The organism is Pseudomaricurvus hydrocarbonicus, assembly GCF_011602365.1.
GTDB classification, from domain to species: Bacteria; Pseudomonadota; Gammaproteobacteria; order Pseudomonadales; family Cellvibrionaceae; genus Pseudomaricurvus; species Pseudomaricurvus hydrocarbonicus.
In genome coordinates, this window is sequence record NZ_JAAONZ010000006.1 from 115,344 (window position 1) to 173,014 (window position 57,671).

General features: G+C 53.3%; 49 protein-coding genes (2 of these 49 cut by a window edge). 26 read left to right on the forward strand and 23 right to left on the reverse strand.

The genetic code is table 11. From position 1 onward, the window contains the following. Window positions 1-55, forward strand: the end of a protein-coding gene (locus G8770_RS10250) for an MFS transporter (protein WP_167185777.1). 1,316 nt of this gene lie to the left of the window's left edge; 55 of the gene's 1,371 nt are visible here — the last part of the coding sequence; the start codon falls outside the window, past its left edge; its stop codon occupies window positions 53-55. Between the two features lie 189 nt (window positions 56-244). Further along, window positions 245-1,294, forward strand: coding sequence for an NAD(P)H-dependent amine dehydrogenase family protein (locus tag G8770_RS10255; protein WP_167185780.1), 1,050 nt, complete (start codon window positions 245-247; stop codon window positions 1,292-1,294). Between the two features lie 201 nt (window positions 1,295-1,495). On the opposite strand, the gene G8770_RS10260 is transcribed toward G8770_RS10255, so the two are convergent. After that, the gene (locus tag G8770_RS10260) at window positions 1,496-2,308 is read right to left on the reverse strand and encodes a TauD/TfdA dioxygenase family protein (protein ID WP_167185783.1); all 813 of its coding nucleotides are present in this window, start codon (window positions 2,306-2,308) and stop codon (window positions 1,496-1,498) included. Window positions 2,309-2,843: 535 nt separating this feature from the next. Here G8770_RS10260 and G8770_RS10265 point away from each other — a divergent pair. Both G8770_RS10265 and G8770_RS10270 read left to right on the forward strand, forming a co-directional pair. Beyond that, window positions 2,844-3,713, forward strand: a complete 870-nt coding sequence (locus G8770_RS10265; RefSeq protein ID WP_208022183.1) for a helix-turn-helix transcriptional regulator — start codon at window positions 2,844-2,846, stop codon at window positions 3,711-3,713. A gap of 158 nt (window positions 3,714-3,871) precedes the next feature. After that, entirely contained in the window at window positions 3,872-5,107 is a 1,236-nt protein-coding gene (locus G8770_RS10270) for an amidohydrolase family protein (protein WP_167185786.1), read from the forward strand. 324 nt (window positions 5,108-5,431) lie between these two features. Here the strand turns inward: G8770_RS10270 and G8770_RS10275 are convergent, their stop codons facing one another. The 6 genes from G8770_RS10275 to G8770_RS10300 all read right to left on the reverse strand — a co-directional run bounded on the left by G8770_RS10275 (window position 5,432) and on the right by G8770_RS10300 (window position 9,732). Then, complete coding sequence (locus tag G8770_RS10275) at window positions 5,432-6,400, reverse strand: calcium/sodium antiporter (RefSeq protein ID WP_167185789.1); 969 nt, start codon at window positions 6,398-6,400, stop codon at window positions 5,432-5,434. Between the two features lie 122 nt (window positions 6,401-6,522). Continuing rightward, on the reverse strand, window positions 6,523-7,386 hold the full coding sequence (locus G8770_RS10280; RefSeq protein ID WP_167185792.1) for a sensor domain-containing diguanylate cyclase: 864 nt from the start codon (window positions 7,384-7,386) through the stop codon (window positions 6,523-6,525). 237 nt (window positions 7,387-7,623) lie between these two features. After that, on the reverse strand, window positions 7,624-8,433 hold the full coding sequence (locus tag G8770_RS10285) for a methyltransferase domain-containing protein (RefSeq protein ID WP_167185795.1): 810 nt from the start codon (window positions 8,431-8,433) through the stop codon (window positions 7,624-7,626). A 25-nt stretch (window positions 8,434-8,458) separates the two neighbouring features. Further along, window positions 8,459-8,758 carry a GDCCVxC domain-containing (seleno)protein gene (locus tag G8770_RS24175; RefSeq protein ID WP_341771131.1) on the reverse strand — a complete coding sequence of 100 codons (300 nt, stop codon included), beginning with the start codon at window positions 8,756-8,758 and terminating at the stop codon, window positions 8,459-8,461. 32 nt (window positions 8,759-8,790) lie between these two features. Beyond that, on the reverse strand, window positions 8,791-9,141 hold the full coding sequence (locus G8770_RS10295) for a hypothetical protein (RefSeq protein ID WP_167185801.1): 351 nt from the start codon (window positions 9,139-9,141) through the stop codon (window positions 8,791-8,793). Between the two features lie 153 nt (window positions 9,142-9,294). Continuing rightward, window positions 9,295-9,732, reverse strand: coding sequence for an MAPEG family protein (locus G8770_RS10300; protein WP_208022184.1), 438 nt, complete (start codon window positions 9,730-9,732; stop codon window positions 9,295-9,297). A gap of 406 nt (window positions 9,733-10,138) precedes the next feature. Between G8770_RS10300 and ilvD the strand changes: the two genes are divergently transcribed. Beyond that, on the forward strand, window positions 10,139-11,980 hold the full coding sequence (gene ilvD, locus G8770_RS10305) for a dihydroxy-acid dehydratase (RefSeq protein WP_167185804.1): 1,842 nt from the start codon (window positions 10,139-10,141) through the stop codon (window positions 11,978-11,980). 109 nt (window positions 11,981-12,089) lie between these two features. Here the strand turns inward: ilvD and G8770_RS10310 are convergent, their stop codons facing one another. The 4 genes from G8770_RS10310 to G8770_RS10325 all read right to left on the reverse strand — a co-directional run bounded on the left by G8770_RS10310 (window position 12,090) and on the right by G8770_RS10325 (window position 15,579). After that, a complete protein-coding gene (locus G8770_RS10310; RefSeq protein ID WP_167185808.1) occupies window positions 12,090-12,821 on the reverse strand; it encodes an abortive infection system antitoxin AbiGi family protein in 732 nt (243 codons plus the stop codon). A gap of 82 nt (window positions 12,822-12,903) precedes the next feature. Then, window positions 12,904-14,241: an SNIPE associated domain-containing protein gene (locus tag G8770_RS10315; RefSeq protein WP_167185811.1), complete on the reverse strand. Its 1,338-nt coding sequence runs from the start codon at window positions 14,239-14,241 to the stop codon at window positions 12,904-12,906. 45 nt (window positions 14,242-14,286) lie between these two features. Then, window positions 14,287-14,805, reverse strand: a complete 519-nt coding sequence (locus tag G8770_RS10320) for a hypothetical protein (protein ID WP_167185814.1) — start codon at window positions 14,803-14,805, stop codon at window positions 14,287-14,289. A gap of 414 nt (window positions 14,806-15,219) precedes the next feature. Continuing rightward, complete coding sequence (locus G8770_RS10325) at window positions 15,220-15,579, reverse strand: ArsR/SmtB family transcription factor (protein ID WP_243760417.1); 360 nt, start codon at window positions 15,577-15,579, stop codon at window positions 15,220-15,222. 79 nt (window positions 15,580-15,658) lie between these two features. Here G8770_RS10325 and G8770_RS24180 point away from each other — a divergent pair, with 79 nt between their 5' ends. Genes G8770_RS24180 through G8770_RS10340 form a run of 3 tightly spaced genes read left to right on the forward strand, consistent with a single transcriptional unit; the run spans window position 15,659 to window position 20,906 of the window. Then, window positions 15,659-18,415, forward strand: a complete 2,757-nt coding sequence (locus G8770_RS24180) for an efflux RND transporter permease subunit (RefSeq protein ID WP_243760418.1) — start codon at window positions 15,659-15,661, stop codon at window positions 18,413-18,415. Between the two features lie 4 nt (window positions 18,416-18,419). Continuing rightward, a complete protein-coding gene (locus tag G8770_RS10335) occupies window positions 18,420-19,283 on the forward strand; it encodes an outer membrane lipoprotein-sorting protein (protein ID WP_167185816.1) in 864 nt (287 codons plus the stop codon). A 42-nt stretch (window positions 19,284-19,325) separates the two neighbouring features. Next, entirely contained in the window at window positions 19,326-20,906 is a 1,581-nt protein-coding gene (locus G8770_RS10340; RefSeq protein ID WP_167185819.1) for a DUF1302 domain-containing protein, read from the forward strand. Window positions 20,907-21,017: 111 nt separating this feature from the next. Here G8770_RS10340 and G8770_RS10345 read toward each other — a convergent pair whose 3' ends face one another. The 3 genes from G8770_RS10345 to G8770_RS10355 are packed head-to-tail and all read right to left on the reverse strand — an operon-like array spanning window position 21,018 to window position 23,207. Next, the gene (locus tag G8770_RS10345) at window positions 21,018-22,379 is read right to left on the reverse strand and encodes an acyl-CoA dehydrogenase family protein (protein WP_167185822.1); all 1,362 of its coding nucleotides are present in this window, start codon (window positions 22,377-22,379) and stop codon (window positions 21,018-21,020) included. Between the two features lie 23 nt (window positions 22,380-22,402). Further along, window positions 22,403-22,921: a flavin reductase family protein gene (locus G8770_RS10350; RefSeq protein ID WP_167185825.1), complete on the reverse strand. Its 519-nt coding sequence runs from the start codon at window positions 22,919-22,921 to the stop codon at window positions 22,403-22,405. Window positions 22,922-22,946: 25 nt separating this feature from the next. Next, complete coding sequence (locus tag G8770_RS10355) at window positions 22,947-23,207, reverse strand: hypothetical protein (protein WP_167185828.1); 261 nt, start codon at window positions 23,205-23,207, stop codon at window positions 22,947-22,949. Between the two features lie 133 nt (window positions 23,208-23,340). Here G8770_RS10355 and G8770_RS10360 point away from each other — a divergent pair, with 133 nt between their 5' ends. Continuing rightward, the gene (locus G8770_RS10360) at window positions 23,341-24,039 is read left to right on the forward strand and encodes a winged helix-turn-helix transcriptional regulator (RefSeq protein WP_167185830.1); all 699 of its coding nucleotides are present in this window, start codon (window positions 23,341-23,343) and stop codon (window positions 24,037-24,039) included. Here the strand turns inward: G8770_RS10360 and G8770_RS10365 are convergent. Next, a complete protein-coding gene (locus G8770_RS10365) occupies window positions 24,031-25,392 on the reverse strand; it encodes a dicarboxylate/amino acid:cation symporter (RefSeq protein WP_167185833.1) in 1,362 nt (453 codons plus the stop codon). The two genes, G8770_RS10360 and G8770_RS10365, sit on opposite strands and share 9 nt — an antisense overlap. 243 nt (window positions 25,393-25,635) lie before the next feature. On the opposite strand from G8770_RS10365, the gene G8770_RS10370 reads away from it, so the two are divergent. Then, complete coding sequence (locus G8770_RS10370) at window positions 25,636-26,715, forward strand: endonuclease/exonuclease/phosphatase family protein (RefSeq protein WP_341771132.1); 1,080 nt, start codon at window positions 25,636-25,638, stop codon at window positions 26,713-26,715. Window positions 26,716-26,763: 48 nt separating this feature from the next. Here the strand turns inward: G8770_RS10370 and G8770_RS10375 are convergent, their stop codons facing one another. Beyond that, complete coding sequence (locus tag G8770_RS10375) at window positions 26,764-28,185, reverse strand: MATE family efflux transporter (RefSeq protein ID WP_167185835.1); 1,422 nt, start codon at window positions 28,183-28,185, stop codon at window positions 26,764-26,766. A 318-nt stretch (window positions 28,186-28,503) separates the two neighbouring features. Here G8770_RS10375 and G8770_RS10380 point away from each other — a divergent pair, with 318 nt between their 5' ends. Continuing rightward, the gene (locus tag G8770_RS10380) at window positions 28,504-29,748 is read left to right on the forward strand and encodes an MFS transporter (protein WP_167185838.1); all 1,245 of its coding nucleotides are present in this window, start codon (window positions 28,504-28,506) and stop codon (window positions 29,746-29,748) included. Window positions 29,749-29,829: 81 nt separating this feature from the next. On the opposite strand, the gene G8770_RS10385 is transcribed toward G8770_RS10380, so the two are convergent. Together G8770_RS10385 and G8770_RS10390 are read right to left on the reverse strand one after the other, a co-directional pair. Then, a complete protein-coding gene (locus G8770_RS10385; RefSeq protein WP_167185841.1) occupies window positions 29,830-30,738 on the reverse strand; it encodes an oxidoreductase in 909 nt (302 codons plus the stop codon). Between the two features lie 31 nt (window positions 30,739-30,769). Beyond that, a complete protein-coding gene (locus G8770_RS10390) occupies window positions 30,770-31,084 on the reverse strand; it encodes a hypothetical protein (protein ID WP_167185844.1) in 315 nt (104 codons plus the stop codon). Between the two features lie 189 nt (window positions 31,085-31,273). Here G8770_RS10390 and G8770_RS10395 point away from each other — a divergent pair, with 189 nt between their 5' ends. Further along, window positions 31,274-31,678 (forward strand): MAPEG family protein, encoded by a 405-nt coding sequence (locus tag G8770_RS10395; RefSeq protein ID WP_167185846.1) that lies wholly within the window; start codon window positions 31,274-31,276, stop codon window positions 31,676-31,678. A 114-nt stretch (window positions 31,679-31,792) separates the two neighbouring features. Then, entirely contained in the window at window positions 31,793-33,466 is a 1,674-nt protein-coding gene (locus tag G8770_RS10400) for an FAD-binding protein (RefSeq protein ID WP_167185849.1), read from the forward strand. Between the two features lie 83 nt (window positions 33,467-33,549). Here the strand turns inward: G8770_RS10400 and G8770_RS10405 are convergent, their stop codons facing one another. The 4 genes from G8770_RS10405 to G8770_RS10420 form a co-directional block, all read right to left on the reverse strand. Further along, window positions 33,550-35,016, reverse strand: a complete 1,467-nt coding sequence (locus tag G8770_RS10405) for an aldehyde dehydrogenase family protein (protein ID WP_167185852.1) — start codon at window positions 35,014-35,016, stop codon at window positions 33,550-33,552. Window positions 35,017-35,063: 47 nt separating this feature from the next. Next, a complete protein-coding gene (locus tag G8770_RS10410; protein WP_167185855.1) occupies window positions 35,064-36,800 on the reverse strand; it encodes an FAD-dependent oxidoreductase in 1,737 nt (578 codons plus the stop codon). A gap of 58 nt (window positions 36,801-36,858) precedes the next feature. Then, a complete protein-coding gene (locus tag G8770_RS10415) occupies window positions 36,859-37,596 on the reverse strand; it encodes an SDR family oxidoreductase (RefSeq protein WP_167185857.1) in 738 nt (245 codons plus the stop codon). A 147-nt stretch (window positions 37,597-37,743) separates the two neighbouring features. Further along, the gene (locus G8770_RS10420; RefSeq protein ID WP_167185860.1) at window positions 37,744-38,508 is read right to left on the reverse strand and encodes a hypothetical protein; all 765 of its coding nucleotides are present in this window, start codon (window positions 38,506-38,508) and stop codon (window positions 37,744-37,746) included. Between the two features lie 424 nt (window positions 38,509-38,932). Here G8770_RS10420 and G8770_RS10425 point away from each other — a divergent pair, with 424 nt between their 5' ends. From G8770_RS10425 to G8770_RS10480, 12 genes are all read left to right on the forward strand, one after another. Continuing rightward, window positions 38,933-39,136, forward strand: coding sequence for a ferredoxin (locus tag G8770_RS10425; protein ID WP_167185863.1), 204 nt, complete (start codon window positions 38,933-38,935; stop codon window positions 39,134-39,136). A gap of 160 nt (window positions 39,137-39,296) precedes the next feature. Continuing rightward, window positions 39,297-40,112, forward strand: coding sequence for a coniferyl-alcohol dehydrogenase (locus tag G8770_RS10430; RefSeq protein ID WP_208022185.1), 816 nt, complete (start codon window positions 39,297-39,299; stop codon window positions 40,110-40,112). Window positions 40,113-40,218: 106 nt separating this feature from the next. Continuing rightward, window positions 40,219-41,472, forward strand: a complete 1,254-nt coding sequence (locus G8770_RS10435; protein ID WP_167185866.1) for a cytochrome P450 — start codon at window positions 40,219-40,221, stop codon at window positions 41,470-41,472. A 5-nt stretch (window positions 41,473-41,477) separates the two neighbouring features. Further along, on the forward strand, window positions 41,478-41,879 hold the full coding sequence (locus tag G8770_RS10440) for a Zn-ribbon domain-containing OB-fold protein (protein ID WP_167185869.1): 402 nt from the start codon (window positions 41,478-41,480) through the stop codon (window positions 41,877-41,879). 1 nt (window position 41,880) lies between these two features. After that, window positions 41,881-43,041, forward strand: coding sequence for a thiolase family protein (locus G8770_RS10445; RefSeq protein WP_208022186.1), 1,161 nt, complete (start codon window positions 41,881-41,883; stop codon window positions 43,039-43,041). An 8-nt stretch (window positions 43,042-43,049) separates the two neighbouring features. Then, window positions 43,050-43,793: a DUF2889 domain-containing protein gene (locus tag G8770_RS10450; RefSeq protein WP_167185872.1), complete on the forward strand. Its 744-nt coding sequence runs from the start codon at window positions 43,050-43,052 to the stop codon at window positions 43,791-43,793. Between the two features lie 66 nt (window positions 43,794-43,859). Further along, complete coding sequence (locus tag G8770_RS10455; RefSeq protein ID WP_167185875.1) at window positions 43,860-45,188, forward strand: amidohydrolase family protein; 1,329 nt, start codon at window positions 43,860-43,862, stop codon at window positions 45,186-45,188. Window positions 45,189-45,753: 565 nt separating this feature from the next. Then, window positions 45,754-48,201 carry a TonB-dependent receptor gene (locus tag G8770_RS10460; RefSeq protein WP_167185878.1) on the forward strand — a complete coding sequence of 816 codons (2,448 nt, stop codon included), beginning with the start codon at window positions 45,754-45,756 and terminating at the stop codon, window positions 48,199-48,201. A 536-nt stretch (window positions 48,202-48,737) separates the two neighbouring features. Continuing rightward, window positions 48,738-51,296 carry a TonB-dependent receptor gene (locus G8770_RS10465; protein WP_167185881.1) on the forward strand — a complete coding sequence of 853 codons (2,559 nt, stop codon included), beginning with the start codon at window positions 48,738-48,740 and terminating at the stop codon, window positions 51,294-51,296. 330 nt (window positions 51,297-51,626) lie between these two features. Then, complete coding sequence (locus G8770_RS10470; protein ID WP_167185883.1) at window positions 51,627-52,880, forward strand: acetyl-CoA C-acetyltransferase; 1,254 nt, start codon at window positions 51,627-51,629, stop codon at window positions 52,878-52,880. Between the two features lie 160 nt (window positions 52,881-53,040). Beyond that, window positions 53,041-53,706: a TetR/AcrR family transcriptional regulator gene (locus tag G8770_RS10475; RefSeq protein WP_167185885.1), complete on the forward strand. Its 666-nt coding sequence runs from the start codon at window positions 53,041-53,043 to the stop codon at window positions 53,704-53,706. A gap of 161 nt (window positions 53,707-53,867) precedes the next feature. Then, a complete protein-coding gene (locus G8770_RS10480; protein ID WP_167185888.1) occupies window positions 53,868-54,611 on the forward strand; it encodes a 2-oxo acid dehydrogenase subunit E2 in 744 nt (247 codons plus the stop codon). A gap of 87 nt (window positions 54,612-54,698) precedes the next feature. On the opposite strand, the gene G8770_RS10485 is transcribed toward G8770_RS10480, so the two are convergent. Then, complete coding sequence (locus G8770_RS10485; protein WP_167185891.1) at window positions 54,699-55,589, reverse strand: LysR family transcriptional regulator; 891 nt, start codon at window positions 55,587-55,589, stop codon at window positions 54,699-54,701. A gap of 199 nt (window positions 55,590-55,788) precedes the next feature. Between G8770_RS10485 and G8770_RS10490 the strand changes: the two genes are divergently transcribed. Continuing rightward, window positions 55,789-57,671: the 5' portion of an arylsulfatase gene (locus G8770_RS10490; protein ID WP_167185894.1), read on the forward strand. Its footprint extends 541 nt past the window's final position; the window shows 1,883 of its 2,424 coding nt (coding positions 1-1,883); the start codon lies at window positions 55,789-55,791; its stop codon lies off the right edge, out of view.

Genomic DNA, 57,671 nt, shown 5'->3' on the forward strand with positions numbered 1-57,671 from the left:
TATCCCGTTGGCGTTGTCACTGTTTTATCTACGAGCCCCGAATACAGTGAAATAAAATGAACTTGCGATAGGTTTAGAAAATATTGAATCCGCTAGACTATTTGGAAAGGTAGTCTGCCAATACACGATAAAAAAAATATACAATCTACGAAAGATAAAAGCACGAAGACACAAAAAGATGATGTTAAAGCGATAGTTGAACAGAAATTTCAAAACTCATAATAAGCATAAGAGGTTAAGAAATATGGCGACGCAAAAAAACATTCCGTTAAAAGTTGTTCAGTGGGCAACGGGTAATATTGGCACCCGTTCTTTACGTAGTGTTATTGAACATCCGGATTTGGAGTTGGTTGGGCTTTACGTGCATTCGGATAATAAGGTAGGCCAGGATGCCGGTACCTTGTGTGGTACCCAGCCGGTGGGTGTACAGGCGACCAACAGGATTGATGACATCATTGCACTGAAAGCGGATTGTGTCCTGTATATGCAGCAGGGTTGCAACGTTGATGATCTGTGCCGGATATTGGCATCTGGCTGTAATGTCGTGACCACGCGGGTAGAGTTCCATCACCCGGGATCCCTGGACAATGAAACTCGCAGTCGAATTGAAGCGGCGTGCGACGCCGGCGGCAGCTCCATTTACAGTACGGGATCCAGCCCCGGGTTTATCACTGAGGCGATACCGCTGGTACTGACGTCGCTGCAGCGTCGCCTTGATCATTTGATCATTGATGAGTTCGCAGATCTGACTACGCGAAATTCTCCCGAGCTATTGTTTGACATCATGGGGTTTGGCAAACCGCCATCGGATTTTGGTGAAGAGCGGTTGGCGCATGTGAAGGCAGGTTTTGCGGCATCGTTGAATCAACTGGCGGATTCCATCGGAATGTCGCTGGATGAGGTGACTGCGATTGGTGAAGTGGCGACAGTGAAAGAGGATGTTCATATCGCTGCGGGTGTGCTGGAAGCGGGAACCGTGGGAGGGCAGAGGATTACCATCACCGGGTTGCGTCACGGTGAAGCTTTGATGCAAATGCGCCTGAACTGGTATTGCACCAAAGAGCTGGATAACGATTGGGAGTTGCGGGGCAACGGCTGGCGGGTTCAGGTGTTGGGAGATACGCCGATGGATGTGTCGATTCTGTTTTCACCGATTGCGGATGAGGATCTGGCCGCCACGACACCCGGTTATACGGCGCACCGTGCAGTCAATGCTGTGAGTGTGGTGTGCGGGGCCAAACCAGGGATATGTACTACGGGTGAAATGCCGCAGGTGATTGCGAACCTGGGTTAACACGGTTTATCAATGATTTGGATTAAGTGATCGCAGTCGGTGTTATTGACTCAGACTGGCTGTGAAAACTCAAATTGGTTGTTAAAATCTTAAGCCGATTGACCCGTTAATAAAAAGCCCCATGTTGTCGTTGGGAACACGGGGCTTTTTTGTCTTGCAGGTGTGCAACAGCCGGACTGCCGCACTGCTCCGGTAGGAAGATTATGCAATAGGCTCTTCACCTTCGAGCTTGGTGCGGTGCATCATGCGGCCGCTGTCCAGAGGGTATTCGGTGGCGCGGTGCAGAGTGCCGGTATTATCCCAGGCAACCAGATCACCTTTGGTCCACTGGTGCGAGTAAACGTACTTGGGCTGGGTGCAGTGAATGCGCAACTTGTGCAGCAGGGCACGGCCTTCTTCGAAACCCATACCTTCAATGTGGCTGGCGGTGGCACCAATGACCAGGGATTTACGGCCTGAGGCGTGCTTCCATACCAACGGATGGGAGCGGGATGGCATCATGCTCCAGGTGCTGATTTGCTCCAGGGTTGGCTCCGGGTGTACGTAATACTGTGCGGCCGCCAGGCTGTGGACAACACGTAAGCCTTCATAGGCTTGCTTGTCTTCTTCTGGCAGGTCTTCATAGCCGACGTAGGTGCTGCAGAACTCGGTGTTGCCGCCGGTCTCGGAGGGTTTGAAACCGTTCAAGATGGAGGCCAGGATGGGCACGTCCAGGGTTGATCCATCCATGTGCCAATAGAAAGCGCCTCTGAGGTAGTCGGCGTGTTCGTTTTCTTTGGTGTCCAGGGTAACTTTGTAGATACCGCCTTCACCTTCATCAATGACGCGCCCCAGTGTTTTGGTGAACGCCAGCTGTTCTTCACCGGTGAAGTTGATTTCACGAATGACGAAGCAGCCACGGGCTTCCAGTGCTTCACGTATTTCTGCAGCGTATTTGCCGCTCAGCAGCGTTTCTTTGTCGGCTTTGATTTCCGCGCCGATGAGCGGTTTTATATCTGTTATAGAAAAACTCATGGATTTCCTCCCAAAACGCCTTAGGGCTCTGTCATATTGGCTGCAGAAGTTACTAAAAGTTCCGAACTTAGTCAACAGTGATGTTTATTAAAAATGGAGGCAAAGAGGTAAATGTCCTTTAATAACAGTGAGTTAGACGGATTCGTTATCTGCACGATTTTTCTCGGCTAAAGATAAAACAGGTCGAACCCTGGGTTTGACAGGTTAAGGCTGGATTTCAGCAGAGACTTACTTCGGCTATGACTGGCGGAATTCGCGATGGGTCAACGTCACCTGGGGTATTCTCAACCCCCTGGGACAGTGCGGTGACTCGGGGATGGGCTTACAAAGGAGTGGAGAAGCGGCTTGCTACTGGTTTACTCTATTTTGTCTTGAGTGTATATTCAACAGTGATGTTTATTAGTGCTGTTGGCGCAGTTTTATGCTGTTGGTTGAGAGTTGTCTCTGACAGAACGGTTTGGCTGAGGCTGAAAACCGATATGCCCTGGCACAGAATCAGAATTACATAAAAATATTCTCTGAGAGGGTCAGTGACATGGAAACACATGCACCTGGCATGATGACTGTGAACGCCGAGTTGAATTCAACGCTCGGAACCGCGCAATTGGTGCGTTTTCACTTACCGGATCCCATCGACAATGTGATGCGGGAAAATGAAGACGCCTACCGCCTGGATTTATGCCTGACTCCCCGTCCGGGCAATGCGCGTGCCTGCTACCCCAATCGCTGGAGCTCGCAGCGCTTTGAGCGATTGGGCAATGTCTTTTTAGTGCCGCCTGGCGAAAAAATGCAAGCCCGCAGCGATGGCCGCTGTCAGCAGGAATCGTTGTTGCTTCAGTTACATTCGTCATCCGTGGACGAATGGTTTGACGGTGAACTGGAGTGGACCAGTCGCCGTTTGATGGCGAGCCTGGATATTCGTGACGCAAACATTCAAGGTTTGCTGTTAAGGCTGGTGCAGGAAGCCAGGCAGCCGGGCTTTGCCAGTGAAATGCTGGTGGAGCTCATTGGGGCTCAGTTGGCAATTGAATTGTCGCGTTATTGCAACAACGTGGATACCAGTACGGTTGCCGGTGGTCTGGCCGCCTGGCGCCTGCGGGTGATTGATGAGCGCCTGCAAGAAGTACAGGCAACCCCGAATCTGTCTGAACTGGCGGAGATGTGCCGCTTGTCCGTGCGCCAGCTCACTCGTGGATTCCGGGCCAGTCGTGGTTGTTCCATCGGCGATTACGTGGCCAACAGCCGCATTGAACACGCCAAGCGTTTGTTGGCAACCGATCAAAGTGTCAAAGCGATTGCCTATACGTTGGGCTTTTCTTCCCCCTCCAGTTTTTGCTGTGCCTTCCGGCGTGCTACGGGCGACACCCCGGGGCAATTCCGCCAACGTTTTAACCTGACGCACTAAGCTGTCTGGACAGTGCGGGCCGTGCCGGGCTTACCGGCCACGGCAGAGTCAATCAGAGCTGCCGCAGCAGTCATTTAGCTGTCTCACGACGACCACTATGATGGCCTAAAGTATCCTCTTCGAGGCGTATAACAGGCCACTTACCGAAGGACGTCGCTGTGAAAAAAACTCTAATAACGAACGCCACTATTTTTGACGGAACGGGCTCGTCCCCCTTTATTGGAAACCTTTTGGTTGAAGGCAATCGGATTAAGTCGGTAACTGCCACAGACCAACCATCGATGGATGCTGATGAGGTCATTGATGGCAGTGATAAATTTCTCATGCCGGGCATGACCGAGGGTCATGCGCACCTCTCCTTTGACGCCTTTACCTGCACCGAGGACCTGATCGCTCCATCACCCGAAGAACACGTATTTCTCACCGCCCGTGTCGCCAAAAAACTGTTGGATCAAGGCTTCACCAGTGCCTATGGTGCCTCTGAGGCCAAACTGAGGCTGGGTATCGCCGTGCGCAATGAAGTGGATGCGGGCAGGTTGCCGGGGCCGAGGATCCGGGCCGGTTCGGTGGAAATTACGGTCACCGGAGGTCTGGGGGACGAAAGCCGACTGCACAACAAGCGGGTGGCGGAAGCCCCGGCGGCGGTGGTGGATGGACCGGAAGAAATGCGTAAGTTTGTGCGTATTTGCTGCCGGGAAGGCTGTGACAACATCAAGCTGGATGCTTCTGGCGATCCTTTTTACCCTCACGCACCGGCGATGGCGACCCCGATGTCGCTGGAAGAAATGCAAATGGCGGTGAACACTGCGCACAGTTTTGGCAAGATGGTGAACACCCACGCCCGCTCGATAGAGTCCGTGCGCAATTCGGTGCTGGCCGGCGTGGACATGATTTACCACGCCGAATACACCGACGAGGAAACCCTGGACCTGCTGGAAGCTGCCAAAGACCGGATCTTTATCGCCCCCACCATGGGCCTGTTCCATACCATGTTTCATGACGGCGAAGCACACGGCTTACCCCGCGCCGTGGTGGAGGCCATGGGTATTGCGGAGTTAATGGAGGCGTCGGTGAAAACCCATACTGAGCTGCGCAAACGCGGTATTCGACATTTGATTGGCGGTGATTATGGCTTCACCTGGAACATGCAAGGCACACAGGCTCGGGATCTGCAGTACTTCGTGGACTACTACGGTTATACCCCGGCAGAAGCCCTGCTGTGCGCCACCCGCAACGGTGGACTCGCGATGCGCAAAGAGGGCGATTTAGGCACGCTGGAAGCAGGCATGCTCGCCGACATGCTGCTGGTGGATGGCGATCCGCTGCAGGACTTGGGCATTCTCACCGACAAAAAGCGTTTGTCGATGATCATGAAAGACGGCGAGCTTTACTAGTCTGTCACCGGAGCCCTGACGCTCCGACTCTGCTCGCAAAGAAGCAATGGCGGCCGTTGCCACGCCCTCGGCTATCCCGCCGGCGCCCAGGCCTCGTGGCTATAGTCTGGAATATAGCTATAGCCAGGGACAGGCATAGATATAGCCAGCCAGGAATATAGCGAGGGCCAGGCATTGGTGGATGAACCCGGCACACCATGCATAGAGCAATGTTTGTCGTTAACTCTTCGGCATAAACCTTGTTGTCACAAGGCTTTTGGTTACAGGCATTTTTGAGATAGGGCCTAGGGGGCTTGTGGTGTTCTACATCGCTGTGTTCGTTTATTAGATAATGCTGAATATCAGGTAAATATTGTAGGCCACAAAGCCGAGCAACAGTGTCCCGCCCTCCCAACGGTTGATCCGACCCTGGCCCCGAAAGCCAAAGGCCATCAGCAGCAGCGCCGCTGTCATCGCCATCATTACCAACCAGTCACGGTTCACCACCTCCGGGGTGATAGCCATGACAGGATGTATGACCCCGGCAATACCGATCACGGCCAACAGATTGAACATGTTCGAACCCACGACATTGCCAATCGCAATATCGTGCTCACCTTTGCGGGCTGCGATCACAGACGCGGCCAACTCCGGCAGCGAAGTGCCCAGAGCAACAATGGTTAAACCGATCACCAGATCACTGACGCCCAGCGCTTCAGCAATAGTAACCGCACCCCAAACCAGCAGGCGGGAACTCAGAATTAATAAAACCAACCCCAATACCAGCCAAAACACGGCTTTACCTAGCGACATGGGATGCGCTTCAAGTTCATGTTCCACTTGTGCTTCGAGTGGATCACCCTGGCCGCGGAGAGCAGAAAAAATGCTCCAGCCAATCAGCCCGAAAAAGCCCAGCAGCAATAAAACCGACTCCACCCGGCTCAGGGAATAATCCCACAAAAAATACCCGCTTACGGCACCAATAGCCAACAACAGAGGCAGCTCTTTGCGAACGATTTTTGAGTGAACGATAATCGGAGCGATCAGCGCCGTCACGCCCAGAATCAAACTGGTGTTAACAATATTCGAACCCAGCGCATTGCCCAGTGCCAGCTCCGGTTTTCCATCCAGAGCCGCCATGGCCGAAACCACCATCTCTGGCGCAGAAGTGCCAAAACCCACAATCACCATGCCGATCAACAGCGGGGGCATGCCGACAATCTTCGCCGTAGCCGCAGCGCCGTCCACGAAGCGATCTGCGCTCCAGACCAACAAGATAAGGCCAAACACAACAGCCAGAGCAGCCAGTAACATTGAAACTCCTTACCGCAAAAGTTAATAGAGAAGCGAACACGCGTCGGTGATCAAAAACCGAGTCGATAACTAAAAGAGCGTGATAATAAAACCGGTCTGGCCTGAGTTGTCCCGTAAGCCCGTCAGCCGGTTTGGGTGCGTCTGCCTTTCAGACGATACATCGCCTCATCCGCATGGCTCAGCAGGGTATTGGCATCCTCCCCGTCCGCGGGATAACAGGCCACCCCGATACTGCAGGAAGGCATTTTGATTCCGTCGAATTCAGCGCCCAACGGCTCGGCCATGACTGCGGCAATCTGCTCCACCTTCTTTTTAACCACCGCCGCTGACGGGATGTCCGTCAGCAGCACCGTGAATTCATCGCCGCCCATCCGGGCCAACGTGTCAGTCTCACGTACGCAGCGTTCCAGGCGTCGTGCGATCGTACAGAGCACACGATCACCCACTGTATGCCCATGGGTATCATTAATCGACTTAAAGTCATTGATATCCAGAAACAGCAACGCCAGCCCCCTCTGGTGGCGATGGGCCGCACGCAGAGCCGATTCAAGTCGATCATTGAACAGCGACCGGTTCGTCAGCCCGGTCAGTGGATCGTGATGAGCCAGGAAACGCAATTTCTCCTCGGCCTGCCAGAGAGCCGTCACGTCACGCGCCACACCGATGCGCGCACAGTCCTCCTCGGACCAGCGGGCCGACCACAGGATGTGAACGATGGAGCCATTTTTGTGGATGTAACGGTTGCGGAAGTCGCGGTGGCTGTGGCCATTCAAGACCCGGTCAATGGAGGCGCGTGTGGCAGCAAGGTCGTCGGGATGCATATAGTCGGTGATCAGGGTACCGATCAGCTCGTCGGCACGGTAACCGAGCAGGGCCTCACAGGCATCACTCACAAATACGATCTGATCGCCCCGATCGACCACGAAGACCGCGTCCAGCAACAGGTGAATCAGTTTAGGATAAAGCGCTTTCAGATCAACGGGCATAAGTCAGCGGAATTTGGGGGGGGCGTATGCCCGATTATAGCCGTATCGCGACGCGCGGCGATACGAAATTGTCATATGCCCATGGGTCAGGAATGCTCAAACCGGCATCACGCCTATAGGTGGCTGTCTATTTCGTTGAACACTTCCCAATCGGATGGTTTTATCTTCTCGCCTCTGACGGCGTAGAAAATGTGGCAGTCACGGCTGTGTGAAGTGGGGCTGCCGCACCGGCCTTTGCTAGTCGGCGGGTGCAACGCCTGTGACGATATGGGCAGGCGAATTGAAAACGACCTCACCCTGTGCGGATACGTATTCTCCAAGTGCACTCTCCGCTTGCGCCAGAATTTTTTGTATCAGTTCCTCATTCAGGACAACCCCCATGACCGGCAGCCAGCCTCTGAGGTCGGCCTCGACCATCACCTTGATGCCAGGAAAACGAGCTGTGCCAGTGCGTGTCTCAATCGTCACCGGGTCTATGCCGGCTGCTTTAAACATGTTGGCCAACGCATGTTTGTCGCCCAGCACGAAAGGCGCTCTCAGCGCGTTTGCCGCAGTGACGCCCGCGAGGCGCTCGAGTAATACCACTTCGGCCGCGTAAGCTTCCGAGTTTTCGAGACGGTCCCAGACGGCGACAGCAAGTTTACCGCCGGGCCGCAGCACCCGCAGCATCTCTTTCAGAGCCAGTGAGCGATCGCTGAAAAACATTAACCCGAACTGGCAGCACACCGCATCAAAGGATCGATCAGGATAGGGCAGGGACTCGGCCGTTGCCTCCGTCCACTCGATGTCAGGTGCCAGCTCGCTGGCAACGGCTAACATACCCGGCCCAGGGTCAACTCCTGCCACAAACCCGTGGCTACCCACGCGCACGGCCGCTTCTCTCGCTAACACGCCAGTGCCGCACGCGACATCGAGTACCCGATTTCCTGCGCGGACGTCTGCAGCATCAAGCAGGGTAGGGCACCACTGCTTGAACAGCGCCGGTACATGCAGGTTCTCGTAGGCCCGTGCTCCTGCAATTTGATCGTCAAGGTTTGGAGCTTGCATGGTTGTCGTCTCCTCTTGCCCGTGATTATTGACAACAATCACGGCCTCTTTGCACCGGCGGGCAGTTAATTGATCCAAACGAACAAAAGACACAACAATCGCCCGGCTTGGGTTTTAAAAGTTGCTGGCAGGCTTTGCATTCATAAAAATACTGACATGCATCTGTTGGCATGGTTTCTGTCTCGGTGTGACCGCAGAATGGACAAGTAATATTTGATATAAGCTCGATGGTTTTCATCTTGTTCGGCGCTAATGGGTCGTCATAAAACCTTGGATTGTTGTGACGGTGTAGGTCAATACGAACAGATAAATAATAGGCCAACATTGGCAATGTGAACGACGGGTATGTTGAATGGTTTAAAAAACCATGGCGTGATCCACCCGGTATCGGCCCTCGTCGTACACTAAAACCATTTCGGCAACATATTCACCTGGCGCCTCGGTGTAATATTGTTTCCAGACAATAGCCGCAGATGTGGGTCTCTTGAAAACGGCTACCGCTTCCCGGTGTGCAAAGAAACCCTTTTCGGCCTGATAGCTAACGCAAGCCTGATTGAAATAATCTCGGGTGACAATCTTTAACATTCTTTTGTTAAAATCACGCACGTGTCGTTCATGGTCGATTTTCGTTGATGCCTCCATGAGGTTGTCCATAATAGGGTTGGCGATATCCAGTATTGCTTGATCGGACATTTCTTCAAAATTCATGGCACGACCTAATGAGTTTTTGCGAGACGAAATAACGGCAGAGCAGGGGCCATACACAATAATGTATCCCTGAGTTTTGTTTCTGACATTAGGGGCTGAGTGCGTTTCAACCGCCTTTAATTGTAACGTGTCTTAGAGAAACCTTTTACCATGTTAAACCGTTTTGGTAAAAGTTTCTGAAAGTACTACGAAAGCAATGCCAAAGAAGCATAGGATTTGAGAAAAAAATAAACAGAAACGAACAAAGGTAATGGTGTTGGTTTGCACAAAGATCACATGCACCAGTGACTGCAGGATTCTGGCGGCCAAAACAATGATCGACATTGTAACCACGGCCGCTGACACACTGTTGGTAACGTGGGCGGCAAACACCACGGCAATGAATATCGGCAAGTTCTCTATGCAATTAGCATGAGCCCGCATCGCACGCTTGTAAAAATCGCTGCCCTTAACATCGTCGGCGCGAAAATCTATGAGCTGTGCTTTACCTGCAAAAACAGAGCCCCAACGGTATACTCCAACGGTGAGCACAAGCAGGAGTATCGTCCACACCGCAAAAAGAAGAACCATTAAAACCGGAATTGTCATCATAGTTGTTTTTAACCTTTTTCGGCATGATTACCCGTAAAAGAGGACTGGCGCTCCCTGCCATGTTTTCCCGTAATTTAAAGTCGGCACTGACGCGTGAAACACACCCAAATAATAGTCCAATTCCAGCCCGGCACGGCTAAGCCGACCTTAGCGGTCGGCTTTTGGCGTTTATTTGATCCTTGATGGAACCATTCTGGTTGTTCTTGAGAATCCTGCAAGGTCCATGATGAATGCTGTGGATTCTTAATGACTTTTTTGGGGGAGCCATACATCGCCCGAGTTGACGCTCAGTGTTGAGCCCCATTTGTAAAATCACCCGCTTTGTCACCTTTGAGATATTCTCACTGGGTTACTGCGAATAACCTCTCCCTCAGAAAACTCACATAAACCAGAGGGAGCCCAAGCCATGCGACCATTCCGATCCGCTAAAGTCACCCAGGGTAAAACCGCCTCAGCAGCTCGCTCCTTATGGATGGCCGGGGGAGTACAACGAGAAGATTTCGGCAAGCCCATAATCGCCATTGCCAACTCATTTACCGAGTTCGTGCCCGGGCACGTGCATTTGCAGGAGGTCGGACGACTGGTGAGCGAGGCCATCTGGGAGGCCGGCGGCATTCCCCGGGAGTTCAACACCATTGCCGTGGACGACGGCATCGCCATGGGTCATGACGGCATGCTGTACAGCCTGCCGAGCCGTGAAATCATCGCCGACAGTATCGAATACATGGTCAATGCCCACTGTGCGGACGCCATTATCTGCCTGTCCAACTGCGACAAGATTACCCCGGGAATGCTGATGGCGGGTCTGCGTCTCAACATCCCGGTGATCTATGTCTCCGGCGGTCCCATGGAAGCGGGGCGCATCGAAGTGGAGAGCCAGGTACAACGGGTGGATCCCATCGACACCTACATTGCCGCCTTCAATGAGGACCACTTCAGTGGCAAGGCGGAAGAGGTGGAAAACCACGCCTGCCCCACCTGCGGTTCCTGCTCCGGCATGTTCACCGCCAACTCCATGAACTGTCTGGCCGAGGCTCTGGGGCTGGCGCTGCCCGGCAACGGCTCGCTATTGGCCACCCACGTCGACCGCAAGCAACTGTTTATCCGCGCCGCTCACAAAATCGTCGATATGGCAAAACGCCATTATCTGGAGGAAGACGACAGCGTGCTGCCGCGCAGCATTGCCACCCGCAGTGCTTTCGAAAACGCCATGAAGGTGGATATCGCCATGGGCGGCTCCACCAACACCATTTTGCACCTGCTGGCCATGGCGCAGGAAGCCGAGGTGGATTTCACCATGGCCGATATGGATCGCCTGTCGCGCCAGATTCCCCATCTGTGCAAGGTGTCACCGGCAAGCAAAGACTACTATATGGAAGACGTGCACCGCGCCGGCGGCATCATGGCGATTCTTGGCGAGCTGGAGCGTGCCGGCCTGATCGACACCAGCGTGGCGAGTGTCGCCGGCAAAGATTTGGGTGAAGTGCTGGCCAAGTGGGACTATCTGCGCAGCCGTGACCCGGAGGTGATGGAGTTCTATCGGGCCGCGCCGGGCGGTAAGCGCACCATTCGAGCCTACAGCCAGGCAGCGCGCTGGAATAGCCTGGACATGGACCGTGAACATGGCTGCATCCGCAGCCTTGACCACCCCTACAGTCAGGAAGGCGGTCTGGCGGTGTTGTTCGGCAACCTGGCGGAGAGCGGCTGCATCGTCAAGACCGGCGCCGTTTATGAGCACATGTACCGCTTCAGCGGTACCGCAAAAGTCTTCGACCAACAGGAAACCGCCCTCACCGCCATCGACAACGGTGACATTAAGGACGGCACCGTGTTGATCATTCGCTACGAGGGCCCCAAGGGCGGACCGGGCATGCAGGAGATGCTGAAACCCACCATGAGCCTGAAAGCGAAAAACCTCGACAGCACCTGCGCACTGATCACCGACGGGCGTTACTCTGGCGCCTCTGCCGGTCTCTCCATCGGCCACGTGTCACCGGAAGCCGCCAACCGGGGTAACCTGGCGCTGGTGCAGGATGGTGACGTGATTGAGATTGATATTCCGAACCGCAGCATCAATATCATGGTGAGCGAACAGGAACTGGGTGATCGCCGTGCCACCATGGATTCCTTGCCCGCCGCTCAGGCCTGGCAACCACAGGGGGAGCGCACGCGCGTGGTCACCAAAGCCTTGAAAGCCTATGCCGCATTTGCCACCAGCGCCGACCGCGGCGGTTACCGGGATTTGTAGACCTTTCCTCTCACGGGTTTTCTCAAAACTATTCGGGGTCAGAGTTTTTACTCTGACCCCGAATTCCGACCCCGAATTCCTCTGGCGATTGTGGTTGGCTTTGTTGGCATCAAACGTCATTGCGAATACTTTCGAGAGATGTAACTCTTGATATTAATAGCAGAACATCATTTAGAGGGTAACCTCCTAATTCAGATTGAATAAACTTAATAATTTCTGGTATATCAGAGTCATTTCTAACAAAAATGTATTTTATATCACTCGGCAGAAATTTAAGCATACAAAACCTTTTAGTTTCGTTATTTCTGCCTTCTATGAATTCTTGAGTTTTGTAGTCATTTCCAACGATGGTGTCATGTATATTTTCATTTCTTGCGATATATCGCCACTCAGACTCTTGGTGAAATTCTTTATTTATCAGCTCACCGGAAACTGACATTCTTCCCTCTAAAGGCTTCGTGTGAGCAAGCATAAAACGCAAAACTTCCCAGCCTTGATCTTTTTTATCACTTTCACCAAGCAGGTCTACCAGAGTATTGTAAGATTTAGGTAGTTCCGAAGTTTGCGATATGTAATGAACCGGGGTCATTCCATTTTTTAGCGCCCACTCTTTGGTTAGACCTAAACCAAACTCCCCATAAAATCCAACGTGCTCCTCTACTCGGGATAGTGGGATATCACAAAAGCAAACCATCGGATATGCTACAAACTCATTATCCTCATCCTCAATCCATTTGATATCTTCAAGACAATAACGAGGCCAAAATCCATTTTTCAGGATGGACTTAAGTGTTCCACTGCTTCTTGTGAAGTGAAATAACGTATGTGACTTAGCTGGCAAGAGTACCTCTCAAAAAAGCTAATGCTGCCAACACAGGCAGCCGAAACGTGTAGGAGTGCTTGTCCCTTATTATTCCGCGTTTCTATATGGTTTCAGGAAAAGCATAAATGACATCACTTGCTGTTTTTTCTTTATTCCGTTGTGCAATAATGCTCTTGGACTCACGATAATCTCTAGCCTCTGCTGTTTCAATGAATTCAGCCTCCGGTGAAATTTTTCGAACTGCATTCTCAACATCCGCAAGGGTGACACGAAAAAACTCCTTTCGTGTATTCACTAAATTAAGTCTCACCTCGTCAAATTTTTTATGCAACGAGCTTTCTAAAGCTGGAGCATCTTCAGAGTGAATCATTGCATGAACATCAAAAGTAAAGGGTACGCTTGCATCACCAAGCTCCTTAACTCGATCTAAAGGCTCAAGCCGTCTAGTCATCCCAATTTTGTATACATTATCGCCGAACGATCCGATATTCGAGATGATATATACGTGCCCGCGCTTCGTCTGTTCAGCCATAGATTTGGCTCGCTCAGATTTTTCATGAGCCTCTTTAAGCTCCTTACTCATCTGAGATATTTTTTGATTGAGTGAATTCAGCTTGGTTCCGGTTGCTTTTTCTGCTTCTTTTTTAGCTCTTTCTAGAAGTTTATTATATTTTTCCTCCTCTTTTAGAGCCCTTTCCAATTCTTGTTCTAACTTCGCTTCTTCACGCATTTGGAGCCTTATTTCTTGTTGCTCCTCTTTTTCACGTTGTTTCTTTTCTGCGTATTCGTGGGCAAGTCTAAGCTCTTTCAATTTCAGAGAGTAATATTCATGTGAAATAACGACTGCATTAGATTGATTTAGTTTATTTATAGCATCGTATGCTTTCTCAATTCGCTGCTCCATCCTGTCAACGTTATTCCACCTTGTATTAGATACAGCCGCATCACACTCATTATTAAATGCCCTCGCAGTTAATTTTATTGCGCGATTAGTCATTGTCCGGCCTTTTGCTTTACTGCCTTCTACAGACCACTCGGTAGTGCAATAGACTGCTTGCGTAGATGAAATTAAATCTTTCTGCTCCTGCTTTACCTTGGCTATTTCCTCTTTGTACCTTTCAGATGTATCAAAATCAAAATGAGGCTTGTAAAAACCTAGTTCAGCCAGCTGAATTTCTTCGTCATATATTGCTGCCTCTTTTACCAATTTTTCGAATAAGGTTCGCTTTTCTTTATAGCTAGTGCGAAGAGTTTTTATTTCATGGTCTATAGATTCTTTTTCTTTTTTAGATTTCTCAACTTCTAGATTGACATCAATGATTTTTGAGTATTTTGATTCAAGCTCTTTGACTCGCGTTTTCATCCTGAATATTATGAATAGAACTGCTATAAATGCTATTGCTAGAATAACTATTCCGACTATTACTTGATCTTCCATAAAGGTATATCCTCGAATTTAATCTGGTATATAATGCCCAGAACGTTAGGCCTTTGTTACACGAAAAATCATTCTTCCGTATACGCGAAGGTCACTTAGTTTTATGCGCAAATTGGAGATGTGTCCAAATTTTGGGCTGCGCTCTTCAGGTTGTTTGTGTCCATGAGCATTGAAAGTATCAGAGCACGCCACAAACACTGTGTTGTCATGCACTTCGGTAACAACGAACCAATGCTCGGGTGTGCTAACAATTGCAACTGTATTCTCATCAATCAGTCGATCAATTTTTTGTCTGTTTCCTGGATCGAGGACTACTTTGAACTTGTTACTTGAGAGCGACTTTAGGAATCGCTGTGCGACGCCTTCCAGCTTTTTTCCATCATCGTCGAAAGCTAGTGTTCCGACATTTTGGCGAAGAAACAACCCAGCCTTCGGAAGCGAAGAGATGGCGTGGGACCAATTTTCTACAGTCACTGTATCATTTAGCGAAATAACTGCGTTCGCGATGGAGTAGAGAAAGCATGCTCCATCAAAGTCTCCCTGAGATTTAAGTTTTCGATTCACTAAAGGCTCTCCTGCTAAGGCATAACACCTTATCCAACCTCACGATAACCCACCCAAACACATCACAATGACATCTCCCCCCAAACAATCATCCACAAAAACCCGGATCATCCCAATCTTCCAAACCCAAAAAACCACACCGGCGGCCCAAAACACCACACCAAAAATACCCAAAGGAGGAAAACTCAAGAAAGGACCGCACATCCCGTGCCTCATGCCTAAGCACAAGTAATTTCCCTATTGGCGCAGCTGGCGCCAAATTCAACATGCATTGTTAACCAGACCATCCCGCACTTCAAGGTTTTAGCAACAAACAGCCCCCGTCATTGACCAGCGTCATGACAACAGCCCGGTTTTATCTCTACGGTCGACGATGGCGCCGACTGAAGGTGTGGTCACAAGGCGGTATCGACGCTACTCAGGCTGGGCGCAATAGATCTGGTACAAGACTTCGAGAATCGATTTTGAATGGGGGTCGTGCAGGGCGTAGTAAATCTTTTGCCCCTCGCGGCGGGTGGTGACGATGGACTGTTTGCGCAGTTTGGCCAGATGTTGCGAGACCGCAGACTGGCTCAGGCCCACCAGTTCCTCCAGTTCCCCGGCGGTGTGTTCGCGGCTGACAAGGGCGCACAACACCAGCAGCCTGGCGGGGTTGGACAATGTTCTGAGCAGTTCTGCGGCCAGTTCAGCGTTCTTCTGCATGACGGCCATGTCCATGGTGCCGGTCATGGCGTCTTGGCCCACATTGTCATTGGGGTTTGAGGTGTCAGTCATTCCGGGATCCACATATTAGTTGACTCTAATATAATCAACTTCTAATATTTGCGCAAAGTTGAATTGTTGAGGATGGATTATGCCCACTACGATGCTGGCTGACAAAGCGGTATATTTTGCACTGAGTCACCCCAAAACGGTGGCGAGGGTGACGGCCATCGTGACGCTGGTGCTGTTGGCCCTGGCGGCGGTGCCGAATTTTGTCGATGTGCCCGGCCTCAAGCCGGTGACGGTGGATACCGATCCGGAAAACATGCTCTCGCACGACGAACCGGTGCGGGTATTTCACGATGAGGCGAAAAAGCGCTTTGATCTGAACGACATTGTGGTGGTGGGTATCGTCAACGAGGCCAACCCACAGGGGGTGTTTAATCAGGCCTCCCTCAAGCGGATTTATGACCTGACGGAATTTGCCAAGACCCTGAACTGGCCCGCAGAAGACGAGACCGAGCCAAATACCGACGCAGAACTGCCGCAAGGCGCTCGTGAAGGCTTTAGTGAAGGCTCTAGTGGAGAGACGCGCAAAGGCGTGGTTGCCGTCGATATTATTGCCCCCTCGACGGTGGACAATATTGAGCAGGGCGGTCTGGGCAGTGTGAATTTTTCCTGGTTGATGCCCCAGCCGCCGACCAGCGATGCCGAAGCGCTGCAGGTGCGGGATCGGGCGCAGCGCATTCCGTTCCTCAATGGCACGCTGGTGTCCGAAGATGGCAAGGCCATCGCACTCTATTTACCGATTACCTCCAAAGACCTGTCCTGGCGGGTCAGCAATGCCTTGCGCGACTACGTGGAAGGCTGGGAGGGCGACGACAAGGTCTACATTACCGGTTTGCCGGTGGCGGAAGACACCTTCGGCGTGGAAATGTTTATTCAAATGGCCATCTCGGCACCATTGGCCATGCTGACGATTTTTCTGTTGCTGTGGTGGTTCTTCAAACGTCTGGTGCTGGTGACGTCACCGATGATCGTGGCGATGGTCAGTGCCCTGGCCACCATGGCCTTGCTGGTGATTTCCGGCAACACCATCCACATCATGAGCTCCATGATTCCGATCTTTATCATGCCCATTGCGGTGTTGGACGCGATCCATATTCTGTCGGAATTTTTTGATCGCTACCCCCAGCACAAAGATCGCCGTGAGACCTTAAAGGTGGTGATGCACACCCTGTTTGCACCGATGTTGTTTACCACCCTGACCACCATGGCAGGTTTTCTGTCGCTGGCCTTAACCCCGATTCCGCCGGTGCAGGTGTTCGGCATTTTTGTCGCCATCGGTGTGTTCATCGCCTGGCTGCTGACGATGCTGTTCATTCCTGCCTACATTATGTTGATCGATGAAAGTAAGCTGCAGGGCTATGGGCACGCAGGCAGTGTCGGTGAAGAAGATCACACGCTGATGGGGCGCGGATTGAGCGCGATCGGGCGCGGCACCACCCGACGTCCGGCGGTGGTGCTGGTACTGACGTTGCTGGTGGCGGCCGTGGCGGGTTATGGCATCACGCAAATCAAAATTAACGACAACCCCATCAAGTGGTTTGGGCCGGAGCACGACATCCGCGTGGCCGACCGGGTGCTCAACGATCACTTCGGCGGCACCTACATGGCGTATCTGGCCTTGAGCGCACCGCAAGATGCCGGCGTGGATAAAGCCCAGCTGCGCCAGGCTCTGCAGGTTAAAAAAGAGGAGCTTGGCAGCGCGGGTCTGAACACCGATTTGGTCGAGCCGCTGGATGCGTTTATTGCGTCTCAAGCTGCCGGGCAAGCCGACGACTTCTTCTCGGCGGTTGGCCAGTATGTGGAGACGCAACTCAGCAACGCCGCCGGCGATGACTATTACGCCTGGGATGAATTGGCGATCTGGGTCGATGCCCGGCGGCAGCAACAGCAAGTCTTTAAACAACCGGAAACCCTGCACTGGATGGCACAGTTACAGCAGGCTCTGGTTGCGGATGACAAGGTGGGCAAGATCAATTCGCTGGTGGACGTGGTGAAAACCGTGCACCGGGAGCTGCTGCTGGGCGAGGAGCAGGCTTTCCGTATTCCCGACACGGCCAACGCGGTGGGACAGACGTTGATTACCTACCAGAACAGCCATCGCCCCCAGGATCTGTGGCACTTTGTGACGCCGGATTATCGGCAAGCCAACCTCTGGTTGCAGCTCACCAGCGGCGATAATCGCGATATGGAAGCGGTGATGACCCGACTCGACACTTTCCTGCAAGACCATCCGGCGCCGCAGGGCATTGAGGCCGACTGGTTTGGTCTCACCTACATCAATGTGGCCTGGCAGGACAAGATGGTCAAAGGGATGTTGAAATCGTTTGCGGGCTCTTTTCTCGTGGTGCTGGTTATGATGGTGCTGTTGTTCCGCTCGTGGTTGATGGGGTTGTTGTCGATGATTCCACTGACCTTAACCGTGGGCTTTATCTACGGCGTGGTGGGTTTGATTGGCAAGGACTATGACATGCCGGTGGCGATTCTGAGTGCGCTCAGTCTGGGACTGGCGGTGGACTATGCCATTCACTTTCTGGCCCGCTCGCGTGAAGCGGTGCGCCAGCAGGGCAGCTGGAAGGCGGCCGTGAGTCATGTCTTTGGCGAGCCGGCGCGGGCCATCAGTCGCAACGCCATCGTGCTCAGCGCCGGGTTTTTACCGTTGTTGGCGGCGCCGCTGGTGCCTTATCAAACGGTGGGCATTTTTATCGCCGCCATCATTTTGTGTGCGGGTATCGCCACCCTGGTCATTTTGCCGGCCATGGCAACGCTGCTGCAACATCAGATTTTTAAACATCCGATGTATAAACATCAGATGCAAAAACAGAACGCCGAAAAAGGATAATGTTATGAAATTTTCCCATCGATTTTCCAGCCTGTTGCTGGCCAGTGTCTGCATGATGTCAACGCCACCGCTGCTGGCCCAAGGGGTAGAACCGCAGGCAACATCGGCAAACAACGCGACGCCGAGTGTGGATGAGATTGTGCATCGCACCAACCATGTGTCTTATTTTCAGGGCAAGGACGGGCGGGCGCAGGTGCAGATGGTCATTACCGATGATCAGGGTCGCAGTCGTCAGCGCAGTTTTACCATCTTGCGTCGCGACCGGTCCGACAGCGAAGCGGTTACCGATCACGCCTATCTGGGGGAGCAACAGCTCTACGTGTACTTCAATCGCCCGGCGGATGTGAACAAGATGGTGTTCATGGTGCACAAAAAACGGCAGGCCGACGATGATCGCTGGTTGTATTTGCCGGCGCTGGATCTGGTCAAGCGCATTGCCGCCAGCGACAAACGCACCAGCTTTGTCGGCTCGGATTATTTTTACGAAGATGTCAGCGGCCGCAGCGTGGAGGAAGATACTCACGAGTTATTGCGCACCACCGATAACTACTATGTGTTGCGACACACGCCCAAAGACCCCGACTCGGTAGAGTTCGCCTATTACGATATGTATGTGCACAAACAGAGTTTTATTCCGGTGCAGGTAGAGTTTTTTGATAAAAACAACAGCAAGTATCGTGTCTCCCGCGCCTTGAAAGTGGATGACATTGATGGCTATCCCACGGTGACCGAGGCCAGTATGGAAAACCTCAACACGGGCAGCAAAACCCTGATGCGCTACAGTCAGGTGCGTTACAACATCGGTTTGCCGGATGACGTCTTCACCGAGCGTTATTTGCGCACACCGCCACGCCAATATTTACGCTAGACAGCCCCAGAATAGAACAGAACAGAACAGAGGCCGAGCTTAGTGAAACGCCATTCGACAACTGCCAGCACAACCCGACGAATACGAACCACACGGGCAACCACAACCGCGCTGCTGTGGGTGGCACTGTGTTGCGTTGCCGGTTGTATCGTGTCGCCGGTGGCTTTCGCCGAACCGGCGTTGCCCGCGGGTTTGGAACCTGAAAAGACGGAGCTCCCAGAGACCGTACCCGAGGACCCTGAGTTAGAGAAACCTGAGTTAGAGAACCCTGAATTTGAGGAACCTGAGCTGCCGGCAGGGATGTCGGAGAGCCCATCGCCAGAGCCGGCGCTGCCGGACTTTGGCAGCGACTCCGTTTTCGATCAAGAGAGTTCCGCTGGCTTTCAGTGGGATGAAGCCGCTGATGACGGCGCCGCCGAATGGCTGACCAGCAGCGGTTTTGGGGAGGTGCGTGCCGGGACTCGCACTCGGGATCCGATTCAACAGCGCCACACCTCGCTGGCGGAAGCCCGTCTGGCCCTTGATCTGGACGCCGACTGGCGCGCCTGGCACAGCAAGCTGTCGTTGAACCTGTTGTACGATGATGTCGCCGACAGTCAGCATGTGGATCTGGACACTGGCGAGGGCTGGCTGGATCTTCGGGAAGCCTGGGTCAGCCGCCGTGTGGGCCGTGTCGCGGATCTGAAGGCCGGTCGCCAGATCCTCACCTGGGGGGTGGGTGACCTGTTGTTTATTAACGACCTGTTTCCCAAAGACTGGAACAGTTTTCTGGCCGGTCGCGACGAGCAATATTTAAAAGCCCCCTCCGATGCTTTGCGGATGGGCTTTTACAGCAAACTGGCCAACCTGAATGTGATTTATGCGCCGCGTTTTGACAGCGACCGCTTTATCAGTGGCGATCGCCTGTCCTATTACAACCAAGCACTGGGTGAGGTCGCGGGCCGCCATGCCATCGTCCAGGTGGATAAGCCCGATCACAGCGGTGAGGACGATGAACTGGCACTGCGCGTGTATCGCAACCTCGGCAGTTTTGAGCTGGCGGTCTACGGCTATGAGGGATTTTGGAACAGTCCGGCGGGGTTTGATGCCCAGAGCGGGTTGGCAACCTTTCCCGCCCTGCGGGTGTACGGTGCCAGTGTCCGCGGGCCGGTGGGTCCGGGTATTTTTTCGTCGGAAATGGGCTACTACGATTCCCGCGATGATCAACATGGCCGCAACCCCTGGGTGAACAACAGCGAGTGGCGGGCGCTGCTGGGGTATGAGTGGGAGCCGGTTAAAAATACCACGCTGGGCGTGCAGTATTACGTCGAGCAATTGCAGGACTATGACCACTACCGCGAGAGCCTGGCGCCCGGACAACCGGCGCGGGATGAACACCGCCAAGTGGTGACGGTGCGCTTGACGCATCTGGCCATGAACCAGAACCTCACCCTCGGTGTGTTCGGTTTCTATTCTCCGTCGGATCAGGACCTGTACCTGCGACCCTCAGTCAGTTACAAGTTGACCGATAACTGGTTGCTGGCCGCTGGGCTGAATCTTTTTTCCGGGGACGAGCCGCACACCTTCTTCGGACAATTTGAAAGTAACAGCAACGCGTACCTGGCGGTACGCTTTAGTTTCTAGTTTCTAGTTTCTAGTTTCTAGTTTCCAGTGACGACAGTTGCGGGCTTTTAGGATGCAAATGTGTTGTGTCAAAGTAAGGGAGGCTAGGCCTCCCTTAGGGTCTTTCTGATTTTAAAACGCCTGGCTGGGTGGCTCTTTGCCCTGCGCCAGGGAGCCGGTGAACAACAGCTGGCGTTTTTCCTGCAGCGGGTGGAAGTGAGAGGCCATCACATCCCGGAACAGGGATTCAATGCCGCCGGCTTGCATAAACCCAAAACCGCCACAGGCTTCCAGCGCTTTGGCCACACACACTTTGCAGGCTTCGGCGGCGATGGTTTTGCGTTGGACCACCGCGTTGACCGTATCCAGTGTATTGCTGAAGCGAAAGTCGTCGACGATGCGGATCATATCGTCAACCGCCAGTTGGGCGGTGGTGAGGGCATTTTCCATTTCCCCCAGAAGATAAGGCGTCACCGGGTCGGTGCTGTTACGGCACAATTCCATCGCCCGGCGCTGGGCTTTTTCTGCGACACCGCGATACACCGACATGATCAGTGGCAGCGCCACCGGCAGGATCGTAGCCCACATTTGATGAAAATCCCCGCGCGGCCGTTTTACCGCGATGGCGGCATCCGGTACGAACACGTTTTCCAGTTTTACACTGTTAGAGCCGGTGCCTTTCATGCCCAGTGGGTGCCAGTTGTCTAACACGCTGACCCCTTCTGCGTTCATGGGCACCGGAAAGTGGAACACCTGCCAGCCTTCTTGCGGGTCTTCAAAGGGGGCCGACGTCACCAGAACATTGCCGGCAACCGAGCCGCTGGCAAAGTGTTTGATCCCACTGAAAAGATAACCGCCCTCGGTGCGGGTCAATTCACCGTTCGAGGCCAGCCAGTCACCGGCACCGGTGCTGACCAGGGCGAGCTCATTGGCCGCGACTTTTTCCAGCAACGCCTGGCCGGGTTTGCCATGTTGATGGTTGTACAGGTTCGCGGCAATGATGTGCTGGTGCATGGAAAACGACAGTGCCGTCGACGGGTGATAGCCGGCGAGCTGGCGTAAGAATTCACACATATCCGGGTACGCCACCCCCTGCCCACCCAGCGCAGTGGGCACCATGGCGGAGAAAATGTGGTGCTCCTTGAGCAGATCGTAATTGGCGCTGGCGAATTGTTCCGTGAGATCCGCGGTTTTTCCGTGGTCGGCGATACGGTCGCCAATGTCGGACAGCGTTTCAAGCAAGGATTTGGGGGACGCCATGATGCTTGTTTCCTTGAATTGATCCCCTGGCGCCTGGCCCGCAGGCGCGGCCGTGGGGGTAGTTTTATTGTTTTGAGTTTGATGGCCGGTCACGTCGTGTGTCTTCAGTTTGGTTTGAATACGATCGGACGTGATGCCGTCAGTGTTAAACGCTTTGGAGGCAACCTTGGCGGTTGTTGCCTGGATGGCGGCAACGCGGTTCGAAGCGGTAGGGGTAGGGGTTATCGTGGTCATCATTATTCTCCGAGTATAGTCGTTCAGGCGGAAACAGCTAACGTCTGTGCTTTGAGGGAGGGCAAGCTTTGAAAGGCGCCCTGGGCAAACACCAGTGGCGACGCCTGGGACTCACCACTGTCGATGACCTGGCCAATCAGCATCAGATGATCGCCAAGTCGAAATCGGTTAAACACGGAACATTGAAACCAGGCACTGCCGTTGGGAATCACCAGCGGTTTGCCGGGCTCGATGCGCAGGCCGTGAAATTTGTCGGCTCCGCGTTGTGCAAATCGGGTGGCGACGTCGGCCTGGTGTTCGTTGAGTACGGTGATCGAGAACTGTTCGGCCTGCGCAAAGGCGCAATAGCTGGCGGCGTGACGATCAATACACCAGCCAACCAGCGCCGGCACCATCGAGATTGAATGAAAGCTGTTGATGGTCATGCCGACGGGTTTGCCATCGCGGCCTTCGGTGGTGACGATGGCGACCCCGGTGGGGTATTGCCCCAGTCGGCGGCGAAGGCTGCGGGTTTCGGTTTGAGTGGTCAGTGTTTTACACATAATAAGCACCCCGTTTATAAGTAGATTAATGTGCCAGTGGCAGGTCAGAAGTGGCTGACGTGTTTTGAAGACTCGCAAGCCAGTTGCGGGCCATCAGATAAAAAGTGGTTCGGTGTTGACGTTGAGCCAGGGCGACACATTTTTTGGCCCAACGAAATTGTTGCTCAGTGGGCAGCGTTTTGGCTTGTGCCAGTCTTTCGGTCATATGACGGTTGAGTTGTTTGTCCCGGTAGTCCATCGCTGATGCTCCAAACAGTTTTGATAGAGTGATGGCTTTTGAAGTCATGGGTCTATCCTAGAGCAGTTGGCTGCGGGAGCTTCATCTATAATCTGTAGTAACTCACTACAAAAGGTGTAGTAACTCACTACACTTTGTTGATATACCCAGTGGTATATTCCAAATAATAGGTAAGCCGATTATGGGTTATAACCAGTTCTGCCCTATTGCCAAAGGGATGGAGGTGTTGGGCGAAAAATGGACCCTGCTGATCGTCAGAGAGTTGATCATGGGGTCGACTCGTTTCAATGAATTTCAACGAGGCCTGCCGAGTATTTCCCCGACATTGTTAACCAAACGTTTGTCTGCCATGGAAGCGGACGGGCTGTTGTTTAAAAAGCGCATTCCCGGTCAGCGGGGGTTTGAATACTTTCCCACTCAGGCGTGTCAGGATCTGTTTCCGGTGATTGAGCAGATTGGCATTTGGGGCATGCAGTGGGCCCGTCAACAAATGACCGAAGACGACTTTGATCTGGAGCTGTTGATGCTGTACCTGGAGCGCAGTATTCAACCGGATAAATTGTCCGGCCGCGAAACGGTGATCAAATTTAACTTCACGGATGTGAAAGATTATCCCAACTGGTGGATTGTGGTGCAGAACGGCGACGTGGATGTGTGCGTGCACGATCCGGGTAAAGAGGTGGATGTCTATTTTAACGTTTGTGTGCGGGTGATGTGCGGGTTGTGGATGGGCGACATCAGTTATCGAAAAGCCATTGCCGATGGTGCCTTGCAGCTGGTCGGACACAAGGCGTTGACGCAAAATGTCACCTCCTGGCTCCAACCCAGTATCTTTGCCGGCAGCCAGCCGGCCAGTGCGATACTGGAACCCCTATTGTGAGGGCTCGTTAACGGGCGTCAGGGTAATGTCGGCATCGGCTGACAGTAACCGGTCGGTGACACAGCACATCACCACATCCCCCAGCACGTTGATGGTGGTGCGGCACATGTCGAGAACTCGGTCCACACCCAGCAGCAGTGCGACCCCGGCGGCCGGAATACCCACCCCTTCGAGGACCATACTGAGAATCACGATACCGGCACCGGGGGTGGCGGGCGAACCAATCGATGCCGCAATCGCCATGGTGACGACAAACACATAGTTGGTGAGCGTCAGCTCCACCGCAAACACCTGTGCCAGGAACACCGTTGCCACGCCCTGGTAGAGCGCGGTCCCGGTCATATTAATGGTGGCCCCCAGGGGGATCAGAAAGCGGGCAATGCCGGGGCGAACGCCGAAGGTATTCTCCGTGACTTTTAAGCTCAGTGGCATCACCGCCGCCGAACTGCTGGTGGAGAATGCCAGCAGCAACAGTTCCCGCATGTCCGAGATAAAGGTTTTGATGTCGCGTTGGCCAATCAGTTTGATCACCAGCAGGTAAAACAACGTCAGCAGCAACAGTCCACCGACCACCGTCAGGACGTACAACAGCATGCCTGTCAGTACCTCCAGTCCCAGGTTTGCCACCAGTCGGGTGATCAGCCCGAACACAGCCAGCGGCGCCAGTAACATGGCCCAGGACACCACCCGCATACTGACTTCCTGCAGTGCGCCGAGCAAATCAAACAGCGGCTGAGCTTGCTTGGGGGCGATGGAGATCAGCGCGAAACCGAGGATGGCCGCGAATAAAACCACTTGTAACATTTCACCCGAGACCATAGAGGCCATGGGGTTATGGGGAAACAGCGAGACCATTTTGCCGGGCATGTCGGCTGCCGATGGAAAGTGTTGCGTGGCTGGTGCGTTCGCGGATGGGGAGAGGCCGCTCTCCTGCAGGGCTTCGCTGTTGATGTGGTGACCGGGTTTGATCAACTGAGCCAAACCAATGCCCGTCACCGTGCCGATGACGGTGGTGCAGAGGATAAAGCCCAGCGCAAACAATCCGATTTGTTTCAGGGCTTTGGGGTTGCGGTTCGCCGCCAGGCCACGAACTATGGAGGCGATCACCAGCGGCACAACAATCATTTGAATCAAAGCCAGGAACAGTTGTCCCGGCAGTGCCAGCCACGAGGTAATGACGGTCACGACGGGCTGTGGTATCAAGTTCAGTTCCGGTCCCAGCAACAATCCACAGCCAATACCAAGCCCCAGGCCGATCAGCACTTTCATCCACAAGCGGCCTTCGATCAGCCGGTCAAGCCGATCGCTCAGTTTTTTCAGCGGTTCGAGATAGAACGACTTGGAGTTCGCCATAGGGTTTAAATCCTTGTTGGGTATGCATCCTTAAATCTTCAAGACTCACTCTGTACATGCCGATCGTGAGGGGGGCTTTTGATCAGACAGGTATGGCCGTCATTTATAAGGGGAAGCGTAGACGATTTCACCGCCCCTCACCTTGATTTGGCGCAACAGGGGCGATTTGATCATGTCCGTTTCAGGCTCGAAAGGGTAGGATGAAGGCTGAATTTTGACAGACCGTAACCGGAAACCTGAATTGTGTTGATCATAGCGTTAGCCACCTTGCTGCTCGGCGTTGTCACGTTATTGCCATTCTCGCGACATCCGCACTGGCTGATCCGCGGCGCGGATTTTCCGCGATTACAGTTTGCCTTGATGGCGATTGCGCTGTTGCTGGCACAGCTGATGTTTCTGGATTCGAGCGCGACAGGTACGCGGCTTTTGATGGGCGTTACGGCCTTATGCCTGGGCTACCAATTGTGGTGGATCCTGCCCTACACGCCACTTTGGCCGCAGGAAGTCCAAACCGCCCGGAACCGCTGTGCAGAGCGTCAACTGAGCATCCTTACATCCAATGTATTAACCCCGAACCGCAACGCTGCGGCCTTGCTGGCCCTGGTCAATCAGCACCAACCCGATGTGCTCGTGACTCTGGAGTCTGACCAGTGGTGGCAGGAGCAGCTCGCAGAACTCGAATCGGTCATGCCTTATACCATTCAGTGCCCGCTGGATAATTTGTACGGCATGCACGTGTATTCGCGCTTACCGCTTGCCGACACCGAGATTGCATTTTTGGTGGAAGACGATGTGCCCTCCATGCACGCGCGGTTGTCATTGCGCAGCGGAGATTCGGTGCGCATGCATTTTCTGCATCCGGCACCGCCCAGTCCCACCGAAAACCCGGAATCGACAGAGCGGGATGCCGAGCTGGTGATGGTGGCCCGCAGTATCGCCAACAGTGATCAGCCGGTGATACTCACCGGGGACCTCAACGATGTCGCCTGGTCGCCGACCACCCGCTTATTTCGGAAAATCAGCGGTCTGCTGGATCCGCGCATCGGCCGGGGCATGTTCAATACCTTCAATGCCAAGTACCCCTTTCTGCGCTGGCCGCTCGACCATTTATTCCACAGTGAACACTTTACGGTGGAATCCATTCAGCGATTGCCACCGATCGGGTCAGATCACTTCGCGCTGTTGACCTGCCTGTTGTATACCCCGGTGGCCGGCCTCAAGCAGTCAGGGTTATCGGCCAACAGCGAGGATCGATCCTGGGCGCAGTCGATTGTTGACGATCAGAGCGTCAGCAAAGCGGACGTACCGGAACCGGGTGAGTAAGGCCGCACCCACGGTAAAATCTCCGCCTGGAGCTCTGGCACCCGTTGCTTAGCGATAACCCTCATCGCTCCAGCCCTTATCAATGACCTCCAGCGCCTGTTTGTCTTGTTCGGTAATGCGCGTTTGCTTCCAGCCGCCACGGGCAAACCAGGCGATGGAAATGATGGCAATGAGGATATTGGTGATCGGGAAGGACCACCAGAGTCCGTCGGCACCCAGCGCCGTATGATTGGACAGGATATACGCCAGCGGGAACTGAATCATCCACTGGGAAATCAGGGCAATCACCATGGCGTTCATCATATTACCCGATGCCCGGAAGGCCGACACGATGGTGAGTTGAATGCCAATGCCACCCCAGGCCAGACACATGATGCGAATAAAGTGCGCGCCTTCGCGAATCACGTCGGCGTCATTGGGGACAAAGAAGGCGACAATTTGCGGCGCGATCAGGTAGGCAAGCATACCCACCAGCGTCAGCGCCCCAAAACCATAAAGAGTGCCCAGATGCGTGATCCTGGCGGCACGCTGAATATTGCCGGCGCCAATGTTTTGCCCCACCAGGGTCGAGACAGCCATGGATAAGCCCATCGCCGGAATCGTAATGACCTGCAGAACGTTGGCGCCGATGCCGTAGGCGGCCAGGGTCAGGGTGCCAAAACTGGCGATCAAAAACGTCATCAACATCAGACCCAGGCCCCGGGTCGATAATTCCACCGAGCAGGGAAAACCGAGAAAAAAAGCTTTTTTGATGTACGCAAAATCCGGTTTGAAACCCGACCAGGCCAGATGAATGCCATGCTGGCCACGCAGAAAGACCCATAGACCAATCACTGCCGCAATGGATTGTGTCGCCAGCGTCGCCAGCGCCGCGCCCTTGACCCCAAAAGCCGGAAAAGAGCCGTAACCAAAGATCAGCAAGGGGTCGAGCGCGAAATTGAGAATCACGGTCCCCAGCACGATAAACAGCGGGATACGGGTTTGTCCCACGCCCCGCATCAGCGACTGGAACATCGCGAAGATAAACACAAAGATGACGCCGATGAAGGAGACTCGCATAAACCCCAGGGCGCCGTCATACACTTGCGGGGTCACGCCGAGCAGCGTCAGCAGATAGGGAGACAGGAGCACACCCAGCGCCGCCAGAATGATGGAAGTGACGGTGATCATTAACAGGGTTTGCGCCGCCACGTGGTTGACCATGTCGTGCCGGCCGGCACCCATGTATTGGGCGGTGAGTGTGGCGCCTGCCACGGACAGACCCGCGCCCATGGCGATGACCAAAAAGGTGACTGGCATGCTGATGGAGACGGCGGCAACCGCAGCGGCTCCCAGGCGGCCTACCCAGAAGGCATCGGTCAGCTGGTAGCCGGCCTGCAGAATGTTGGCGAGCACAATGGGGACCGCCAGGTTGAATAAGGCGCGGGGGATGGAACCGTTGAGAAAGAGGTGTTGACGGCCGGAGGCCATAGTGAATCCCTTGTTTATTATCGCTGGATCTGGAAGGCCACAGAAAGCAAATTTTAAAGCTGCGGCCTGGTTTTGGGATCGCTATTCGCTCTGTTCTGGCTTACTATTGTACATCACTGATGATTAGTTTCTAGTTGGGTGGGCAATTTGAGAGCACCTTTAGGTCGCCTCGTGGAGGGCTATGTCGAGGGTTATGTTACCGGGCGACGGCCGTAGACGGCGGTTCTCTGTGGGCGACAAGCCAGCTGCTGATTGCTGCGGGTTTGAGGCTGCTGGGGTGTTAATCCAATCGATAATTACAATAACAGAGAGTGCATAATGAAATTTAACTTTTATCAAGGATGGTGGCAGGTGGCCGTGGCTCTGCTGCTGCAAGGGGTCAGCGCGGCCAGTATATTCACGGGTTACAGCGTCGTGGTGGCGCCGTTCAAACTGGAGTTTGGCCCCAGTAACATGGTGCTTATGCTGGGCATGACCGTCACGTCCCTGTGTTCGGGTCTGTTGAGTCCCTCCATTGGCGCGGCACTGGATCGCTTTTCCATGCGCCGGTTGATGCTGGCCGGCTCGGCCCTGGTGGCGGTGGGGTTTTTACTGCTTTCGATAACCACATCTATGGTGCAGGTGCTGGTGATCTATGCGGTGTTCATGGCGATGGGCAGCATCCTGCTGGGGCCCATCGCATCATCGGCGTTGCTGGCGCGCTGGTTTACCCGCCGGCGGGGCCTGGCGATGGGCATTGCGGCCAGTGGCTCTGCGATTGGCGGATTGCTGTTACCACCGCTGTTGCAAATGCTGATTGACTCCTATGAATGGCGCGATGCCCTCAGAATGTTTGGCGTATTGATTTTCGCGTTAACTGCCCCGGTGATTGCCCTGCTGGTGATTGATCGGCCAACCCCGGAGCAACAGGCTGCGGAAGCCGGTACCGCCGCGTCCACCGCTGGCGGCGACACCGCGGTATTAGAGCCCGTCGGCAGTGTGTTCAAGGACCGCAATTTCTGGTTGATTGCCATGATCATCGGCATTCTGTTTTGTGGCCCCATGGCGCTGGTCAGTAACATCATCCAATTTGTCGGTGGCATGGGCATTGAAGCCTCCGAGGGGGCGCTACTCATTTCTATTTTTTCGGCGGCCACGTTTACTGGAAAGATGTTGTGTGCCTGCATCGTGGATCACATCAACAAGCGCCTGGGGCTGGCGGTCACGCTGTGCAGTTTGGCTGTGGGCATGCTGTTGTTTCTGCAGGCGCAGGGGTTTTCGTTACTGGTCGTTGCCTGTCTGATCACCGGCATGGCCTCGGGCACGGCCCTGTTGTTCTGGAGTGTGATACTGGCCCAGGTGTATGGCCCCAATCGAGTGGGGCAAATGATGGGCAAGATGAACCTGATCATCATGCCATTAACGCTATTGGCGCCGCCGTTGTTTGGCTGGGTGTTTGACCTCACGGGTAGTTATGCCAATGCGTTCATGGGGTACATGTTGATGATTTTGCTGGCGCTGATGTTTCTTTCTCAGGTGCAGGTTGATTCAGGGAAATCGGTTGCCGCGCAAGCCGCAAGCTAATGATCCAAACGATGATTCGCTTGCGGAAATAAAAAAAGCCGGCTTCGGACTGGCATTTCGTGGTTAACCCCCCGTTTTGGGTCAGCTGGAAGGCAAATAGCGGGTGCCGGTTAGCGTCTCGGAGGCCGTCCACAGCTGTTCGGCCAGATCGGTGTTTTTGGCAACCTTATTGATTTTGGCAGTGGCCGGCTTGCCACCAATTTCAAGGAAACCACCGGGACCGTAGTAGTCGCCCCCCCTAACACCACTGCCCTCGGCTGCCAGAATAATGGGGCGGGCCGCGTCCGCGGCAGAGGGGATGAATGCTTCCATTTTCTTATGAAACCATTTGCTGAGTGCACTGGCGTTTTCCCGGTTCAGCGCCGGACTGTTTTGATGGATGTTGGTGTTGGCAAATCCGGGGTGGGCTCCCACGGCTATGGTCTTACTGCCAGATTGCTGCAGGCGGCGATTCAGCTCCAACGTGTGACTCATTATGGCCACTTTGCTGTTGCCATAGGCTTTCCATTGATCGTAGTCAGTGATCTCCCAATTGAGGTTGTCGACGTTCAGTTTGCCCATGCGATGGGCGAGACTGCAGACGTTCACAATTCTAGTGGGAATGTCTTTACGGAAGTAGGGCAATAACAGGCCGGTCAGACTAAAGGCACCCAGGTAATTGGTGGCCAGTTGCATTTCGTGACCGGCGGCATTGCGGGTCAGTGGGATGGCGACGATACCAGCGTTGTTGATGAGTACATCCAGTGCGCCGAACTGATCGATAAACTGAGCGGCAAACGTCTGCACCGAGATCAGGTCTGAAACGTCCAGACGAATGATGTGGAGGTCGGCATTGGGCACTTCTTTTTCAATCTGGGCTTTTGCGTCTGTGGCCTTGTCCAGATTTCTGCAGGCCATGATGACCTTGGCCCCTTCGCGGGCAAAGTGCAGGGTAGATTGAAAACCAATGCCGGCATTGGCACCGGTAATTATGATAATTTTTTGTGTCACAGTCATTTCTCTTGTATCGGTTATAGGCTGTTTATGGAAGGTTGAGCTTGCCAAAGTACGAGGCCAGGTAAAATGCCATGCACATACAGCCGGTAAAGCCACTCAGTAAAAGCCACAAGCTGCCGGAGGTGATATCAGCCAGGAAAAAGAACAGGGCGCTTAACAGAAAGTTACTGGTTGCCCAGACGATGTTCAGGGTGGGTGATGACAGCCCTACGCCGGGAGGTTTGGCAAACGGAGTGGGAAATTGCTGGCCGGTTAGCCCTTTCACAAAGTGTGGAATCCCATTGATGATGAAGCCACCGGCTAAAAATACAAATAAGTACTGGTACCATGCGGCGTTCATGAATTTGCTCCTAAGTTTGTAGTCTTCCTTGTGCGCCGCACAGCTTGACGGAGCGGCATCCAGTGTGAAAAAGTGCTGGCTGTGAGTATCTATTAATCATCATTGATGTTCAATCTTGGGTTGAGCCATAAATGGTTGAGAAGGGTGCGGTATCATGGACAGTCAATTTTAAATGGATAAGGAGTACAAATGATGGCCATTTCCTTGATTTGCGTGGCTTTGCTGGCCTTTTTGTGCATTGCTCTGGGCTTTAATGTCTCTATGGCGCGGGCCAAAAGCCGTCAGGTTTACGGCTATGAAACCGACCCGGAAAGTCGCATGTACAAAGCGCAACGGGCACATGGGAATACCATTGAATATGCCCCGGTGCTGATATTGTTGATCTATATCCTCGGGCAGAGTCCGCAGCCGGCCTGGGTCATTGTCACGATGGTGTTGGCCACGTTTTTTCGCTATCTGTTGGTTGCCGGCTTGCTGCTGCCCAAGACGATGGCAAAGCCAAACCCCATGCGATTTGTGGGCGCGTTGGGAACCTATATCACCGGTTTTGTGTTGGTGGTGGCGACACTGATGCTGGCGTTGAAGATGCTCTAGTGACGTTCATTTTTGACAATACTGTCTTTTAACCTCTGCAGGTCAGGGGGTGTCGTCTCTGCGCTGAGCGATGCTGCGATTGTAAAACCAACAATAACAAAGAGGGCGTGTCCTATGGACTCAGCGGATGAAACAACGGATTTTATCGTCGTCGGCAGTGGCGCAGGCGCCATGTGCAGCGCATTGACCATGTTGGCTCAGGGCAGGCAAGTACTCATGCTGGAAAAGTCCGAGCTGGTGGGTGGCACCACTGCGCGTTCGGGCGGGGTGATGTGGATTCCCAACAACCGCTTCCTCAAGCAGGACGGCATAGAGGACAGTTACGAACAGGCGTTGTTGTATCTGGAAGGACTGTGCGAGGGTCAGGATGATACGCCGGGGTCAACCCCGCTGCGGCGTCAGACTTATCTGCAGGAAGCCCCGCGGATGCTGGATTTTTTGCTTGAACAGGGCATTCACATCAAGCGCTATCGCGATTGGCCGGATTATTACGATGAACGCCCCGGTGGTCTTGCTGTGGGACGTTGTGTCGGTGCCGATTTGTTTGATGTGAATGAACTCGGCGAGTGGAAAGAAAAGTTGCGCCCAGGGTTTATGCAATATCCAGTGATGGTGGATGAAGCCCTGTTGATGACGAACTTTAAGCGCAGTTGGCATTCCTTGCGGATTTTATTGAGGATGCTGGGACGGTCGGTGTACGCCAAATTGACCGGTAAAGAGTACATATCCGCCGGGCAGGCGTTGCAAGGGCGGTTGTTGCAGGCGCTGTTGAACAGCGGGGTGGATTTGCGTCCGCAAACTCCGGTGCAGGAGCTGTTGATCCGTGATGGCAGGGTCATCGGTGTACTCACCCAAAAGCAGGGAAAGCCCTGGCGCATTGAGGCCAGATTGGGGGTGCTGGTCGCTGCCGGAGGATTTGCGCACAATCAGGCCATGCGCGATCAGTACCTGCCGGGAACCTCCACGCTGTGGACCAGTGCGGCGCCCACCGACACCGGCGAAATGATCCAGGAAATGATGCGTCAGGGCGCCGCGGTGGCGCAGATGGATGAAATGGTGGGCAATCAATGTACTTTGCCGCCCGGCAGTCGTCTGGGTGACATACGGGCACCGGTGCAGGGCATTACGGCCAAACCACACGCTATTCTGGTGGATCAGACGGGGGTGCGCTATATGAACGAGGGGGGCTCCTATATGGCGTACTGCAAAGGTATGCTTGAACGCAACCAGACTGCGCCCGCGGTGCCGAGCTGGGCGATTCTCGATAGCCAGTACATGAAGAAATACATGTTGGCCGGCACCATGCCGGGCAGTCAGAAACCACAGCAATGGTATGACAGTGGTTATTTGAAAAAGGCGGACAGCTTGGCGCAGCTGGCGCAGTTGATCGACATAGAGCCTGCAACCCTGCTAGCCACCGTTGAGCGCTTTAATGGTTTTGTGGCGCGCAACCATGACGCTGATTTCCAGCGCGGAGAGCGAGCTTATGATCGCTGGCTGGGCGATTTTTTGCATCGTCCTTCTGAAACCCTGGGCACGATTCAGCAGGGGCCTTTTTACGCGCTGCAGGTCTTGCCGGGTGATGTCAGTACCTATGGGGGGGTGGTGACGGATGAGTGCGCGCGGGTGTTGCGAGACGATGGTTCGGTCATCCCGGGCTTGTATGCCGCGGGTGTATCAACGGCTTCAGTGATGGGGCGCATTTACCCCGGTGCGGGGTCCAGTATTGGTCCTGCCTGCACCTGGGGATATGTGGCTGCCAGGCACGCCGCCGGTGTGATTCCATAGCGAAACATCAGGCAGGCAATGAAAAAAGATGAAAAAACGGCGGCCATTGGCCGCCGTTTTTGGGTGTCGGAATCGACGCTGAGTTAAGACGCGCGGATACCAATGGCTTTGATTTCAAGGAATTCCTCGATACCTTCGAGCCCCCACTCACGACCCATGCCACTTTGCTTGTAGCCACCGAAAGGCAGGTCGCCGGTGATACTGGTTCCACCGTTGACGCTGAGGGCGCCGGCGCGGATGCGCTTGGTCATGGCCAGTGCGCGATCGGTGGGACCGAACACCGCGCCACCCAGACCGTAGTCGCTGTCGTTGGCGATGCGGATCGCGTCTTCTTCGTCTTCGAACGGAATCACGACCAGTACCGGACCAAAGATTTCTTCGCGGGCAATGCGCATGTCGTTGGTGCAATCCACAAAGCAGGTGGGTTCAACAAAGAAGCCGCCGCCCATGTCGGTGCGTGCGTTGCCACCGGCCAGCAGACGGGCGCCTTCGTTCTTGCCTATCTCAATGTACTCCATGACGCGATTTTGCTGCTTCTTGGAAATCACCGGACCCATGATGCAGGTGGGCTCGTCGAACTTGCCCCATTTTTCAGCAAAGCCCTTGTAGGCCATATCCAGTGCTCCAACCGCCTCGTCGTAACGACTCTTGGGCACCAGTAACCGAGTGGGGTAAGCGCAACCCTGACCCGCATGGAAGACCACCATCGAACCCATACAGGTTTGGGCAAAGTTGGGTGCATCTTCCAAAACGATGAACGCGGATTTGCCGCCCAATTCCAGGAATACGCGCTTCAGAGACTCGGCCCCGTTTTTCATGATGAGTTTGCCCACCGCGGTAGAACCCGTAAAGGAAATGAGATCCACGCGACGATCGGTGGTCAGCATTTCGCCAGCCATGGCCGGGTCGGCAGAGGTGATGACATTGAAGACGCCAGCTGGCAGGCCGGCTTCAATCGCCAGTTCACCCATGATTGACCCCATCAGCGGGGTGTCGGGGGCGGGCTTCAGAATTACGGTACAACCGGCCAGCAAGGCAGCTACGACTTTACCGACGTTCACATACAGCGGCACGTTCCAGGGGGTAATGGCACCCACCACACCCATGGCTTCCTGAGTCACGATACGCTTGGTATCAAAGCCGCCTTCGTGTTTGATGCCCAGGTCCTTTTCCCACTTCACTTGTTTGTAGCATTCGAGTAAATCTTTGGCACCGTTGAGAGCGCCATCAATTTGAGCGCGGGCCGCCGCGCCGATGGCAGAACCCACTTCCAGGCGGGAAATTTGCACCAGTTTTTCGCGGTTGGTGACCATCACATCCACAAACTTGCAAACCAGCGCATAGCGCTGGTCGTGATTGGTGGACCAGTCGGTGTTATCAAACGCGTTGCGAGCCGCCACGATGGCTTCTTCAACGTCGGCAGCGGTGGCGTCAGCGGCGCGACCGCAGGAAGCACCGGTCCAGGGGTTGATGTTGTCAAAATACTGATTGTCACCCGCCGTGCGCATTTCGCCATTCACGTACAGCAGGGCGTCAGGTAATTTATCCATGGGTCTCTCCTCAAGTTGCTAATGTGCCTAAATCAACACACAGCGGATTAAATGGTTTCGTTGGTGGTTAAAGGGGTCGTGCTGGTATTACTGTCTATTTTCGAATCTGGTGCTGAGTTCAATTCCGAGCCCGGTTCTGAAGTTGATAAGGCATGCTTGGCGGCCAGGTAGGCCCAGGCCAAAGAAGGGCCGATACTGGCGCCAGCGCCGGTGGCTTTCTTGCCCATGACCGATGCGCTGGACACGCCGGTGGCGTAAAGACCTTCCAGTACGCTACCGTCATCGCGCAGTACTCGAGCGTTGACGTCGGTGACCAGTCCGCCAAAGGTACTGACGTCGCCAGGGTAAATCGGCAAGGCATAAAAAGGCCCCTGCTCAATTTTGCCGAGAGTTTTGGAACCCTTCGCCAGCGGGTCGCCCAGCCAGTTGTCGTAAGCGTGATCGCCACGGTGGAAATCTTCATCCCGGCCGGCCGCCACAAAACCGTTAAAACGGGAAACCGTCGCTTCCAGAGTGGCCGCCTTAATACCGCACGCCTGCGCCAAAGCTGGCAGGTTGTCGCCTTGCTTTAGAAAACCAGCTTCTTCCCAGGCGGCCAGCTTCTTCTTGTTGGGCATGGTGCCCGCCAACATAAAGGTACTGGTGTATTGGCTGTCGAAGATCATCCAGCTGGGGATAGCGGCGGATTGTTGGTTGCGTTCCAGAATACCGTTAGACAACGCCATGTAAGATGCGGCCTCTTTCTGGTAGCGTTCGCCCGATTGATCTACCAGAATGGTGTGGGGCTTGGCCAGGTCACTTTGCATGTACACCGGGGCGTCTTTACCCGGCACCATTGTGACCGGGTAGCCCACCCGTTGGTCCATCTGTGCTATGGCGGCGCCGAGGCGAGTACCTTCTTCGATCATTTCACCAGTATCGCTCTCGCTGGCACCGGACCATTCGGTTTTTGCGCCGGGAATGTACTGATCCAGCATGCGCTGATTCTTGGCAAAACCACCGGCATTCAGCAGTACGCCCAGATTGGCACCGATGCGCCAATTCTGGCCGTCTTTGTCGATGGCCACGCCGGTGACCTTACCGCTTTCTTCGACCAGTTGTTTGACCCCGGCGTTGGTTCGAATCTCGACTCCGGCGGCCACCGCCGCGTGCAGCAGCTGGGCCTGTAAGGCCTGGCCTGCCGTAGCGTAGTGTTTACCGGCCAGTCGAGTACCTAAGGTTCGGCCGATCATTTTCAGCAGGGTGCCGAAGCTTTTCAGGGATCGCTTCATGGTGGGCAGTTGCATCGCTTCTTCGATGTAGCCCGCCAGTGGCAAAAATCCCGGGCGTAGCTTTTCTTTCCACTCGCCGAGCTGGTTCAGATCAAACAACTCGGAGATGACGGTGCGGCCGTGTTCCGATTCGCCGGCCGCCGCGTGGTAATCTGGCCAGGAGGGAATGCGCCGGAAGTGCAAGCCCTTACTGATCAGGTACTCCAGCATCTGTTGGGAGGCGTCGACATAAGCAACCCGGCGTTCATGGCTGGTGCCCGGCGTGTCGCCGCTGTCACCGATGACTGCGTCCATGTAGGCAATGGCCTGGTCTCGGCTGTCGTCGATGCCCTGGGCTTTCATATAGCGGTTGTTGGGAATCCACATGACGCCTCCAGAGGTCGCGGTTGTTCCCCCCAGCAAGTCAGCTTTTTCCAACACTACGACACTTTTACCGGCATCGCGCATCAACAGCGCGGCACACAGCGAACCCGCGCCGCTTCCAACAACCACAAAATCGAAGCTTTCGTTCATGTGAGTTTCCTTTGCGTTCGTGAGGTTTCTCAGGGGTTGAAGAGCTCAGGCGATAAACTCACTGAGGTTTGCGCCCGTGCAGGCTAATGGCGTCAGCGTGCAAGTCGGCCGGCAAGTCAACCAGAGCGCAGAAGGCGTCCACCACCGAGTCAAACTGGGAGGTGGGGCGTTCACGCAGATTGAGGCCCCGTTCCATGGCGGCTTTGGCAAAAGCCATCTGGTCTTCGGGGTTGGCTTCCCAGACTTTGCCTTCTTCGTACATCTGCCCGGCCCGCACATTGGTGACGCGGATACCCTGAGCTTCCAATTCGGTGTCCATGCTTTTGCTCAGTCGTTCAACCCCGGCTTTACTGGCTTGATAGACCGACAGGTGCGGGAAGTCCATGCCCACAGATTCACTGGTGATGTTAAAAATGTGGCTGCCATCACCCATCGCCGGGATGGCGGCGCGAATCGTAAACATCGGCCCTGCCAGATTGGTGGTGATGGCATTAAAGATTTGTGCGTCAGTGGCGTTCTGCAACAGGAACGGCTCAAAAATGGCGGCGTTATTGATCAGGATGTCAATTTTCGCGTGACGTTCGGCAATAGCGGCAAACGCTTCGCGCACGGAGTCTGGATTGCCAACATCGCAGCGCACAGCCATGGCCGCTGCGCCGATTTCCGCGGCAGCGGCCTCCACTTTTGACAGGGTGCGACCCAGCAGAACTATCTGGTCACCTTTGGAAGCAAAGCGGCGCGCCAGTGCGCGACCGAGACCGACACCGGCGCCGGTAATGACGATAACTTTGGACATTGTGTTTCTCCTCGGTGCGGCCGTGGCCGCGTGTACATTTATTATTTGGATTTATCTCGGGTCAGTTCCCGTGTTCGTACTGGTTTCGGCTTCTTATAAGTGGCTCAGGGCTTCTTATAAGTGGCTCAGGGCTTCTTAGTAAGTGGCTCAGGGCTCCTTCGGGTACACGGACAGGTCACCGCCGTAGGCAATGCCGCCGGGCCAGAAGGTGTTGCCGCTGACCTTTTTGAAATAGTGCACGGTACGGGCGAAAGACCCGGAAGCGGAGCGGGGCTCCATGGCAATGCCACTGGGGCTGACGCCACGGGCCCGGGCACTGAAATCCCTGAGTGTAAACATCAGGTCGTCGGTCTGCTGGGCACACAGAACCAGCTGGTCGCCGGGACAATAGTGACGGGGTTCCAGTTGAATGCTCGACAGTTCGCCGCGTTTCATGGCTACGTGTCCGGGTACGTTGATGACCTCCACACTGTGGACGTTTTCATACCAATCCTGATACTCCTCGTAGCGACCAGCCACGTAGTTACCCAGAATAATGCTGACGCCTGACAGCGGCTGGTCTTTTTGCCAGTTGGGACTGGCTTTCCAGTCGCCCATGAGGTCGTAGGTGTAGATGCGTTCAGCGGTGTCGCTGGCGATCCAGCCTTTATCGCGAACATTAGCGAGCAGCGGGGCGAGGGCGGGCAGGTCAATCGCCGGGGTCTCTGAGTCAAAATCGTAGACGGTGACGTAACGCCAGGGCTGGGGGATGTCTGGCATGATTTGCTCTTTGGTGACTTCGTAGCGCTCGGCACCTTTAAAACCGCGCAGGCGTGCTAACTCGGACTGATGTTCGCCATCAAACCAGTCGGCGTAAGCGGCGTCATGTCCGGTGGAGACATTGTGCAGATGAATCGTTGTGTAGAGAGCCATATTGTTATTGTCCTGTTCGTCAGTTGCCAATTTCAGTTCTAATTTGAATTCCTGCTCAGGCTTTATCAGTCTAGACAGTGTTCGTCGGTTTCAGGGAAGCCGTTTAACCTGGCGAGCACATACCTGCTTCTTCTTATATACATTTTCTCTGCCGGTGGGGGCTGGCATGACAATCCCCCTGTAAGTGGTGATACGGTCCGCGAATAAGGGCTATAGCCGTCTGTCAGGAAGCCGGTTCCAGCGCTCTGGAGGGCTTCAGATTTTGCTGTGTAAAGTTGCCCGCCAAGGCATTTTACGGCATTTCCGAATTATTGCTATTGAACACCATTGATGTATAATAAATCAAAACTAGCACCCTTGGCCAGCGTGTATGAGCTGGATCGGGGCAGCGCTTGAAATTGGAGCGAAGAGCTTGGAGGAAGCAATGAAAATCCTCATTGATAAGGCTAATTGTGTCGGCAATGCCCGTTGCGCGGCGATAGCTGAAACCCTGTATCTGCTCGACGACGATGGCTACATTGCTGTCGAAGAATTTGAGGTCCCCGCCGGCATGGAACAGTTGGCACGCCGGGGCGCCAAAGCCTGTCCAGAACGCGTTATACAGGTCATTGAAGATGATCAGGAATAACGAACAAAAAAGAATAATGGCTTAAAAGGTCAGTTTTTCGTAGAAAGAATACAGCGTGAAACGTCGCAGTAAAGAAATGTAATAAATGCTGTGGTGGGTTTTGCAGCCGGATTAAGCAAACCGTCAATAATAAGTTAGAGCCTATATTAGAGGATGAATAATGGATTACCTGGGTTATAAAAATAAGCGTGTCATCGTCAGTGGTTGTTTTTCTGGTATGGGAGAGGCAACGGCGCGATTGCTGCTGGAGCAGGGTGCCGAAGTGCACGGTATCGATTTTAAAGAGTCTGCCCTGGATCTGGCTTCGTTCACCCTGGTGGATCTGCGTGACCCCGCCAGCATTGATGCGGCCATTGCCAAAATTGGCGGCAAAGTGGATGCGCTGTTTAACTGCGCCGGTTTGCCACAGACGGCTCCCGCCCTGGACGTTATGAAGGTCAACTTCGCAGGTACCCGCAGAGTGACGGAACAAGTACTGCCACTGATGTCGGAAGGGGGAGCGGTTGTCAGTATCTCCTCCAACGGCGGCATGGGCTGGAGTCGCCGTATTCCTGTGATCATGGACCTGTTGCAGCAAAAGAGCTATGAAGAAGCTGTTGCCTGGTGTGAAGGGCATGCCGATGATGTAAAAGAAGGTTACGCCTTTTCCAAGGAAGCCATCATTGTCTGGACCATGCTGAACTCCGCGCACCTGATCAAGAAAGGCATTCGCATGAACTGCACCATGCCTGGCCCAACTGAAACTCCGATGATGAGTCACTTCAAAGAAGCTTCGGGTGAGTCGGTGGTGGATGCGGCTATGCAGCCAATCAACCGCCCTTCAACACCGCATGAGCAGGCCACTGCGCTGGTGTTCCTGAACAGTGATGCGGCCAGCTACATTAACGGCGTGGCCCTGCCGGTTGATGGTGGCTTTTTGGGGGGTGTGGCCACCGGTCAGGTTGACTTGACTGCGATGATGGCCAACGCCTCTTAAGTTGAGAGGATGTTTACCCGGCCTCGACTCCATGAGGCAGGTGTCGCACAGAATAAGAAAAGTCGGTGATACAGCCGGCGAATAAAATTCGTGGGAGGAACTCGTGATGGCTCAAGCTAACTTAAGTCCGGCAGTACCGAAACCTGATCATGTACCAGCATCTCTGGTTTACGATTTCGACATGTTTGCCGATCCCGGCATGATTGAGAATGCTCACAATCGTGCGCTCGAAATCGTCAAGGAAGCTCCCCCGGTCTTTTGGACGCCGCGCAATGATGGTCATTGGGTCATCGCTGGCCACAATGCCGTGTTCAACATGTCTCGGGATACTGAACGTTTCAGTAACGCCATGGTGTCTTACGAGCAGATCCACGCCATGATTGCGTCCATGCCAGAAGGTGCACCCAAGCCGCTGATTCCTGCGCCGATCACCTATGATCCTCCGCATCACGCAGTGTATCGTGGGCCCTTGCAGAAAGCGTTTTCACCCAAAGCCATGACGGCTCTGAAAGACAGCATACGTGAGCTGGCGGTGGCATTGATCGAAGCTGTTAAGCCCAAAGGTGAATGCGCATTTGTCGATGCGATTGCCGAGCCATTGCCAGTGACAATATTCCTGCGCATGTTTGGCTTGCCGGTAGAGCGCCAGAGAGAATATCGCGATCTGGTGAAAGAGCATTTTGAAGATACCGATTCCGATCCCAGCCATGTGCAGGCGCGGCTGAAAAAAGTCACGGACATCATGCACGACACCATCATGGAGCGAAAAGAAAATCCCACGGATGATTTGATTTCGCTGTTGTGGCAGTCCGAATTTAATGGAGAAAAAGCGACCCTGTGGGACATTCAGAACTACTGTGTGGTTTTGTTTGCCGCGGGCCTGGATACCGTGGTTAACGGTATGAGTCTGGGCGCTGTTCATCTCGCCACAAACCCGCAACTGCAGGCGGAACTGCGAGCAGATCCTGACAAGATTCCCGCCGCGGCAGAAGAAATATTACGCCGTTATACCTTCACACTGCCCCCTCGTTTTGTCTCCGCGGATACGGAATTTGAAGGTGTGCAAATGAAACATGGTGAAAAAGCGGTGTTGATGTTGCCCGCAGCTGATCTTGACCCCAGTGAGTTTGACAGCCCCGAAGAGTTCAATTTAGCCCGGGAAGGCAAGGCGCATATTGCGTTTGGTACCGGCCCTCACCGTTGTTTGGGTTCGCACCTGGCGCGTTTTGAACTCAATATTTTGTACGAGGAAATGATGGCTCGATTGCCAGAGTTCCGACTGGACCCGGACAAGCCTTTAACCTATCACGGCGGTCATGTTTGGGGACCGGATGAAGTTTATTTGAAGTGGGATAACTGATCATTATGAGTAATCGTCCATTGCCCCGGCTCGATAGCGTCAATCGTGATTTCTGGACCTGTGGTGCAGACAGTGAACTGCGCTTGCAGCACTGCAATGATTGTCAGCAGTTCTTTCATCCGCCACGTCCGGTGTGCCGTCATTGCCTGTCTGAAAATGTTGGCCCCAAAGCGGTGGCAGGTACCGGTGTTGTCGACACCTATACCGTTAATTATCAGAAATGGCACCCAGCCATTGAGGTGCCTTTCATCATCGCACGCATTGCGATTGATGGTGCGCCGGGTGTTTATCTCACCAGTAACGTGATTGGCTGTGAGATTGACGATGTGGATATCGGGGATAAGGTACAAGTGACCTTTGAGCTGCAGGATGATGTTTACCTGCCATTGTTTGAGAAGGTCAGTTGATATGTCCAGAAATGAAGCGTTTATTACAGGGATTGGGCAATCGGAAATTGGAGTCCGGCTGGAACGCCATCCGTTACTGCTGACCGTCGATGCGGTGAAAGAAGCCCTGCAAGAAGCCGGATTAACCATTGACCAGATTGATGGTGTCTCTACCTACCCCGGCCGAGCTTCCGGCATGCTGGGCTTTTCGCCGATTGGGTCGGATGAACTGATTGATGCATTGGGGATGAAAACCACCTGGTACGCCGGTGGTGGGGAAATTACCTCGCAGCTGGGCGCTGTTGTCGCAGCCGCCGATGCGGTGCGCACCGGTCAGGCGCGTCATGTGATCTGTTATCGCACGGTGTACGAAGCGGCGGCTTTTACCAAACCCGATGAATACCCCATGCCGAAACGTGATCGGGTGGATAGCTACTCGCAGTGGCTGGCGCCTTTTGGGGCCATATCCGCGGCCAACTGGACCGCTCAGTACGCCATGCGTCACGTTAAGAAATACGGATTGACCCGAGAGCAACTGGCGCAGATTTCACTCACCGATCGCGCCAATGCCGCGCTCAATCCCAAAGCCCTGGTGCGTGAACCGCTGACCATGGACGAATACATGTCGGCGCGCATGATTTCTACGCCGCTGTGCCTGTTTGATTGCGATCGTTACACCGATGCCTCCACCGTGCTGATTGTGTCTGCCGGTGATGCACTTGACGAGGTGAAGTGTACCCCTGTGCGCATTGCAGCGATGGCGGGCAGCGTGGACAGACACAGCTGGGATCAGGCGGAGTGGATGGCGTCCTACGCTACCGGTCGCGATCTCTGGAAGCGTACCGACTACACTCCGGCGGACGTCGATACGGTGCAGCTTTACGATGGTTTCAGTTTCCTCACGCTCACCTGGCTGGAGGCCCTGGGCTTCTGTGAGGTGGGTGAAGGAGGAAAATTTATTGAAGGTGGCCAGCGTATTGCCCTGGATGGAGAGCTGCCATTGAACACGTTCGGTGGACAAATCGGTGCGGGTCGTTTGCACGGCTTTGGATTTGCCCATGAAGCGGTTGTGCAGTTGCGGGGTTTGGGGGGCGATCGCCAGATTGAGGGTGACCCCAAGGTGGCAATCGCCACGTCCGGCGGTGGTCCATTGGCGACAGCGCTGTTGCTGGCGAAAGATTAGAGCTGGGTATGAAGCCAGACAATCTCGAAACGGTATCAGGCTTTCGGCGGCGTTTTCGTATCACACCCGCTGAAGGAAAGGTGTGCAGTGAAGTCGAGGATGATTACCACTGCATGAGTGTGACGCTGTTTCACGATGGCGTCACTGTGACAGATATTCAGGCTGTTATGGAACGTGCACCGTGGACGACGTGTCCCGGCGCGCAACAGAAAATCGAGAACACCTTTAACGGGCAAGCGCTGCAACGTTTTCCAGAGCGAGGTGAAAAAATGGATAACTGCACACATCTTTATGACCTGGCTTTATTAGCCGCTCAGCACGCAGCCGATGATGATGTTGTTGTGTACGACATTCTGGTGTCTGACCCGATTGAGGGGAAACGTTACGCAGAAATACGGTCTAATGGTGACAGCCAGTTATGTTGGACGGAAAAAGATTTCCATATTGTTGAGCCGGGAGAACTGGCGGGTACAAGGTTGGATAAATTGGGCGCCTGGATCAAAACTCAGGTGCCGAAACAGCAGGAAGTTGCGAAGCTGCTGCGCTGGGGGAATATGATTGCCAATGGCCGCAGTATTCCACTGGAGCAGCAGTCAGACGCCACCCGGATGCCGCCAAACTGTTACACCTTTCAACCGCAGCGTGCGGTGGAGGCGCAACGAGTTGGTGTCATTTATGACTTTAGTCAGGGTTCACATGAGCCTTTGGCAAAAAGAATCGCTGACCCGTCGACGGATATCAGTCAGCGTTAATTACAAACACAGGATTTTTCACAAGCCAGGTTTTGGCAACAGTACAAGCCGTATGAGGAGAAGAGTATGAATATGAACGATATGGTGCTCATCAGTGTCGATGATCACATTACAGAACCACCCGATATGTTCGAGAAGCACCTGTCGAAAGACGACCTCAAAACTGCTCCCCAGTTTGGTGTTGATGAGAAGGGCAAATGTTTCTGGACCTACCAGGGCATGTACATGCCATCTGTTGGCTTGAATGCCGTTGTTGGGCGTCCTCTGGAAGAGTACGGCATGGAGCCTAACTCGCTGGAAGAAATGCGCGAAGGAATTTACAACGTTCACAAGCGCATCGACGATATGAACGTGAACGGCATTGCCGCGTCTTTGAACTTTGGTACCGTTGTGGGATTTGATGGCGGTCGTTTCCATCGTGCCCCAGACAAGGACCTGTCCCTGATCCACCTGCGCGCCTATAACGACTGGCACATTGATGAGTGGTGCGGTGCCTACCCAGGCCGTTTCATTCCCTGTGCCATCCTGCCAACCTGGGATATGAAAGCCACCGTTGCTGAGATCAAACGTATTGCTGCCAAAGGCTGTACTGCGGTATCTCTGAACGAGAACCCCACCGCCCAGGGCCTGCCCAGCGTTCACAATGCGTATTGGGAGCCAATGTGGAAAGCCATCTCCGAGCACAACATCACTATGTGTCTGCACATTGGTGCTGGTAACCCGGTTCCTCATGCGTCGCCAGAAACGCCGATTGAGGCCTGGATCACCACCATGCCTATGTCCAGCGCTGTCGGCGCTGCTGACTGGCTTAACCTGTCTGCTCTGGAGCGTTATCCAAACCTGAAAATCGCCCTGTCCGAATGTGGCCTGGGTTGGATTCCGTACTTCATGGAGCGCGCTGACTTCAGTCACTCGCGTCACAAAGCCTGGACCAATTCCAGCTTCCAGGGCAAGAAGCCCAGCGACATCTTTAAGAAACACTTTATGGTGTGTTTCATTGACGATGCCTTTGGTCTGGATAACCTGAAGTATGTTAACGAAGATCTGGTGGCTTACGAAACAGATTACCCGCACTCTGACACCCTGTGGCCAGAATGTCCGGAGCATCTGTGGAAAACCATGAATCATCTGACCGATACTCAGATTGATAAAATCACTCACCTGAACGCGATGAACTGGTTCAACTTTGATATGTTCAGTCACATTAAGCGTGAAGACCTGACCGTGGGTGCCTTGCGGGCACAAGCCGCTGCTGATGGTGTGGATACCACGCCGCAGTCCTACGGTGGTGAGAAGCCGCTGGCCGAGGGCGAAGCGCCACGCCGAATAGTCTCGGGCGATCTGATGACTATGTTTGAACATCACGCCAAAGAAGGCGCTAAAAAATCGGCTTGATCATTCGTTAAGCGTTTGTGAAGACGGGGGCCCAGCCCCCGTTTTTTTTGCCCAAAAAAACTCGGCCAGCATGACGCACAGCCGTCAATTAACGCCTAAATGTACAACAAACTTCACTGAGCAGCGGCTGTTTGAGGAGGTATTGGGAGGCGGCATTTTGTTCAACAGTGATGTTTGGTTATGGGCAGGAAAATACATAAATACAAGGAGTAATGAGATCTGGAGGAAAATGTACTTGTCCCTGCCCCAATAGCTAGTGACTTTCGAATTGAAACATAGTAATTTTATGCCCAACACTGTTGTTCAAGGGTTAACCGAATCGACAATATCCATTCGATAGAACAGTGCCCGTGAGTTTCAGATGTGACTAGTCAATAACTATAAAAATGCACAATGGGATAGAACCGGAGAAATAATTATAATGAATTCGTTAAGTTCTCAATTACACCAGAGTTATAAAAAATATTGCACAAACGGCGCTGTTCCGATGGCCACATTGGCGCTGGCAATTTCCGCAATCAATTTCGCCCCGGTCGCAAGTGCGCAATCAGACGATGAGAGAAGCATGCGCGTGCTGGAGGAGATAGTCGTAACCGCACGTCGTCGGGAAGAAAGCCAACAAGATGTACCCATTGCGATTACGGCAATGAGTGAAGATTTTTTGCGCGCGCAAAATATTGGTGAACTGGAGGACCTGGGTACCCACGTGCCTTCCCTGCGCATCACCTCAGCGGGTACCGACACCAATACACCGCTGATCAGTATTCGTGGTCAGCGCCCATCCGAAGCCAAAATTGAGTTGGACGCGGCCGCGCCGATGTACGTCAATGACGTGGTGATGACCCCGTCTACCGGTACTAACCTGGCGCTCTACGATCTGCAAAATCTGCAGGTACTGAAGGGACCGCAGGGCACCCTGTTTGGTCGTAACAGTACCGGTGGTGCAATTCTGGTGACACCCAAGCGCCCTGGCGATGCTCTGGGAGGTTATGTCGAAGCGCAATTGGGTAACTATGGCCTGAAGCATATCGAAGGTGCAGTGGATGTGCCCGTTACCGATGAACTGACCATGCGTATTGCTGGTCGCAGGGTAGAGCGTGACGGCTATCAGGAAAATATCGCTGCTAATGCCCTGCATGGCGATGATTACCGCGGTGAAGATTCAGAAGCTGTACGGCTGAGCATTAACTATGGCAGTGATCGGTTTAATAACCTGACTGTACTGGCATACGATAACAACGAGTCAGGGGCACCGATTCCCCATCTGGTCGGCTTTAACTCCAGTGCGATAGCCGGACAGGCATATGCGGCTATAGTGCCGGAATATGCCGCCGCGGTACAAGAAAATATTGACCGTGACGACCCCTGGAAAGTGAAGGCAGATATTGAGGGCGAAGATAATGTCACCAATACCTTTGCCTCTAATACCACCGAATTTGACATCACTGAGAGCCTGACAGTGAAAAATATTTTTGGTTACCGCAAGGTAAAGCGTGAAGCGGTAACCGATTCTGACGGCACGGCTTTACCTGTTGCGGGTGCCATTCCAGATTACGATGCCTATACCGATAATGGATATCCGGTACCGATCTCAACAGTTCATCCTCTTTATGGTCCTATTACTATCCCGGCTTTTGGTACAGGTTATGATATAAACGGATCTGGCCAGACGCAGAATCCAGACCTTAATGAAACTGAGGCGGAGCAATTCAGTAATGAGATTCAGCTGCTGGGCAGTGCGTTTGATGAGCGCATGGATTGGATTGTAGGTGCCTACTGGTACAGCATGGAGGGCACGGTTAATGAAGACCTCGTGGTGATTCCTGCGCGTCCTTCTTTAAATACACATCCCCTGCTGGGCGCCGGTGGAGCAAATTTAGCAGGCGGCCAGGTTCAGCACAGTCGTTATTCAACAGAAAATACGGCTTATGGTTTGTTTGGCGAGGGAACCTTCTCTTTTAATGATTCCTGGTCATTGACGGCCGGCTTGCGTCAAAGCTGGGATGAGCGTGAAATTACCGTGAGCAAGTACCAGGGTCCGCTGGGTGCAGAGCCTTGTGTGGTGACCACGGGCGGTGTGGTGGAGGCGGATTGCTCGCGCAATGAGAGTGAAAGCTATTCATCACCCACCTGGCGTTTGTCGGCAAACTATACACCCGAAGATGATACCTTGGTGTATTTCAGCATTGCGACTGGTTATAAAGCTGGTGGTTTCAATGGTCGGGGCAGCGATGATGTGTCATTGCAACCGTTTGATGAAGAAACAGTAACCACCTACGAGTTGGGCTATAAGGGAGACTGGCAATTTGACTGGGCTGCAGTGCGGACTAACTTGGCCTTGTACTGGCAGGACTATGAAGACATCCAGCAGACGCGCTCCTTGCCTTCCGACACCGGCAGTTTGACGACAGAAACTGTTAACGCAGGTAAGGCAGAGATCAAGGGCTTGGAGTTCGATGTCACGGTTGCTCCGACCGATAGCCTGCTGTTGTCTTTGGCCTACTCGTATGTTGACGCGGGTTATAAGGACAACGTGGTGGGCGTGAACGCCCGCAATGCATTGGGTGGTTACGACACGACATCGGTTGATCGCAGCGATGCGCCATTTACCTACATCCCCGAGCAGTCATTGACCGCTTCTGTAACCTATACCCTGCCTCTGGATTCCAGTCTGGGTGAGATGTCCCTGATGGCAAGCGTGTACTGGCAAGACGAGATGCAAACCAACCAGTGGGCCGGTGACTTTGATATTGTTGGTGGTATTCAGGGGTGGAGTGATGCCAATATCGCTATGGCAGAAGAGGTCTCTACCATTGACGCCTACGAAGTCTTGAATCTGCGTTTTGACTGGCGCAACATTATGGGTTCCAACTTCGATGTCGCGGCATTTGTGAGCAACGCAACGGATGAGGAGTATGTGACGGGTGGTTTGAACGTCATTGACATTCAGTACGTTGGGTATACCTACGGTGCTCCACGTACTTACGGTGCTTCGCTACGCTATCTTTTCTAAACTTTTGATCATGACTCTGAAGGAACCGGCCGGCCTTTTTGGCTGGCCGGTTTTTTTTTGCTCACGACGGGCGGCTTCTGGCTCGACCGCCCGGTGACAGCAGGCGCTTCGATATCTGCTGCTCGCGGTTAATGACATGCGTCTACGACTGCGATTGCACCTCCTTTTATAACCTCCCGGTTTGTCTGCTGCGTCACATTTCTAGGCCTGTTTATTAAGCCTGTCGAAAAGCCGCTTTGCTGACGCTGTTTCCCATTTGAGCGCAACCAATTGTCCCTTTGGGCGGTACGTGTTGATAAATTAAATGATCAACAGTATTGTTCATTTATCTCAAATGTGAATAATAGCCTGAAATATAATTCTGATAAATTCTAGACCTATTGAAGTAACTGCTGAATCGCAAACCGGCAGTTATTTGGAAGCAATTTAATGCCTTTAGCCCTATTGGAAAACAATAAAAGGGCTGAAGCGAATAAAAGAAAATTAATAATCAATAATGCTTATATCTATAAAGTCACCATGAAGAGAGGTATATAATGAAAAAGAATAGCGGCCCTTTGCCGAGCCCACAGAGAACGTCCAATACCCATTTACAATTAGCCAGTCTGGCTCTGGCGATTGCTTCAGCCAATTGCATTCCGAACGCCGTTGCCCAAGAGCGTGGCCAGGGTTTCGGGCTGTTAGAAGAGATTGTCGTAACCGCCCGTCGCCGTGAGGAGAGTGCTCAGGATATTCCGGTTGCCGTAACGGCCATGAGCGAGGACTTCCTGCGCTCGCAAAATATTACCGAACTGTCAGATCTGGGTACCCATGTGCCTTCGTTTCGGGTTTCCAATGCTGGTACCACCACCAACACCCCGGTTTTGTCGATTCGCGGCCAGCGCCCGACAGATGTTTCCATGACTCTGGATCAAGCGGTGCCCATTTATTTCGCCGAAGTGGTCATGACGCCCGCAGAAGGTTCCAATCTGTCTATGTACGACCTGGAAAATGTTCAGGTGTTGAAAGGCCCACAGGGAACCCTGTTTGGCCGTAACAGCACTGGTGGTGCTCTGCTGTTGTCGCCTAAAAAGCCTGGAACTGAGCTGGGTGGCTATGTAGAAACCAAACTGGGTGATTATAACCTGCGCAGTCTTGAGGGTGCGGTTGATCTTCCTGTGAATGAAGTGGTCCAGTTACGGTTGGCTGGCCGTACCTTAGAGCGTGACGGGTATCAGGAAAACGTTGCTGACAATGCTTTACACGGTGAGAAGTTTTGGGATGAAGACTCCAAAGGGCTTCGTCTGAGCATGAATCTGGAGCTCAGTGAAGACCTCAGCAATCTGCTGATGGTCTCTTATGATAAAAATGATATGTTGGGTCGGGTACCTGTGCCCACCGCATTCAACTATTCAACCAGTGTTGGTGGAATGTTAAATAGCATTCACAATGGTGGCCTGGGTGAAAATTTTGGATTCCTTGGAATTTCAGCGGATAAAAGCGTTGATGAGGCTTTAGCGCGCCAACAGTCACGCAGTGTGCATGAAATTGAAACCGACTTTATGTCTCGTGATAAAGTTGAGAATCAAATGGTGGCCAACACCACGATGTATAATTTGACTGATAACCTCAGTCTGAAGAATGTGTTTGGTTATCGTAAAGTTGAAATGTCCAGTGCTACGGATATTGACGGTACTGCTCTGCCAATGTTTGGCACCCTGTCGACGGGTGCGGTTACCCTTGACCCTGTAGGGCCAAAGACAACGGCTGAGCAGTTCAGTAACGAAATTCAACTTTTGGGGCACTCTTTTGATGACCGCCTGGAGTGGATTGTGGGTGGTTATTGGTACGACATGCAAGGCACCACAGAGGACGGCGTGACTCAGATTTTGGGGGCTAATCCCGACTGGCAGGAAGGTGGATATGGCTTGGCAGGTTTCGACCCTCGTTTGGCCGTTCTAGATTTGGTTGCTGAGCATAGCTTGACTCAAATCTCACCGGCGGGTGACGTTCACAATGAAGCCTACGGCTTTTTTGGTGAAGGGACTTTTACCTTTAATGAGCTGTGGGCATTGACGGTCGGTTTGCGTCAGAGCTGGGATAAACGTGCAGTAACAGTACAGAATTACAGCGGCTTTGGTGATCTTGATGGCGGTATGCTGGTTTGCAGTGTGACCGATGTTGACGGCAATCCTGCAGAAAACTGTGAGCGTGATGAAAGTGAAACCTATTCCAGCCCAACCTGGCGTGCGTCTTTAAGTTATACGCCAAGGGCAGAGTTGATGATGTACGGTAGTGTATCTACTGGCTATCGCGCTGGTGGTTTCAACTTGCGCGGTACGGATAACGCCACTTTGCAGCCATTTGATGAAGAAACTGTACTGACCTACGAGATTGGTCAAAAATCCGATTGGGAAATTCAGGGCGTGGGGTCAGTGCGTGTCAACGTTGCTGCCTACCTGCAGAAATACAATGACATTCAAAAAACTCAGGGTGTAGTAACCGATAGCGGTTTTGGTACAGCGACGATCAATGCGGCTAAAGCTGAAATTAAGGGCTTTGAAGCAGACATCACTTTTGCTCCGACTCAGAATCTTTTGATGACTTTGGGTTATTCGTTTGTCGATGCGGGCTATGATGAGTGGGATACCTTGGTGCAGGATTCCAGTGGTACCCCTGTGCTGTTGGATGCCTCAAATGGTGATTTCACTTACGTGCCTGAAAATTCAGTGACGGCGTCAATTCGCTACACCTTGCCGCTGAGCTCCAAGTGGGGTGAGGTGACTGCCATGGCAAGTGTTTACTGGCAGGATGAAATGAAAACATACGCTAACGGTGATCTGTTCGATGAGATGGCTGTTCTTGAAGGCTGGTCTTCCGAAGACCTGGCTTCTGCCCAGTCGACTCTCGATGCCGACGCTTATGAGGTTTGGAATGTCAGGGTCGATTGGCACAATGTGATGGGGTCAAATTTTGATTTTGCTGCTTTTGTGAACAACGCTTCTGACGAGGAGTATCAAGTGGGTGGCCTGAACGTAATCAGCAGTTTGGGTCTTTTCGCTCCTACATATGGCGCTCCGCGAACAGTTGGCGCTTCCTTGCGTTATCAGTTCTAAGGCCATTAATCTAAAGCATAAAGCTTGGGTTCACTGAAGGGTGGTCCTGAGCGGCAGTTCTCTCTACCATCGAGCTTTTGGCGGGAATAGGTTTCTATTACCCGCCATTTTTTTATCCTCACTATGGCGTGATGGGGTGGTTTCATTGGGATGTTCCCCTAATGTGACTCGCCGTACTTTAGATTTTTGATGATGCAGCAACAGCTCTCGGTCGTGATTGTTATCTATACTTATAAACAACACTGTCGTACAATAATGTTAGGTTTTGTGCCTTAAGATGACAGTTACACGGTTCCAGAAGTGAATTCTGGCCAAAAGGAGAATAAAAACATGTCCGAAGCATACATAATCGACTCTGTACGTACGCCACGCGGTATTGGAAAGCCGGGCAAGGGCGCCCTGAGCCAGATGCACCCTCAACACCTTGCCGCCGCTGTGATGAAGGCGTTGCATGATCGCAATGGCTTTAATACTGCAGACGTTGATGACGTTATCTGGGGCACGAGTGCTCAAAAAGGTTTACAGGGCGGTGACATGGGGCGCATGGCCGCTCTGGATGCCGGTTATGACATCCGTGTGAGCGGCGTTACTCTGGATCGATTTTGTGGCAGTGGCTTGACCGCGGTTAACCTGGCGGCGGCCCAATTGATGTCCGGCATGGAAGACCTGCTGGTGGCCGGTGGCACGGAAATGATGTCCCACATTACCGCTCAAGGCATGGCCGAGCGCGAAGCGGGTCTTAAAAATCCGGGCATCGGTACCGGTAATGCGCGCTTGCAAAAAAAGCACCCACAATCCAATCAGGGGTTATGTGCCGATGCCATTGCAACCATGGAAGGCATTACCCGGGAAGAGTTGGATGCGTTTTCGCTGGAGAGCCAGCGCCGTGCTGCTCATGCGATAGAAAACGGCTATTTTGACCAGTCCATTGTTCCGGTGGTGGATGACGAGGGTAAGGTTGTGCTGGCCAAGGATGAACACCCTCGCCCTGGTACCACGGCTGAAGGTCTGGCTGCACTGGAGCCAAGCTTTGCAGCTCTGGCAGACATGCCGTTGGATAAAGAAGGTAACACCTTTCGTAAATACATCAATCAACGTTACCCGGATGTGGATATCAAAAACTTCCACCATGCGGGCAGTTCTTCCGGTGTGGTGGATGGGGCAGCCGCTCTGTTGATGGCCTCAGAAAGTTATGTTCAGAAGCATGGCTTAAAACCTCGCGCGCGTATTATTGCGACAGCGAATATGGGCGATGATCCCACCTTGATGTTGAATGCTCCGGTGCCGGCGGCCAAGAAAGTACTGGCTAAAGCCGGCCTGACCAAAGACGATATCGATTTGTGGGAAGTGAACGAAGCCTTTGCCGTGGTGGTTGAAAAGTTTATTCGTGATCTGGACATTGATCGTGACAAGATCAATGTTAATGGCGGCGCCATTGCACTGGGGCATCCTATTGGTGCGACCGGTGCGGTCTTGATTGGAACTGTTCTGGATGAACTTGAACGACGCAACCTGAAACGTGGTTTGATTACCATGTGCGCTGCAGGCGGCATGGCCCCAGCCATTATTATTGAGCGGGTTTGAGAGCTTCTGTAAAAACGTGATTGCTGCACAGGTCTTTTTTGACAGAGTTAACAACATCACACGGGAAGATGATGAGATTAGGGCATTTTCGTTAGGGGTCATGGGATGTGACCGGAAACTGTCCCTTGATGTTTACACCTTAATTTAAGGAATTTACACAATGGAAGCTGATGCTGAAGTAACCAAAGTCAATAAACGCAGGCGCGATCCTGAGCGTACCCGTGAAGCTATTTTGGAAGTTGCCGGAAAGTTGTTGGCGAGCGATGGTCCAGAAGGTTTGAGTGTCTCCAAGGTTGCGCAAATGGTGGGTGTAAACCGTGGCACAGCTTATCACCATTTTCAGACACGGGATCAATTATTGAGTGCCACCGTGGCCTGGGTTAGTGAAAAATTATGTCGTGAGTCTTTTGGTGACGATGCAAATGCCACTGACCCTTCGTCGACAAAAGTACGGCCTGGACAATTGGTGGAGAACCTGTCCAAGTTTGCCATTGAAAACCCGGAGTATGGGCGTGTCTGGCTGGTGTCGATTCTGGACCCTGAGAAGCGGGCGAATGACCCTTACTGGAAACGTTACAAGGCGATGATGGAAAAATTCGTCTTGTCCGATCTGGCGGAGCCGAACATAGACCCTGAAGTGCACGCGATGATGATGGTGGTGGGTTCAGTGTTATGGCCGGTTTGGTCGCGAGCTGGCAAGAGCGATGAGTCTGAAAAACATGATCTGGTGAAACGATTCACGGACGAAGTGATGAGACTCAATAAGAATGGCATCATCAAAAGCGACAAGCTGCCTGTTTTTGATGGAGAAGCCCCCCCTCAGTAAACAAAATTAGTGGTAGCCTTCGATGTGTTTGGATTGATTTTACTCAAGTCAATTTGAATGTATTGGCGGCTTTCGTGTTAATTAAGAAATACCGCCAGCCGCCAATTCACGGTGTTATATCGGGCACGGATTGGGTTTGAGCTTGGCTGCAGGAGTCAATAATGAGTGATCAATTTAGCAATATGATGCCGTGGCCGGAGATGGATTTTTCCGTGTTTGGCGAAGTCGAAGAGAAGTCTGTTGGCAAAACCCAGGCCTATGTGGGTCGTGCCATGCATCGCAACTGGGCTTCTATTCCTCACGTTACCCACAATGACGATGCGGATATTACGCAGTTTGAGCGGCGTCGCAAGGCCTGGAATCAGTCGAATCCGGATAAGAAACGCACCCTGTTACCGGCCCTGATGAAAGCCACTGTTGCCGCTTTGAAAGAATACCCGCAGTTCAATACGTCACTGAGCGCTGATGGCACCAAGTTATATCAAAAGCACTACTACCACATCGGTATTGCGGTTGACGTGCCCAGCGGTCTGTTGGTACCCGCAATTCGCGATTGTGATAAAAAGACGGAAGATGAATTGGCCGTTGAGTTGGCGGCAACTTCAGAGAAAGCCCGGACCAAAGGTTTGTCGATGGCAGAAATGTCTGGCGGTTGCTTTACCTTGTCATCGTTGGGTCACATTGGTGGCACCAGCTTTTCTCCCATCATTAACGCTCCGGAAGTGGGGATTTTAGGCATTACACGAGCGCGCAGTTGCTTTTTGCCGGATGAGCATGGTGAGCCGGAGTTACGTCAATTGTTGCCGTTGTCACTGAGCTACGATCATCGTGTCATTAATGGCGCGGATGCCGCTCGCTTTGTTCGATTCGTGGCGGATTGGTTGGCGGCCTACGAATTTAAATAATCTCTGCAGTGTTTGCATAATTTTTTGACTGTTATTTCAATTGATAACACATTGATAAAGGCCTCCGTTATGCTGAAACGGAGGCCTTTATTGGGTGACGGCCAGCCTGGAAAAAAAATCTTTCACATAGGTTTCAATGGCTTCGGCGGCTGGTGAGGCATGAGTGCCTCGCAGACGCGCCATATAAACCTCTACGTGTGAGGGCCGCTGTTCATCTTTGACATGAATTTTTGCCAGTAATCCCTGTTTCAATTCAGCTTCGACCAGTTGAGGGGATGTGATCCAAATGCCGTCACTGTGCATCACCGTGGTACGGAGTACATCGTAGTTATCACAAATAAAGGCCCCGCCCACGGGCTCGGTTGCAGAACTGAAAGGGTGAATGGCACTTAAAACAGGAAATTCAAACAGGTCAGTTTGCTTTAAGGATGGGCGAGTGGTTAAGGGGTGATCTGCTCTGACCAGCATGGCCAGTTCTATCTGACCAACCACTTCAAAGGAGACTTCCGGTGACGCTTCAACCAATCCTTTGCCGCAAAATAACATTTCAATCTGATCTTCCTTGAGTTCGTTATGCAAAAGCAGATCGGGTTTGATGCTGGCATGGATTTGCAGCTTGGGGTGTTGCTGCATGAAGTGGCTGCTGAGTTTTGGCAATGTCAGGCTGGCAATAAGGGGCCCCATGCCAAAGGCGAGTTTACCGGCTTTACCCTGGCGGTAGAGTTGCAAGTTGTGGTCTAGCGTCCGGGCTTGTCTGAGCAGTTTTTCGGCTTCCTCTACGGCCAGTTGTCCAAGGGGCGTGAGGGCTGAACCACGGCGGCTTCGGTCGAAAATTTTAATGCCAAAGTGCGCCTCCACTGTGGCAATGCTGCGACTGAGGGCGGGCTGGGTGATGTGCAGCACCTCGGCTGCTCTGGAAAAGCTGCCGGTAGTGGCGACAGTGACGACATGATTCAGTTTTTTAAGATCGATTTCCATGGTTTGAGGTCTGACGCATAACAATTAGGCATGGCTTGGTGATTTGATTTGCATTAAAAATTATACCAAGACTCAGGCATAGTGTCTCAGCCGATCCACACCCCCCCTAATTTGGGGGGATTTGTCGGTCGCGCCTGCAAATTGCATTCACGCTGAAAGACTGGGCTGGTTAGCGTTACTGGCTGAGAGGGACAAAATAATGAAACAAATCAAATTCCGTTGGGTGGCCGCAGTTGTGCTGTGCCTCGGCACCGGCTGGCTGGGCCTGCGTTTACCTCTGTTGCACGCAGAGGCTGATGCGGTAGATCGCAGTGTGCTGCCAATACCGGCAAAAGCCTATGAGGGTAAGCTGGAGCCCACCGAAGACGAATCGACGCCGATGTACCCTTCGCCGGTGAAAGCCCCCCACGGTGCGCCGAACATTCTGCTGGTGATGACCGATGATGTGGGCTTTGCGTCAGCGAGTACTTTTGGGGGGCCGGTACCGACGCCGAATCTGGATCGACTTGCGTCTGAGGGCCTGCGCTATAACCAGTTTCATACCACGGGTATCTGCTCGCCAACACGCGCGTCGTTACTGACCAGTCGCAACCACCATGCGGTTGGTTTGGCGGCGGTGGTAGAGCTCAATTCTCCATACCCGGGTTATACCGGACACATCCCGACTTCGGCGGCCCCAGTGGCTCGCATTCTGCGCGATAACGGTTACAACACCGCCATGTTCGGCAAGGACCATAACGTTCCTGCCGCAGAGCGCTCTCCGTCTGGCCCATTTGATCAATGGCCTACCGGACGCGGCTTTGAGTATTTTTACGGCTTTGTTGGCGGCGATTCCGACCAGTGGCAGCCTGCTCTCTATGAAGGTATTTCCCCGGTCGATGGCAGCCATCGCCCGGACGATTACTTATTGGATGAAGAGCTGGCCGACAAGACCATCAACTGGATTCACAACCAGAAAGCGTCTGCACCCGATAAGCCTTTCTTTGCTTACCTTTCCACCGGTTCAGCCCATGCGCCCCACCAGGCCCCCAAAGAATGGATCGAAAAGTTTAAAGGGAAATTCGATCAGGGCTGGGATGAAGAGCGTGAGAACATTCTCAAGCGCCAGTTGGCTCTGGGGGTTGTACCAGAGGGAACCCAGCTTGCCAAAAGGCCGGATATCATTCCGGCCTGGCACAGCTTGTCCGCAGAAGAACAGCGAGTTTATGCCCGCTATATGGAAGTCTACGCCGCTATGCTGGCCTATCAGGACGCCCAATTTGGCCGCGTCATGGATGAGCTGAAACGCATGGGGCAGGCGGATAATACGCTGGTGGTGTTTATCGAAGGGGATAACGGTTCCAGCGGCGAAGGGGGCTTACAGGGGACGCTCAACGAAATGGCGCACCTGTCTTCCAGCAACAGTCATCCAGAGGATATTGCCTGGCTGGATAAACACCTGGACATTATGGGGGGACCGGATACCTATCAGGGCTTCCCCATAGGCTGGACTTATGCCACCAACAGCCCGTTCCCCTGGTTCAAGACTCACGCGTCGCATCTCGGCGGAGTGCGTAACGGGTTGGTGATTTCATGGCCACAGAAGATGCAGAACAGGGGTGAGGTTCGCAGCCAGTACCATCATGTCGTGGATATCATGCCGACCTTGTTGGACGCCGCAGGAATACCGCAACCGAAAGTGGTCGACGGGGTGGAGCAGCAGCGGGTAGACGGTAAAAGCATGCTGTACAGCTTTGATGAGGCCGACGTGGCTTCCGTTCGCACCACCCAATACTATGAGGTTTTGGGTAATCGTGGCATTTATCACGATGGCTGGTTAGCCAGCACCACCCCTCGCAATATGCCCTGGGACATTGCCAGTGTTCGCGGTGGCAGTGATGTGACCAGCTACCCTTGGGAGCTTTACAATCTGAACGAAGATTTCAGCCAGTCCCGTAATGTGGCGGCGCAGTACCCGCAGAAGTTGGAAGAGCTGAAAAAAATCTTTGACCAGGAAGCGCGCAACAATTATGTCTACCCGATTCAGGACAGCGGTGGCAATGCGCGTGCTATGCGCATGATCAAAGCGGCAGGCACCTTCCG

What these genes read in the sequence shown, in the direction of transcription:
- G8770_RS10355 (WP_167185828.1), bottom strand. Translation starts at nt 23,207, where the DNA reads ATGACTTCAAAAGCCATCACTCTATCAAAACTGTTTGGAGCATCAGCG.
- G8770_RS10415 (WP_167185857.1), bottom strand. Translation starts at nt 37,596, where the DNA reads ATGTCCAAAGTTATCGTCATTACCGGCGCCGGTGTCGGTCTCGGTCGC.
- G8770_RS10480 (WP_167185888.1), top strand. Translation starts at nt 53,868, where the DNA reads ATGAGTGATCAATTTAGCAATATGATGCCGTGGCCGGAGATGGATTTT.
- G8770_RS10420 (WP_167185860.1), bottom strand. Translation starts at nt 38,508, where the DNA reads ATGGCTCTCTACACAACGATTCATCTGCACAATGTCTCCACCGGACAT.
- G8770_RS10445 (WP_208022186.1), top strand. Translation starts at nt 41,881, where the DNA reads ATGTCCAGAAATGAAGCGTTTATTACAGGGATTGGGCAATCGGAAATT.
- G8770_RS10380 (WP_167185838.1), top strand. Translation starts at nt 28,504, where the DNA reads ATGAAATTTAACTTTTATCAAGGATGGTGGCAGGTGGCCGTGGCTCTG.
- G8770_RS10470 (WP_167185883.1), top strand. Translation starts at nt 51,627, where the DNA reads ATGTCCGAAGCATACATAATCGACTCTGTACGTACGCCACGCGGTATT.
- G8770_RS10430 (WP_208022185.1), top strand. Translation starts at nt 39,297, where the DNA reads ATGGATTACCTGGGTTATAAAAATAAGCGTGTCATCGTCAGTGGTTGT.
- G8770_RS10255 (WP_167185780.1), top strand. Translation starts at nt 245, where the DNA reads ATGGCGACGCAAAAAAACATTCCGTTAAAAGTTGTTCAGTGGGCAACG.
- G8770_RS10275 (WP_167185789.1), bottom strand. Translation starts at nt 6,400, where the DNA reads ATGTTACTGGCTGCTCTGGCTGTTGTGTTTGGCCTTATCTTGTTGGTC.
- G8770_RS10360 (WP_167185830.1), top strand. Translation starts at nt 23,341, where the DNA reads ATGGGTTATAACCAGTTCTGCCCTATTGCCAAAGGGATGGAGGTGTTG.
- G8770_RS10265 (WP_208022183.1), top strand. Translation starts at nt 2,844, where the DNA reads ATGGAAACACATGCACCTGGCATGATGACTGTGAACGCCGAGTTGAAT.
- G8770_RS10435 (WP_167185866.1), top strand. Translation starts at nt 40,219, where the DNA reads ATGGCTCAAGCTAACTTAAGTCCGGCAGTACCGAAACCTGATCATGTA.
- G8770_RS10325 (WP_243760417.1), bottom strand. Translation starts at nt 15,579, where the DNA reads ATGACTGACACCTCAAACCCCAATGACAATGTGGGCCAAGACGCCATG.
- G8770_RS24175 (WP_341771131.1), bottom strand. Translation starts at nt 8,758, where the DNA reads ATGTTGGCCTATTATTTATCTGTTCGTATTGACCTACACCGTCACAAC.
- G8770_RS10410 (WP_167185855.1), bottom strand. Translation starts at nt 36,800, where the DNA reads ATGAACGAAAGCTTCGATTTTGTGGTTGTTGGAAGCGGCGCGGGTTCG.
- G8770_RS10405 (WP_167185852.1), bottom strand. Translation starts at nt 35,016, where the DNA reads ATGGATAAATTACCTGACGCCCTGCTGTACGTGAATGGCGAAATGCGC.
- G8770_RS10395 (WP_167185846.1), top strand. Translation starts at nt 31,274, where the DNA reads ATGATGGCCATTTCCTTGATTTGCGTGGCTTTGCTGGCCTTTTTGTGC.
- G8770_RS10465 (WP_167185881.1), top strand. Translation starts at nt 48,738, where the DNA reads ATGAAAAAGAATAGCGGCCCTTTGCCGAGCCCACAGAGAACGTCCAAT.
- G8770_RS10350 (WP_167185825.1), bottom strand. Translation starts at nt 22,921, where the DNA reads ATGTGTAAAACACTGACCACTCAAACCGAAACCCGCAGCCTTCGCCGC.
- G8770_RS24180 (WP_243760418.1), top strand. Translation starts at nt 15,659, where the DNA reads ATGCCCACTACGATGCTGGCTGACAAAGCGGTATATTTTGCACTGAGT.
- G8770_RS10485 (WP_167185891.1), bottom strand. Translation starts at nt 55,589, where the DNA reads ATGGAAATCGATCTTAAAAAACTGAATCATGTCGTCACTGTCGCCACT.
- G8770_RS10390 (WP_167185844.1), bottom strand. Translation starts at nt 31,084, where the DNA reads ATGAACGCCGCATGGTACCAGTACTTATTTGTATTTTTAGCCGGTGGC.
- G8770_RS10335 (WP_167185816.1), top strand. Translation starts at nt 18,420, where the DNA reads ATGAAATTTTCCCATCGATTTTCCAGCCTGTTGCTGGCCAGTGTCTGC.
- G8770_RS10365 (WP_167185833.1), bottom strand. Translation starts at nt 25,392, where the DNA reads ATGGCGAACTCCAAGTCGTTCTATCTCGAACCGCTGAAAAAACTGAGC.
- G8770_RS10315 (WP_167185811.1), bottom strand. Translation starts at nt 14,241, where the DNA reads ATGGAAGATCAAGTAATAGTCGGAATAGTTATTCTAGCAATAGCATTT.
- G8770_RS10425 (WP_167185863.1), top strand. Translation starts at nt 38,933, where the DNA reads ATGAAAATCCTCATTGATAAGGCTAATTGTGTCGGCAATGCCCGTTGC.
- G8770_RS10345 (WP_167185822.1), bottom strand. Translation starts at nt 22,379, where the DNA reads ATGACCACGATAACCCCTACCCCTACCGCTTCGAACCGCGTTGCCGCC.
- G8770_RS10285 (WP_167185795.1), bottom strand. Translation starts at nt 8,433, where the DNA reads ATGCAAGCTCCAAACCTTGACGATCAAATTGCAGGAGCACGGGCCTAC.
- ilvD (WP_167185804.1), top strand. Translation starts at nt 10,139, where the DNA reads ATGCGACCATTCCGATCCGCTAAAGTCACCCAGGGTAAAACCGCCTCA.
- G8770_RS10460 (WP_167185878.1), top strand. Translation starts at nt 45,754, where the DNA reads ATGCGCGTGCTGGAGGAGATAGTCGTAACCGCACGTCGTCGGGAAGAA.
- G8770_RS10295 (WP_167185801.1), bottom strand. Translation starts at nt 9,141, where the DNA reads ATGAATTTTGAAGAAATGTCCGATCAAGCAATACTGGATATCGCCAAC.
- G8770_RS10280 (WP_167185792.1), bottom strand. Translation starts at nt 7,386, where the DNA reads ATGCCCGTTGATCTGAAAGCGCTTTATCCTAAACTGATTCACCTGTTG.
- G8770_RS10440 (WP_167185869.1), top strand. Translation starts at nt 41,478, where the DNA reads ATGAGTAATCGTCCATTGCCCCGGCTCGATAGCGTCAATCGTGATTTC.
- G8770_RS10260 (WP_167185783.1), bottom strand. Translation starts at nt 2,308, where the DNA reads ATGAGTTTTTCTATAACAGATATAAAACCGCTCATCGGCGCGGAAATC.
- G8770_RS10400 (WP_167185849.1), top strand. Translation starts at nt 31,793, where the DNA reads ATGGACTCAGCGGATGAAACAACGGATTTTATCGTCGTCGGCAGTGGC.
- G8770_RS10450 (WP_167185872.1), top strand. Translation starts at nt 43,050, where the DNA reads ATGAAGCCAGACAATCTCGAAACGGTATCAGGCTTTCGGCGGCGTTTT.
- G8770_RS10375 (WP_167185835.1), bottom strand. Translation starts at nt 28,185, where the DNA reads ATGGCCTCCGGCCGTCAACACCTCTTTCTCAACGGTTCCATCCCCCGC.
- G8770_RS10300 (WP_208022184.1), bottom strand. Translation starts at nt 9,732, where the DNA reads ATGATGACAATTCCGGTTTTAATGGTTCTTCTTTTTGCGGTGTGGACG.
- G8770_RS10455 (WP_167185875.1), top strand. Translation starts at nt 43,860, where the DNA reads ATGAATATGAACGATATGGTGCTCATCAGTGTCGATGATCACATTACA.
- G8770_RS10475 (WP_167185885.1), top strand. Translation starts at nt 53,041, where the DNA reads ATGGAAGCTGATGCTGAAGTAACCAAAGTCAATAAACGCAGGCGCGAT.